We start from the raw sequence: 57,671 nt of genomic DNA on the forward strand, positions 1-57,671 counted from the left end.
AACTGCATTTATATGAATTTGTCAGCATCCAGTTTGCTTGGCACACTGTGCGCGTTCCTCCCCCAATAGTTGGAACGTTTCGAAGGACTTTCCGGACATCACGGACAAGTCCTTTTTTTTGCCTTGCGCTTTTCTGCCCGATCCACGAGGAACGTCTTCACATGCTCGCCCGCTGGTTGCCTGCCGCCGTCAACACCCGTCCCACCGAATGGAGCCGCGCCGCCGTCGGCATGGCCTTGGGCACGCTGGTCAGCGTCTGGGTGTGCAGCCAGGTGTTCGGCATCCAGGCGGCCTATCACGTGATGGGCCCGCTGGGCGCTTCGGCGGTGCTGCTGTTTGCGGTGTCCTCCGGTGCCCTGGCGCAACCCTGGTCGATCGTCGGCGGCTACCTGTGCGCCGGCACAGTCGCGCTGTTGGTGGCCCATGTGCTGGGCCGCACCCTGGGCAGCGCTTGCCTGGCGGCCGGCATGGCGCTGATCGTGATGTGCTGGCTGCGCTGCCTGCACCCCCCGGCCGGTGCCGTGGCCCTGACGATGGTGCTGGCCGACCCCGCCACCGTGGCCATGGACTGGACGGCCCTGGGGCCTGTGATGCTCAGCGCGGTGAGCCTGGTGGTCTGCGCGCTGGCCTACAACAACCTGACGCGCATCCACTACCCCAAGCGCCCCGCCGAACCGGCCCCCGCCGTCGCCCCCGTGGACGCCCTGGCCATCACCGCCGACGACCTCAAACTGGCCCTGGCCGACATGGAAGCCTTCATCGACGTCACCCCGGAAGACCTTGAGCAACTGATCCATGCCAGCGAGCTGCACGCCAAACGGCGCAGCATCGGCGAAGTGCTCGGCGCCAAGCCCTGACCTCGGGCCGAGCTCACGCCGCCGCTTGCTGCCGCGCCGGCACCGCCAGCGGCACCGCCCGCACCGACGCCCCGGCCGTCAGCCCCAGCGTGCCGGCGGTCTGCGCATCGACGATCAAGGTGCCCGCCGCCACCCGCGCCGGCGCGGCCGTGATCTTGCAGTCGGCGAACCCACGGTTGTGGATCAGCCAGGTATCCGCCCCGTCCCCCGGTGTGCCGAGGCTCAGTTGCAGCACCTGGCTGTCGCGCACGGCGCGGATCTGGCCGGTGTCGCATTCGATCAGCGGACCGCCGTCGAAGATGTCGATGTAGTCGCGGTGTTCGAAGCCTTCGGCCTTGAGCATGCCCAGCGCCGGTTCGGTGTTGGGGTGGACGCGACCGATCACCGCGCGGGCGGCTTCCGGCAGCAGGCAGGTGGGCAGCGGGAACTTGGGCATCAGTTCGGCGATGAAGGTCTTGTTGCCCAGGCCTGTGAGGTAGTCGGCATCAGCGAAGTCCATCTTGAAGAAGTGCCGGCCCAACCCTTCCCAGAACGGCGACACCCCGTTCTCGTCCGAATAGCCGCGCATTTCTGCGATGACCTTGTCGCCGAAGCGCTCGCGGAACTCCGCCAGGAACAGGAACCGCGCCTTGGACAGCAACCGGCCGTTGAGGCCGCTGCGGTGGTCGGCGTGCAGGAACAGCGAGCACAGCTCCGATTGGCCGGTCATGTCGTTGCCCAGGAACAGCGTGGGCAGTTGCTGGTTGATGCCGAGGTTCTTCGACGCCGCCACGAACAGCCCCAAGCGGTAGTTGTACCAGGGCTCGCGCAGGCCCACCGCGCCGGCCAGGGCGCAGATGCCGATGGCCTCGCCGTGCGGGTTCTGCAGCACGAACAGGTAATCGGCATCGGCTCGGGAGGCTTCTTTCGCGAAGGTTTTCGCCGCCCAGTCCAGGCGCTGGCGCAAACGGGCCGCGTCGGCGGGCAAGGTGGTCAAACCGGCGCCGGCGCTGTGGGCCAGGGCCAGCAAGGCGGGCAAGTCATCGGGGGTGGCTGGACGGACGATCATCGGGTGCGCTCCTTGGCGGTCAGCGGTTGCGGCTCGCGTTTGGGGAAAAACACCTCGGCCAGCATGCAGCGTGCGCTGCCGCCGCCGATGCGTTCGATGGTGTCGATGTTCACCGGCAGCGGCGTGGCCAGGCTTTCGAGGGTGCGGCGCTGGGCGGCGTTCAGCGATTGCCACGCGGTGCGCGACATCACCAGCAGCGGCTCGCCGGCGTCGTTGTGGACTTCCAGCATGTTGCCGGCGAAGGATTCGAGCTGGGCCCAGTCCAGGGCGATCACCTGCTTGCCGCTCTCCTCCAGCCGCGAACGCAGCGCCTGGCGCTCGCCGGCATCGGCGACGCTGTCCAGGCACGCTACAGCCAGCCGGGTGCCGACGCTCATCATCACGTTGGTGTGATAGATCGCCACGCCCTGGCGGTCGACGGCGTTGAAGGCGCACAGCGAATACCCCAACTGCTCGACCGCCTGCTCCAGGGCATGGCCGTGGGTGCGGGTCGAATAGCCGGCGTAGCAAATGCGCTGCTGACGGTCGAGCACCATGCTGCCGGTGCCCTCCAGAAACACCGCTTGGCGCTCCAGCCCGGAAAGGTCCACCAGGCGCTCGACCCGGTAGGTTTCGCCCAGCCAGTCGAGCACGCCTTTGTCGCGCTCCAGCCGGCGGTTCTGCCCTTGCATCGGGTACAGCACCAGCGTGCCGTCGGGGTGGCTGCTCCACCAGTTGTTGGGGAAGATCGAGTCGGGGGTGTGCGGGGCCTCGCGGTCGTTGTGCACCAGCACCTCGACCCCGTGCCCGCGCAGCGCGGCGACGTAGCCGTCGAATTCCTGCAAGGCCTTGAGCTGCACGTCTTCGGCGTGCTCCGCCGGGCGCTGGAAGCGGTTGTTCGCCGCCGTGTCCTGGTTGAAGGAGAAGCGTGTCGGGCGAATCATCAAAACGGTGTTGGTGGTCTGCATGGGCACGGAACCGATGAGGGTTGGGAGGTGCCCATTGTCTGTTCCGGCCCGGAACAAACCCGGTTGTTGCGCTGACCGCCAGTGATGGAAACGGTCGAAATCGGCTGTTTGCCCAGCCGATTCGGCAGGCGCCCGGGCAAAAAAAACCGCAGCCTGCGGGCTGCGGTCTTGGTGTCGGGCCGGCTCACTCCATCGTGGTCTTCACCGTCGCCAGTTCCGGGTGGCTGACCAGTTTGTCGATGTGCAGGTCCGGGTCGTCGAACCACACTTCCGTCAGCACCCGGTAGTGCTCCATGTCCCGGCAGCGCATGCGCAGGCTGTAGTCGAACGCACCGCTGATCAGCCGGCATTCAAGCACTTGCGGGCAGGCGCGCACCTTGGCCTCGAAGGCCTTCTGCGCCGCGCGCCCGCTCTGGTTCGACAGCGCCACCAGCACCAGCAGCGAGAGCCCCGGCGTCAGCTTCTTCTCGTCGAGAATCGCCCCGTAGCCCCGGATGACGCCGAGCTGTTCAAGTTTGCGCACCCGTTCCAGGCAAGGCCTGGGCGTCAGGTGCACGCGCTCGGAGAGCTTTTGATAGGTGATGCGCCCTTCGTGGCGCAGCACTTCGATGATGGCCTGATCGATCCGATCAAGCACGATCGTCAGATCGCGGATGTCCGCCATGTATCCCTTGCCTCACTTCAAACGACCCGATAGGAATTGCTGCAAACGCTCGCTGCGCGGCCGGTCGAGCAGGCTCGCGTCGCCCTGCTCCTCCACCCGTCCCTGGTGCAGGAACAGCACCTGGCTGGACACCTGCCGGGCAAAGCCCATTTCGTGGGTGACCATCAGCATGGTGCGCCCCTCTTCGGCCAGGGCCTGAATCACTTTCAGCACTTCGCCGACCAGTTCCGGATCCAGCGCCGAGGTCGGCTCGTCGAACAGCAGGATCTCCGGCTCCACCGCCAATGCCCGGGCGATCGCCACCCGCTGCTGCTGGCCGCCGGAGAGGAACGCCGGGTACTGCTGCGCCACCCGCTGCGGCAGGCCGACCTTGTCCAGGTAGGCCAGCGCCCGCTCTTCGGCCTCCTTGCGGGTTTCGCCCAACACCCGGCAGGGCGCAAGCACGATGTTCTCCAGCACGGTCAGGTGGCTCCACAGGTTGAAATGCTGGAACACCATCGCCAGACGCGTGCGCAGCGACTGCAATTGTTTGGGGTTGGCCACCCGCATGCCGCCGGCGCCCTGCCGCGTGAGGATCCGTTCGCCGTCCAGGGTGATGGCGCCCTCGTCCGCCCGCTCCAGAAAGTTGATGCAACGCAGCATAGTGCTTTTGCCCGAACCGCTGGCGCCGATCATGCTCACCACATCACCGGCCCGCGCGTTCAACGAGACGCCCTTGAGCACTTCGTTGTCACCGAAGCGCTTGTACAGATTTTCTACCGTCAGTTTGTACATGGATCAAACTCCTGGAGCCGCCCTGCACCGGCGCGGCTCTGGATCAAAAGAAAGGATCAGTGGGCCGGGCCGAGGAAGTTCAGCCAGCGCCGCTCCGCCAGGCGGAATGCGCCGACCAGGCCGAACGACAGCGCGAGGTACAGCAGGCCGGCGATGCCGAACGCCTGAAAGGTCATGAACGTCGCGGCGTTGGCGTCCCGGGCGACCTTGAGGATGTCGGGGATGGTGGCCGTGAACGCCACCGAGGTGGCGTGCAGCATCAGGATCACTTCGTTGCTGTAGTACGGCAGCGCCCGGCGCAGCGCCGACGGCAGGATCAGCCGCCGGTACAGGCGCCAGCCGCTGAGGCCGTAGGCATGGGCCGCTTCGATCTCGCCGTAGGGAATGCTGCGGATCGCCCCGGCGAAGATCTCCACGGTGTAGGCGCAGGTGTTCAGGGTGAACGCCAGCAACGTGCAGTTCATCGCGTCGCGAAAGAACGCTTCGAGCAACGGCTGCGAGCGCACCGCAGCGATGCCGTAGATCCCGCTGTAGCAGATCAGCAACTGGATATACAGCGGCGTGCCGCGGAACACGTAGGTGAACAGCTGCACCGGCCAGCGCACCACACTCAGGCGCGAGACGCGCATGACCGCCAAAGGCAGCGACAGGCAGAACCCCATCGCGATGCTCGCCACCAGCAGCCAGAGGGTCATCGCCAGGCCGGTCAGGGCCTCGCCGTCGCTGAACAGGAAGGGTTTCCAGTACTCGGCAATCAGTTCGATCATCGCGCCATCCCCCGCACGCCCAGGTTGTAGCGGCGCTCCAGCGCGCGCAGCACGTAATTGGAGGCGCTGGTGATCAGCAGGTACAGCGCCGCCGCCAGCAGCAGGAAGTCGAGCATGTTGAACGTGCTCTTGCCCGCCTCCTGGGCCACCTTGACCAGGTCCGACAGGCCGATGATCGACACCAGCGCCGTGGCCTTGAGCAGCACCAGCCAGTTGTTGCCCAGGCTCGGCAAGGCGAAGCGCATCATCTGCGGGAACACCACGAAGCGGAAACGCTGCCAGCGGTCGAGGCCGAAGCACGCGGCGGCCTCTTGCTGACCCCGCGGCACGCTGAGGATCGCCCCGCGGAACGTCTCGGTGAAGTACGCGCCGTAGATGAAACCGAGGGTGACGATGCCCGCCACGAACGGATCGATCTCCAGGTACGGCCAGCCCATCAGTTCGGTGAGGCTGCTCACCCAGCCCTGCAGGCTGTAGAAGATCAGCAGCATCAGCACCAGGTCCGGCACGCCGCGGATCAGCGTGGTGTAGAACGTCGCCGGCAGGTTGAGCAGCTTGAGCGGCGACAGCTTGGCCGCCGCCCCCAACAGGCCCAGGGCCATGCTCACCAGCAGCGCCAGCGCCGACAGTTGCAGGGTCACCCATGTGCCGTGCAGCAACAGCGGGCCGTAGCCTTGCAGGCTCGACAGATCGAGCCCGGTCCAACTCAGGAAGTCATTCACGCCAGTCACCTGTCGTTTGCCGCCCGCCTCTGTGCGCTGCGCGCTTGGACAGCACACTGGGCGCGGCGGGCGCGGGGATCAGTTGTTGTAGAGGTCCAGGTCGCCGAAGTGCTTGCGCTGGATCTGCGCGTAGATGCCCTTGTCATGCAGGGCCTTGATGGCGGCGTTGAGCATGCCCTTGAGCTCGTCGTTGCCCTGGCGCACGCCGATGGCAATGTCCGACGGGATCATCGGGTCGCTGATGCCTTCGCTGTTCTGGAACGGCGCGCCCTGGGGAGATGCGAGGAAACTCATCTGCGCCTGCAGCTTGTCCTGGATCGAGGCGTCGAGGCGGCCGAACACCAAGTCGGCGTAGACCTGGTCCTGGTTCTGGTAGGCCCGCAGCTTGACCCCGGCCGGCCCCAGGCGGGCCTTGGCGTAGGCCTCCTGGATCGTGCCCTGCATGTAACCGATGGTCTTGCCCTTGAGGGATTCGCCGGTCGGCAGCAGGCCCGAATCCTTGCGGGTGACGATGGCGGTCGGTCCTGCGTACAGGCGGTCGGTGAAGTCGATCTGCTTCTTGCGTGCGTCGGTCACGGTCATCGACGACTCGATGGCGTCGAACTTGCCGGCCTTGAGCGCCGGGATCAGCCCGTCGAAGTCATTGCTGACCCACACGCACTTGACCTTCAGCTCGGCGCAGATCGCATTGCCCAGATCCACGCCGAAGCCCTGCACGCCGCCGTCGGCGGTGGTCGATTCAAAGGGCGGGTAACTGGGGTTGACGCCGAACCGCAGCTCTTTCCATTCCTTCGCATGGGCGCCGGTTGTGCAGCACAGCAACGCGAGTACGGACACGCTCAGCCATTTGGTTTTCATCTTCTTGAGTCCTGATCTGTCTGGAATTGTCGCGACCGCGCCGGTCGGCCGCCTTTATGGGCAGGAACAGAAAGTCGATGCGGCATCGGCCGCAACAGCGTTCTTGTTGTTTTTGTTCCGGGACATGGGTGATGCCCGGGCTGAAACCCTTGGCGCAGAGCGCTCGGGATCCGGGGGCCAGAATGCCAACAGACCGTCGGCGGCAGGTGTCGTATGGGGCGGCGGCGACCCCTCTATTGTGCTGATAACGGCACGTTCACAGCCGATTCTGTCGCGGGCGCCGAAGATCCGGCACTTGCGACGGGACACGGGCGCCGGCATGACAAAAATGCAGACACCCCCTGCACGGATCCCGGTTGTGCACGGCAAATTTGCACTGTTACGATCCGGCAACGCTCGCGCGCGAGCACACCGCACACACCGCACAAAAAACAATAAAAGCAGGGAGTTACTGATGACTGCTCAGGCTTCATCCCCGCGGACGCCGTCCATGGATGCCACACAGAACGACGTGCTGGCCGAGGTTCGCAATCACATCGGTCACCTGACCCTCAACCGCCCCGCCGGGCTCAACGCCCTGACCCTGGACATGGTCCGCCAGTTGCAGCGCCACCTCGACGCCTGGGCGGGCGATGACCGCATCCGCGCCGTCGTGCTGCGCGGCGCCGGCGAAAAGGCGTTCTGCGCCGGCGGCGACATCCGTTCCCTGTACGACAGCCACAAGAGCGGCGACACGCTGCACGAAGACTTCTTCGTCGAGGAATACGCCCTCGACCTGACGATCCACCGCTACCGCAAACCGGTGCTGGCGCTGATGGACGGTTTCGTCCTGGGCGGCGGCATGGGCCTGGTGCAAGGCGCCGACCTGCGGGTGGTCACCGAGAAAAGCCGCCTGGCGATGCCGGAAACGGCCATCGGTTACTTCCCGGACGTGGGCGGCAGCTATTTCCTGCCACGCATCCCCGGCGAGCTGGGGATCTACTTGGGCGTCACCGGCGTACAGGTCCGTGCCGCCGATGCGCTGTACTGCGGGTTGGCGGACTGGTATCTGGAGAGCGCCGCACTGGCGACCCTCGACGAGCGGCTCGACCGCCTGCAATGGCACGACACGCCGCTCAAGGATCTGCAGAGCCTGCTGGCCGGGCTCGCCGTGCAGACCCTGCCCGACGCGCCGCTCCAGGCCTTGCGCCCGGCCATCGACCATTTCTTTGCCCTGCCGGACGTCCCGGCCATCGTCGAACAGTTGCGCACCGTGACCGTCGCCGACAGCCATGAATGGGCCACCGCCACCGCAGACCTGATGGAGACCCGTTCGCCGCTGGCCATGGCCGTGACCCTGGAAATGCTGCGCCGGGGCCGGCACCTGAGCCTGGACAATTGCTTCGCCCTCGAACTGCACCTGGACCGGCAGTGGTTCGAACGCGGCGACCTGATCGAGGGCGTGCGCGCCCTGCTGATCGACAAAGACAAATCCCCACGCTGGAACCCGCCCACCCTCAAGGCGCTGGACGCCGCACGGGTCGCGGGTTTCTTCCAAGGTTTCACTGAGAGCGGGAGCTGAGCCATGCACGATCTCGAACTGACTGAAGAACAAGTGATGATCCGCGACATGGCCCGGGACTTTGCCCGCGGCGAAATCGCGCCCCACGCGCAAGCCTGGGAAAAGGCCGGCTGGATCGACGACGGCCTGGTGGCGAAGATGGGCGAACTGGGCCTGCTCGGCATGGTGGTGCCGGAGGAATGGGGCGGCAGCTATGTCGATTACGTCGCCTATGCCCTGGCGGTGGAAGAGATTTCCGCCGGTGACGGCGCCACCGGCGCGTTCATGAGCATCCACAACTCGGTGGGCTGCGGCCCGGTGCTCAACTACGGCAGCCAGGCCCAGAAAGAGACCTGGCTGACGGACCTGGCCAGCGGTCAGGTGATCGGCTGCTTCTGCCTGACCGAACCCCAGGCCGGCTCCGAGGCGCACAACCTGCGCACCCGCGCCGAACTGCGCGACGGCCAGTGGGTGATCAACGGCGCCAAGCAGTTCGTCAGCAATGGCAAGCGGGCCAAGCTGGCCATCGTGTTTGCGGTGACCGACCCGGAGCTGGGCAAGAAAGGTATCTCGGCGTTCCTGGTGCCCACCGACACCCCGGGCTTCACCGTTGACCGCAGCGAACACAAGATGGGCATCCGCGCCTCCGACACCTGCGCCGTGACCCTCAACGATTGCCGCATCCCCGAGGCCAACCTGCTGGGCGAGCGCGGCAAGGGCCTGGCCATCGCCCTGTCCAACCTCGAAGGCGGCCGCATCGGCATCGCCGCCCAGGCTTTGGGCATCGCCCGCGCAGCCTTCGAAGCGGCGCTGGCCTACGCCCGTGAGCGCGTGCAGTTCGGCACGCCGATCATCGAGCACCAGAGCATCGCCAACCTGCTGGCCGACATGCACATGCAACTGAACGCCGCACGGCTGATGATCCTACACGCCGCCCGCCTGCGCACCGCCGGCAAGCCGTGCCTGTCCGAAGCCTCCCAGGCCAAGCTGTTCGCCTCGGAAATGGCCGAGAAGGTCTGCTCCTCGGCGATCCAGATCCATGGCGGGTACGGGTACCTGGAGGATTACCCGGTGGAGAAATACTACCGGGACGCGCGGATCACCCAGATCTACGAAGGGTCGAGCGAGATCCAGCGCATGGTCATCGCCCGCGAGCTCAAGCACTACCTGATCTGAAAGCAAAAGACCGCAGCCTGCATGAGGCTGCGGTCTTTCTCTGAACCGTGTCGGATCGCCGGCATGTGTGTCGGCCGACACGCCGCCATCGCGGGCAAGCCCGCTCCCACATTGGTTTTGTGTTGAAGCTCAAACTGTGGGAGCCAGCCTGCTGGCGATGACGGTGGGTCATCGGCATCTCTGTTGGCTGACACTCCGCTATCGCCAGCAGGCTGGCTCCCACAGGGCATTTGCGGTGCAGCTCCCACAGTGAACTGGATCTTTCACAGATGATGTGATCGGAACAGACCCTGTGAGAGCTGCGGTGCGACGCTTCGACTTGCCAGGCAGCGGCGCCGCCTCATTGGCCCTTGAACTCAGCCTCGCGCTTGGCGATGAACGCCGCCATGCCTTCTTTCTGGTCATGGGTGGCGAACGCCGCATGGAACACCCGGCGCTCGAAGCGCACGCCTTCGGTCAGGTTCACTTCGAAGGCGCGGTTGACGCTTTCCTTGACCATCATCGCAATCGGCAGCGACTTGCTGGCGATCACCGCCGCCACTTTCAGCGCCTCGTCCAGCAATTCGTCGCTCGGCACGATGCGCGCCACGATGCCGCAACGCTCGGCCTCTTCGGCGCCGATCAGACGGCCGCTCAGGCACATCTCCATGGCCTTGGCCTTGCCCACCGCGCGGGTCAGGCGCTGGGTGCCGCCCATGCCCGGCAGCACGCCGAGGTTGATTTCCGGCTGGCCGAACTTCGCGTTGTCGCCGGCCAGGATGAAGTCGCACATCAGCGCCAGCTCACAGCCGCCGCCCAGGGCGAAACCGTTGACCGCCGCGATGATCGGCTTGCGCCGGTTGGCCACCCGGTCGCTGTCGCTGAACAGGTCGTCCATGTAGATCTGCGGATAGGTCAGCTCCGCCATTTCCTTGATGTCGGCGCCGGCGGCGAAGGCCTTCTTGGAACCGGTGATGACGATGCAGCCGATGTTCGCATCGGCTTCCAGACCGTCCAGGGCACGGTTCACTTCGCTGACCAGTTGCGCGTTCAGGGCGTTGAGCGCCTGCGGCCGGTTCAGGGTGATCAGGCCGACGCGGCCATGGGTTTCCAGCAGGATCGTTTCATAGCTCATGTGTGGATTCCTTCTCAAAGATTGCGCGAAATGACCATGCGCTGAATGTCGCTGGTGCCTTCGTAGATCTGGCAGACCCGCACATCGCGGTAGATGCGCTCCAGCGGGAAGTCGTTGAGGTAACCGTAACCGCCGAGGGTCTGCAGCGCCATCGAGCAGACCTTCTCGGCCATTTCCGAGGCGAACAGCTTGGCCATCGACGCCTCGACCAGCGCCGGCTGGCCGCTGTCGCGCAAGGCGGCGGCGTAATGCACCATTTGCCGGGCCACGGCGACCTGGGTGGCCATGTCCGCCAGGCGGAAGGCCACGGCCTGGTGCTCGATGATCGGCTTGCCGAAGCTGTCGCGCTCACGGGCGTAATCACGGGCGGCCTCGAACGCGGCGCGGGCCATGCCCACCGATTGCGAAGCGATGCCGATGCGCCCGCCTTCCAGGTTGGCCAGGGCGATCCTGTAGCCCTCGCCCTCTTCGCCCAGTCGGTTGGCCACCGGCACCTTCACGTCCTCGAAGAGGATCTGGCAGGTGTCGGAGGCGTGCTGGCCGAGCTTGTCCTCGACCCGCGCGACGCTGTAGCCCGGCGAGTCGGTGGGCACGATGAACGCGCTGATGCCGCGCTTGCCGGCGCCCGGATCGGTCACCGCGAACACGATCACGACCCCGGCGTTCTGCCCGGAAGTGATGAACTGCTTGCAGCCGTTGAGCACGTAGTGGTCGCCTTCCAGCCGCGCCCGGGTCTTCAGGCTGCTGGCGTCGGAACCGGCCTGGGGCTCGGTCAGGGCGAAGGCGCCGAGCATCTGGCCGCTGGCCAGCGGCTTGAGGAAGCGTTCGCGCTGGTCGTCGTTGCCGAACTTGAGGATCGGCACGCAGCCCACCGAGTTGTGCACGCTCATGATGGTCGAGCAGGCGCCGTCGCCGGCGGCGATCTCTTCCAGGGCCATGGCGTAGGCCAGGTAACCGGTGTCGCAACCGCCCCACTGCTCCGGCACCAGCATGCCGAAGAAGCCCAGGCCGGCCATTTCGCCGATGGCTTCCTTGGGGAAACGGTGCTCGCGGTCCCACTCGGCGGCGAACGGCTTGAGCCGCTCCTCGGCGAACTGCCGGGCCATGTCGCGGATCTGTTGTTGGTCTTCGTTGGGAATCATGGTGAATCCTTAAAAAGTCACGCCGACTGCTTCGTGTGGGAGCCAGCCTGCTGGCGATAGCGGTGTGTCAGTCGACAGAGAGGTCGATGATCCGCCGCCATCGCCAGCAGGCTGGCTCCTACAGGGGTTGGGACCTGGCGATCAGTAGAGGCATTCCACGGCCATCGCCGTGGCTTCGCCGCCGCCGATGCAGATCGCCGCCACGCCGCGCTTCAGGCCCCTTTGGCGCAGGGCCGAGAGCAGCGTCACCAGGATCCGCGCGCCGGACGCGCCGATCGGGTGGCCCAGGGCGCAGGCGCCGCCGTGCACGTTGAGCTTCTCGTGGGGGATCTCCAGGTGGGTCATGGCGGCCATGCCGACCACGGCGAAGGCCTCGTTGACTTCCACCAGGTCGACCTGCTCCAGGGACCAGCCGGTTTTCTTCATCAGCTTCTTGATCGCACCGATGGGCGCCACCGGGAACAGGCCCGGCGTGTCGGCGAACGCCGAATGGCCGTGGATCACCGCCAGCGGCTTGAGGCCCAGCGTCTGCGCCTGGGACTGGCGCATCAGCACCAGCGCCGCCGCGCCGTCGGAGATCGAGCTGGAGTTGGCCGCCGTCACGGTGCCACCCTCGCGGAACGCCGGCTTGAGCGAAGCGATCTTGTCCAGCTTGGCCTTGGGTGGCTGCTCGTCGTTGCTGATCACCACCTGTTCCTTGCCGACGGTCACGGTCAGCGGAACGATCTCATCCTTGAACGCGCCGTCCTTGATCGCCTGCTGGGCGCGGGTGGTCGAGGCGATAGCGAAGGCATCCTGGGCCTCGCGGGTGAAGCCGTTGGTCTCGGCGCAGTCCTCGGCGAAGGTGCCCATCAGGCGGCCCTTGTCGTAGGCGTCTTCGAGGCCGTCGAGGAACATCGAGTCCAGCACCCGGCCATGGCCCATGCGGTAGCCGCTGCGGGCGCGGTCGAGCAGGTACGGCGCGTTGGACATGCTTTCCATGCCGCCGGCGATGACCACGTCGGCGCTGCCGGCCACGAGCATGTCGTGGGCCAGGATGGTGGTCTCCATGCCGGAGCCGCACATCTTGTTGACGGTGGTGCAGCGGGTCGACTTGTTCAGCCCCGCGCCCAGCGCGGCCTGGCGCGCCGGGGCCTGGCCGAGGCCGGCGGGCAGCACGCAGCCGAACAGGACTTCATCGACGGCATCGGCCCGGATGCCGGCACGTTCGACGGCGGCCTTGATGGCGGCGGCGCCCAGCTGCGGCGCGGTGAGGCTTTTCAGTTCGCCCTGGAAGCCGCCCATCGGGGTGCGGACGGCGCTGACGATGACGATCGGATCGTTGGCGGTGGTCATGACAAATCCTCCTTACTTGGCGGCCATGCGCAAGGCGCCGTCGAGACGGATCACCTCGCCGTTGAGCATGCTGTTCTCAATGATATGCCGAACCAGCGCGGCGTACTCGGCAGGCTTGCCCAGGCGCGGCGGGAACGGCACGCCGGCGGCCAGGGAGTCGCGCACCTCGGGGGTCATGCCGGCCATCATCGGGGTCTCGAAGATGCCCGGGGCGATGGTCATCACACGGATGCCGAACCGCGCCAGCTCGCGGGCGGCGGGCAAGGTCAGGCTGGCGATCGCTCCTTTGGAGGCCGAGTACGCGGCCTGGCCGATCTGGCCGTCGAACGCGGCGACCGACGCGGTGTTGATGATCACCCCGCGTTCGCCGTCGGCGTTGGCTTCGCTTTCGGCGATGGCCGCAGCGGCCAGGCGCAGCATGTTGAAGCTGCCGATCAGGTTGACGTTGATCACCTGGCTGAAGCTGGCCAGCGCGTGCGGGCCGTTCTTGCCCAGGATCTTCTCGCCGCGCACGATGCCGGCGCAGTTGACCAGCCCGTTGAGGCTGCCGAACGCTTTGAGCGTCGCCTGCACGGCGGCTTCGGCGGCGGCCTCGTTGCTGATGTCCGCCACCGTGCTGTGGGCGCCGAGGCGCTGGGCCTGGGCGGCGACGGCTTCGGCGTTCATGTCCACCAGCATCACCTTGGCGCCGGCCTTGACCAGCGATTCGGCGGTGGCGGCCCCTAGGCCGGACGCGCCGCCGGTGACGATAAATACCTTGTTCTCGATCTGCATGACGGTTTCCTTGGATTCAAGCTGAAACGTTTTTCGCCGCGGCCTCTTGAGCCTTGGCGATTTCCTGGTTGCGCAGGATGAAGCGCTGCAACTTGCCGCTCGGGGTCTTGGGCAAGTCGCTGACGAATTCGATTTCACGGGGGTACGAGTGCGCGGCCAGGCGCTTGCGCACGTGTTGGCGCAATTCTTCGGCCAACGCAGGTTCGGCGCGGTACTGCGGGTTGAGCACCACGAAGGCTTTGACCAGTTCGGTGCGCTCAGGGTCGGGCTTGCCGACCACCGCCGCCTCGATCACCGCCGGGTGTTCGATCAGCGCGCTTTCCACGTCGAACGGGCCGACCCGGTAGCCGGACGTGGTGATCACGTCGTCGCTGCGGCCGACGAAGCTGATGCTGCCGTCGGGGTTCCACTCCACAGTGTCGCCGCTCAGGTAGTAGTGGCCGACGAAAGCCTTGGTCGGCGCACCTTCGTAGCCGGCGAACCAGCACATCGGCGAGCGGTCGCGGTCGATGGCGAGGATGCCGGGCTGGCCGACGCCCAGTTCGGTGTTTTGCTCGTCGAGCACCACGATGCGGTGGCCCGGCGAGGCGAAACCGGCGGCGCCCAGGTGGATCGGGTGCTCCAGGCCATGGTGGTTGCACAGCACCATGCCCAGTTCGGTCTGGCCGTAGTGGTCGTGGATGGCCACGCCCAGGTTGTCCGCGAACCAGCGGATCACCTCCGGGTTCAGTGGCTCGCCGGCGCTGCTGACGATGCGCAGCTTGCCCTTGATCGACTTGGCGAACTCGTCGCCGCCGGCGATCAGCAGACGGTACGCGGTCGGCGAGCCGGTCAGGTTGGTGATGCCGAGCTTGTTGATCACCCGGCAGGTGCTTTCGAGGGTGAACGGGCCGTCGTAGAACGTGATCGGGTGCCCCATCGACAACGGCCCGGTGACGCCGAAATAGATGCCGTAGGCCCAGCCCGGATCGGCCACGTTCCAGAACGCGTCTTCCGGGCGCAGGTCCACGGCGTCGCGGGTGTAGCTCTGGAAGGCGACGATGGCCTTGAGCGGCACCGACAGCGCCTTGGACGGGCCGGTGGTGCCGGAGGTGAACATCAGCAGGAACGGGTCTTCGCCGGTGAGCAGCACCGGTTCGCAGACGTTGGAATGGTGGGCCAGTTCGGCCCAGAAACTGAAATCGCCCCGCACGATGCCCTGGCCCTTGGCGCCGCCGACGGTGACCACGGTCGGGCAACCGTCGACTTCGGCGAGCTTGGGCCGGTTCACGGCATCGGTGACCACCACTTTGGCGCCGGAACTGTTCAGGCGATGTTCCAGGGCCTTGGGCCCGAACGCGGTGAACAGCGGCTGGTACACCGCACCGATGCGCCAGGTCGCGAACACGGTGATGAGCAGTTCGATGTTGCGCGGCAGCAGGCCGGCGACCTTGTCACCCTTGCGCACGCCCTGGGCGAGCAGGAAATTGGCGAAGCGCGCGGCCTGATCCTGCAGGTCGCTGAAGGTGTAGGTCGCGCTGGCGCCGTCGCGGCCTTCCCAGAACAACGCGATGCGACCCGGCAAGGCGTGACGGTCACAGCATTCGACACAGGCGTTGAGCGCCTCCAGCGTGCCGCTGAGGGCGGCGTCCACGGTGTGCTGATAGTTGAACTGTTCGGTGGCGGACAAGTAATCGCGCATTGCCAGAATCCCTCTGTGTTCTTATTAGGTTGGGGAACCGTAAACAACACCGGGATAGTCGCTCCGCACAGCGAGCGCGGCAATGGTCAAAGGCGTCAAGTTGGATGACCGGTTTGGCCAAGGCTCAGGCCCTGTGGGAGCCGGCCTGCTGGCGATGAGGCCGGTCAATTCATCGCAGAATCCAGATCAGACCGCCTCGTTCAGGATCAGGCTGCGGTAATGCCCGGGATTGCTCCCCGACCACTTGCGAAACGCCTTGTAGAACGAACTGGCATCGGCAAACCCCAGGCGCGCCGCGATTTCGGCGAAACTGATCGAAGGCTCCGCCAGCCAGGCGATCGCCAGTTCCTTGCGCACGCCGTCCTTGAGGCCCTGCCAGGTCTGCCCTTCTTCCGCCAGCCGGCGGCGCAGGGTCGAGGCCGACATGCACAACTGCTGGGCCAGGGCTTCGGTTTCCGGCCACTGCTCGGCGGGCAACTGGCGCAGGTCGTGACGGATCCGGCTGGCCAGGCTTTGCGGGTCGCGGTACTTCACCAGGATGTTGGCCGGGGCATGGGCCAGGAAGCGCTTGAGCTCATCGGCGCTGCGCTTGATCGGCAGGTCCAGGCAATCGGCGGCGAAGATCATCCGGGTACGCGGTCGGTCGAAGCGCAGGTTCTGCGAGAACATCACCCGGTAGTCGTCGCAGAAGTCCGGCTGCGCGCAACGCAGCTCGATGGACAGGATCGGGATCCGCCGCCCGGCCAGCCAGCAGGCCACGCCGTGGACGATCATCCAGTAGGTGAAATAGGTGAACGCCCGGCGCGGCTCGGGGTCCTCCTCCAGCAGAACGATCTCCGCCAGGCTCTGCTGATGCACCAGTTGCGCCGGCAGTTTGTCCAGCATCAGCGACAGGAAACTCAGCCCGCTGGCCAATCCCAAGGCAAGGTTGGGTTGCGCCATCGCAGTGCGACAGAGGAACGCCAAGCTGCCGGACTTGAGCCGGCGCGGATCCATGCCGAAGAACTCGTCATCGCCGCGCCGGGCCAGCAGCCGCCAAAGCCTGGCGTACTGCGAGGCCGGCACCCGGCTGTGGTCGGTCTGCAGCAGCGCCGGGGCGATCCCGACCTTGTTCAGCACTTCTTCCGTGGCCTGGCCCGGTGCGCAGCTTTGCAGCAGCGCCTCGCGCACGAGCTGAATGGCGATGGTGTCTTTTTCCGACATGGAGCGCGGCTGATCCGTGGTTGTTCGAGTGCCGGCATCTTAACGCAGCGGCTCAAGGCCGGCACATTTCCTGGTGAGCAGCAGCCCTATAGCGCCTTCGCTGATGTCATCGCCAGCAGGCTGGCTCCCACAAGGATCTCCTTCTACGGCCACCGCTGTTTCGGCCATGCAAAAACAGGTTGTTCAGCTAAGGTTCAGGTAAATGTCAACGGATGCCATGTGAGAATGAATTTCATTATGTTACAACTTGTAACTACATTTCCCGACCCCATGGACACCGAATGCTCGTCCCTTTTTTGATCATGTTGCGCGAGGGCATTGAAGCCGCGCTGATCGTCGGCATCATCGCCAGTTACCTGCAACAGACCGGCCGCGGGCACTGGATGCCGGCGGTGTGGATCGGCGTGTTTCTCGCGGCGGCCCTGGCCTTGCTGGTGGGTGGCGGCCTGGAGCTGGTCAGCGCCGAGTTTCCGCAGAAGCAGCAGGAACTGTTCGAAGGCGTGGTCGGCCTGGTGGCCGTGGGCATCCTCAGCTCCATGGTGTTCTGGATGCGCAAGGTGGCGCGCTCGATCAAGCACTCCTTGCAGGCGTCCCTCGACCAGGCCCTGACCACCTCCAAGCACCAGGTCATCGCGCTGATCGCCATGGTGTTCTTCGCCGTCGCCCGGGAAGGCCTGGAAACCGTGTTCTTCCTGTTGGCGGTGTTCCAGCAGAGCGAAGGCCCGGCCGCGCCGATCGGCGCCCTGCTCGGCCTGGTCCTGGCGGTCATCGTCGGCTTCCTGATCTACACCGGCAGCATGCGCCTGAACCTTTCGGCGTTCTTCCGCTGGACCGGGCTGTTCATCCTCGTGGTCGCTGCCGGGATCCTCGCCAATTCCGTGCAGGCCCTGCATGAGGCCGGGCTGTGGAACCACTTGCAGACCGTACTGTTCGACGTCAGCGAGACATTGCCGATGGACGGCCCCGTGGGTTCGGTGCTGGCCGGCATGTTCGGCTATCAGGACGCGCCGACCGTCAGCACCTTGGGTGCCTACGTGATCTATCTGGCGGTGGCGCTGGCGGTGTTCTTCTATCCGGCGGCGGCCGTCGGCCCCCAGTCCGCCGACAAATCTCCTTCCGTTTCCAGCCAGTAAGGGCCTTCATGTCAAAGCCATCCTCTCTTCAGGCCTCCCCTCCCCGCGCCCTGCGCTGGGCGGTGGCCGGCTCGGTGATCGTGATGATCGCCGCCGGCGGCCTGTTCTACTACGCCTCGAAACTGGCGGCGGCCAAGCGTCAACTCAACCACGACGAAGTGGTGGTCAACATCCATCCGCGCAGCTGCGAGCCGAATGAACTGACCGTGCCGGCCGGCCACTCCAGTTTCCGCATCGTCAACCGCTCCGACCGGGCGGTGGAATGGGAAATCCTCAGCGGCGTGCTGGTGATCGAGGAACGGGAAAACATCGCGCCGGGCCTGAGTCAGGTGATCAACGCCAACCTTGCGCCCGGCACCTACACCATCACCTGCGGCCTGCTCAGCAACCCGCGCGGAACGCTGAACGTGACGCCCACCGCCGCTTCCGAGGCCGCCGCCAAGGCCAAGCCGTCGATGGTCGCGTTCGTCGGGCCGCTGTCGGAGTTCCGTGTGTACGTGGCCATGCACAGCAGTGCGTTGATCAAGGCCGTCAAGGCACTGAACCAGGCCATCGACAGCGGCGACCTGGCCCAGGCCCAGGCGCTGTACGTGCCGGCCCGTGCCGCCTATCAGCGTCTGGCCCCGGCCGCCCAGCGCCTGGGCGAGCTGGACAACGCCATCAACGCCCGCGCCGACTATTTCGAGCAACGCGAACAGGATCCGGGGTTCACCGGGTTCCATCGCCTGGAATACGGGCTCTTCCAGCAGCGCAAGCTCGACGGCCTGGCCCCGGTGGCCAAACGGCTGCTGGACGACGTGACCACGCTCAAGCTGCAGTTGCTGGCCCAGTCGCTGCCACCGGAGCAACTGGTGGAAATCGTGGTGCGCAACCTCAACACCCTGGCCGACGTGCGCATGGCCAGCGGCGAAGAGGAACGCTACAGCCACAGCGACCTCAACGGGTTTGCGGCCAACGTCGAGACCGCCCGCAAGGTCATCGACCTGCTGCGCCCGATGCTGGCCAAATCCGCCGCCGACCTGGTGCCCAAGATTGACCAGGCACTCGCCGACGTCGACGCCGAACTCAACGGCCTGAAGGCCGATGGCGCCTACGTGCGCTACGACACCGTCAGCGGCGAAAAGCGCAAGCAGCTCGCCGACAAGGCCAAGACCCTGGCCGACACCCTCGACGCCATTGACCCCGCCCTCGGCCTCTCCGGCCTGTAAGCAGAAGACGACCCGCGATGAACGATACAGAAGACTTCAACCTGCAACGCCGCCGCCTCCTGATGGGCATGGGCGCCGCCGGCGTTGCGCTGGCAGGCTCCACCCTGAGCTGCCCGGCGATGGCCGCAGCGGCCGAACCTGCGCAAGTGACCGAAGCGCCCAGCAGCGACAAGACCCAGGACCGCCACGACTTCCATGGCGTGCACCAGACCGGCATCGTCACTCCGCGCCCGGTGGCCGGCATGCTGGTGGCCTTCGACGTGCTGGCCACCGACCGTGACGACTTGGAGCGCCTGTTCCGCACCCTCAACGAGCGCATCGCATTCCTGATGAAGGGCGGCCCGGTGGCCCAGGTCGACCCGAAGCTGCCGCCGCTGGATTCCGGCATCCTGGGGCCGGTGGTGACGCCGGACAACCTGACCATCACCGTCTCGGTGGGCGAATCGCTGTTCGACGAGCGCTTCGGCCTGGCCGGCGCCAAGCCCAAGCGGCTGATACGCATGGTCGGTTTCCCCAACGACGCCCTCGAAGCCGACTGCTGCCACGGCGACCTCAGCCTGCAGTTCTGCTCCAACACCGCCGACACCAACATCCACGCCCTGCGCGACATCGTGAAGAACCTGCCGGACCTGCTGCTGGTGCGCTGGAAGCAAGAAGGCAGCGTGCCGCCCCAGGCCCCGGCGAAACCCGGTACGCCTGCGCAGTCGGCCCGTAACTTCCTGGGCTTTCGCGACGGCTCGGCCAACCCGGACTCCACCGACGCCAGCGTCATGGACCGCATCGTCTGGGTGCAGCCGGGCAGCGACGAACCGGCCTGGGCCGCCCACGGCAGCTATCAGGCGGTGCGGATCATCCGCAACTTCGTCGAGCGCTGGGACCGCACGCCGCTGCAGGAACAGGAAAGCATCATCGGCCGGGTGAAGACCACCGGCGCCCCGATAGGCGCCCATCACGAGACCGAAGTGCCGGACTACGGCCAGGATCCCCACGGCAAGCTGACCAAGCTCGACGCCCACATCCGCCTGGCCAACCCGCGCACCGCCGCCACCCAGGCCAACCTGATCCTGCGCCGGCCGTTCAACTATTCCAACGGCGTGAACAAGAACGGCCAGCTCGACATGGGCCTGCTGTTCATCTGTTACCAGGCCGACCTGGAAAAAGGCTTCATCACCGTACAGACCCGCCTCAACGGCGAACCGCTGGAGGAATACCTCAAGCCGATCGGCGGCGGTTACTTCTTCACCCTGCCAGGTGTCACGGGCGACAAGGACTTCATCGGTCGCTCGCTGCTCAACGCTACCCAACCCAAAACAACTGCATAAGCCCAGGAGCCGCCACCTCATGAAGAAAACGCCTCTCGCGTTGCTGCTGACCTTAGGTCTGCTCAACACCCCGCTTCCGGCCTTCGCCGCCACCGCGCCGCTGGACCTGGTGGGGCCGGTGTCGGACTACAAGATCTACGTCACCGAGCAACTGGATGAACTGGCCAGCCACACCCAGCAGTTCACCGACGCCGTGAAGAAAGGCGACTTGGCCACCGCGCAGAAGCTTTATGCGCCGACCCGGGTGTTCTACGAGTCCATCGAGCCGATCGCCGAGCTGTTCAGCGACCTCGACGCCTCCATCGATTCTCGGGTGGACGACCACGAGAAAGGCGTGAAGGCCGAAGACTTCACCGGGTTCCACCGCATCGAGTATTCGCTGTTCTCCGAGAAGAGCACCGACGGCCTGGATGCCCTGGCGGACGGCTTGAATAAGGACGTCAAGGACCTGCAGGCCCGTGTCGCCGGCCTGACCTTCCCGCCGGAGAAAGTGGTGGGCGGCGCGGCGGCGCTGCTGGAGGAAGTGGCGGCGACCAAGATTTCCGGTGAGGAGGACCGCTACAGCCACACCGACCTGTACGACTTCCAGGGCAACATCGACGGCGCGAAGAAGATCGTCGACCTGTTCCGCCCGCAGATCGAGAAACAGGACAAGGCGTTCGTGGCCAAGGTCGACAAGAACTTCGCCACCGTGGACAAGATCCTGGCCAAGTACCGCACCCAGGACGGTGGGTTCGAGACGTATGACAAGGTGAAGGAGAACGACCGCAAGGCGTTGGTGGGGCCGGTCAATACCTTGGCGGAAGACCTTTCCACGTTGCGTGGGAAGCTGGGGCTGAACTGATTTTCTGTCGTGTTCTGAAGGGCCCTATCGCGGGCAAGCCCGCTCCCGCATTGGATCTGCGTCGCACACAGATCCCTGTGGGAGCCAGCCTGCTGGCTCCCACAAAGCATCCCCGCAGGCCGCAAGCCTCCCCACAAAAGGCTGGGGTGAACAGGCCTTTGTAGAGCGCTACAGAATGCGGTACAGCAGGCGCTCCACCCTCACCCGGCTCACACGCTTGAGGAACTTGGCCACCCCGGCCGGGTAGTCCGGCAACGCTTCCAGGCTCTGGAAATGCGCGATCCGCGTGGTGTGGCGCATGATGTTGTCCAGTTCCTGCTGCCGCGGCTGCAGCCACTCCCCCTTCGGATCGTCGATCAGCAGCGCGTTTTCCAGGTCAAGACGGAACGCCCGCGGGTTGAGGTTGTTGCCGGTCAGCAAGGTGCGGCGCTCGTCGATCCACATGCCCTTGAGGTGATAGCTGTTGTCGCCCTCGCGCCACAGGTGCAGGTTCAGCTGGCCGCTGTCGATCGAGCGCTGATGGCGCTTGGCGAACCGCCGCAGGCTGATCTCGTACAGGTACGGCAGCGCCGCGATCACCTTGAACGGCTCGCTCGGCGGGATGTAGAAGTCGTTGGCGGTCTTGTCGCCCACCACGATGTCGATCTTCACCCCACGGGCCAGCGCCCGGTTGATCTCGCGGACCACCCCCAGCGGCAGGTTGAAGTACGGCGTGCAGATGGTCAGCTGCCGCTGGGCGCTGGCGATCAGCTCCAGGATCACCCGGTTCAGCGGATTGTTCTTGCCCACCCCAAGCACCGGGCTGACCGACAGTCCGTTGCGCTCGGTGCTGCCGGCCGTGGTGTCGTAGGCCGCGTGCTTGAGGCGGCTGCGCAGGTCGCCGATGTCGTTGCGCAGGCTGCGGGTGGTCGGCAGTTTCGGCAGATCCAGGCGGTGCACGGCCTTCGACTCGATCAGGCCATGCTTGACCAGATGGTGCATCGAATCCGCCAGTTCGCGGCTGTGCAGCAGGTGATAGCGGTCGAAGCGGTACTTGTCGAACTTGTGCAGATAGACGTTGTTCAGGCTCGCGCCGCTGTACACCACGCAGTCGTCGATCACGAAGCCTTTGAGGTGCAGCACGCCGAACAGCTCGCGGGTCTGCACCGGCACGCCGTAGATCGGCACCGTGCTCTGGTGGGTGCGGGTCATCTCCTGATACCACGCCGCGTTGCCCGGCTGCTTGCCGGCGCCGATCAGCCCGCGCTGGGCGCGCAGCCAGTCGACCACCACGGCGATCTCAAGCTCGGGGCGCTTGAGCTTGGCGGCATGCAAGGCATCGAGGATTTCCTGGCCGGCCTCATCGTGCTGCAGATAGAGCGCAACGATGTAGATGCGTTGGGTCGCCTGGGCGATCTTCTCCAGCAGGCAACGGCGGAACTCGGCAGCGCCGGACAGCACGGTCACGGCCTCGGCGGTCAGCGGAAAGCTGCGCAACTTGGGCAGCAGGGAGCGTTTGAAAAGCAACGGCATAGGGCTCGCTATGGGTCGAATCCGAAGAACCCGAGAGCTTACACCATCGATTCGGCCCGGTCTTGTGAGTGTCTGTAAAGACCTCCTGTGGGAGCCAGCCTGCGGGCGATGGCGTCAATGAAAGCGCCACAGAACAAGAACCCCACCCCTGCGCCCGGGACGATCCGCCAAAACGATCGAGAAGATTCACAAAATATCTTCTTGACCAAGGAGAACGATCGTTCTACTGTTTGCCGCATGAACGAAATCAATAGCAACGACACGACCCGCGACATCATCCTGGATGTCACCGAAAAGTTGATCTACAAAAGTGGCATCGCCGCCACCGGCATGGATCTCCTGGTGAAGACCGCCGGTGTCTCCAGAAAAAGTATCTACCGCTACTTCGCCAACAAGGAGGAGCTCACCGTCGCCGCCCTGCAACGCCGCGACGTGCGTTGGATGCACTGGTACAGGACCGCGGTGGATCAGGCCGAAACCCCGGCCGACCGCCTGCTCAACCTGTTCACCGTGCTCAAGGGCTGGTTCGCCTCCGAAGGCTTCCGGGGCTGCGCCTTCATCAACACCAGCGGCGAGACCGGCGACCCCGAGGATCCGGTGCGCCAGGTCGCCAAAGACCACAAACAGAAACTGCTCGACTACCTGTTCGAGCTGTGCACCGAACATGGCGCCGAGGATCCGCAACAGCTGGCCAGACAGTTGCTGATCCTGATCGACGGCGCCATTACCGTAGCGCTTGTGATGGGTGATCACAGTGCCGCCGATAATGCGCAATGCATGGCGCGAAAGTTATTGGACCTGTAACGCCGAAACAAGCCGACAAGTTGTTTAACTGTTAATTGATCGGGAGATAAATATGTCTACTGCAGCCGAAGTTCGTCCGCCATTGCCGCCGTTCAACCGTGAATCGGCCATCGAGAAAGTTCGCCTGGCCGAGGATGGCTGGAACTCCCGCGACCCGGAACGCGTGTCGCTGGCCTACACCCTGGACACCCAATGGCGCAACCGCGCCGAATTCGCCCACAACCGCGCCGAAGCCAAGGCGTTCCTGACCCGCAAGTGGGCCAAGGAGCTGGACTACCGTCTGATCAAGGAGCTGTGGGCGTTCTCCGATACCCGCATCGCCGTGCGTTACGCCTACGAATGGCACGACGACTCGGGCAACTGGTTCCGTTCTTACGGCAACGAGAACTGGGAGTTCGATGAGAACGGCCTGATGTTCAACCGCTACGCCTGCATCAACGACATGCCGATCAAGGAAAGCGAACGCAAGTTCCACTGGCCGCTGGGCCGGCGTCCGGATGACCATCCGGGCCTCTCGGAGCTGGGCCTGTAAGCCCGCGCAGCCTTGACGACACGGCGCCCCGTCCCTGACGGGGCGTCCGCCGTCGAAAAAACTGAACCGCCGCACCAGGCGCCTCTCAATACTTTTATAGCCCTGCCCGGGCCGTGAAAGATCGGAGGTCGTCATGTCCGCGCCCATCATCAAGCTCTTCACCCAGCCCAACTTCGCCTGGAGCGACATCCGCCGCGAAGAAGAGGCCCATCCCCGGCATTACCTCGCCCACCTGCTGTTGCTCGCCCTGATACCCGCCGTCTGCCTGTTCATCGGCACCACCTCGGTCGGCTGGAGCCTGGCGGCTGGGGAAACGGTCTGGCTCAGCAACGCCAGCGCCTTGCAATTGAGCCTTCTGCTGTACCTCACCACCATCGCCGGTGTGGCGATCATGGGCGGTTTCATCCGCTGGATGTCGCGCACGTTCGACGCGCGGCCGACGCTCAACCAGTGCATCGGCTTCGCCGCCTACACCGTCACGCCGTTTTTCATCGCCGGGATCGCCGGCCTGTACCCCAGTCGCTGGCTCGCCATTCTGGTGTTGGGCGCGGCTTCGGTGTACTCCACATTCTTGCTGTTCGTCGGTCTGCCGACCTTCATGCATGAACGCAAGGAACAAGGCCTGCTCTATGCGGCCAGCGTCTGGGGCGTCGGCCTGCTGGTTTTGGTGACCATTCTGGTGTCGATGATCCTGCTGTGGTTCAACGTGCTGACGCCGGAGTACCTGCGCGCGCCGCTCGGCTAGGCGCGGTCGGGGCGCCGGCCGCTCGCCGTGAGTTTCATCGATTGGGTCGCGGTGCTCGGCGCCGTGCTGCTGGCCCTCGCCCTGACGTCTTCATACCTGCGCTGGCTGCCGGTGACGACGTCGGCGGTTTGTCTGTTGCTGGGCATCGCCATCGGCCCCGCCGGGCTGGGCCTGCTGAAGCTTTCGCTGGACGGCGCCTCTCTGTGGATGGAACATCTGACCGAAGTCGCCGTGCTGTTCTCGCTGTTCATCTGCGGGCTGAAACTGCGCCTGCCCTTGCGTGACCGGAACTGGCGGATCGCCGCCGGACTGGCTGGACCTGTGATGGTGCTGACCATCCTCGGCGTCTGCCTGCTGCTGCATTACGGCCTGGGGCTGGGCTGGGGCCCTGCGCTGCTGGTCGGCGCGATCCTGGCGCCGACCGACCCGGTGCTCGCCGCGCTGGTTCAGGTCAACGACGCCCGCGACGTCGACAGCGTGCGCTTCGGCCTGTCGGGCGAGGCCGGGCTCAACGACGGCATCGCCTTTCCGTTCGTGCTGCTGGGCTTGTTGCTGCTGCCGGCAGGTGACCTGTCGGACAGGTGGGCCGACTGGGCCTTGCGCAGCCTGCTGTGGGCCGTGCCCGCCGGCCTGCTCAGCGGCTATTGGCTGGGACGCGGCATCGGCCGGATCACCTTGTCGCTGCGCCTGCGCCACGACGACAGCACCGTCAGCCCCAACGATTACCTGGCCCTGGCGCTGATCGCCCTCGCCTATGTGGTGGCCGAATCCTTGGGCGGCTACGGTTTTCTCTCTGTGTTCGCCGCAGGCCTGGGCCTGCGCCAGGTAGAGGTACGATCCACCGGGGCGGAACAGCCACCGGCCGAACACCTGGTGCAACCGGTGGTGGGCCATCAGAACGTCGAACCGCAGCACGCGGTGCACGGCGACACCGAGCGCCTGGAGGACAGCCAGGTGGCCGCCGGCATCATGATGGGCGACATGCTGGCCTTCGGCAGCCTGGTGGAACGGGCGCTGGAAGTGTTCCTGCTCACCCTGCTCGGGGTGGTGCTCATGCCCCATTGGGACTGGCGCGCGCTGGTGGTCGGTGGCGTGCTGTTCGGCCTGATCCGACCGGCCTGTGTGGCGCTCCTGCCGTGGGGGGCACTGTTGACGGGACATCAGCGCCTGCTGATCGGCTGGTTCGGCATCCGCGGCATCGGCAGCCTGTTCTACCTGTTCTATGCCCAGAACCACGGGTTGAACGACGCGCTGACGGCCCTGTGCACCGACCTGACTCTGTCGGTCGTGGCGCTGAGCATCCTGTTGCACGGCGTCAGCACCCAGCCGCTGCTGGCCCGCTATGAGCGGCGCAAGCGCCCTACTTCATCGACCGGGCGATGATCTCCAGCAGGTTGACCTGGGTGAAGGGTTTCGACAGCCGCGGCAATTGCGCCGCAAACCCTTCCAGGCGCTCGGCATAGCCGGTGGCGAGGACGATCGGCAGGTCGGGCTTGAGCACCCGCACCGCATGGGCCAGCTGGGCGCCGGTCATGTTCGGCATGGCCATGTCGGTGATCATCAGGTCGATGACTTCCCCCTGATCGAACAGCGCCAGCGCTTGGGCTCCGGACGTCACGCCGATCACCCGGTGGCCCAGGTCCTCCAGCAGCAGCGTCGTGCTGGTGAGCACCAGGCTGTCGTCGTCCACCACCAGCACGCGCAGCCGCGTGACCACCGGCGAATCCTCGGCGCAGGCCAGCGGCTTGCCAGCCACTGCGTCGTCGGCCACCGGCAACCAGAGCTCGGCGGTGGTGCCCTGCCCCTTTTCGCTCTTGAGCACGAACCGCCCGCCCAGTTGCTCGACGAGCCCGTGCACCATCGACAACCCCAGCCCCGTCCCTTTGCCGAGCCCTTTGGTGGTGAAGAACGGATCCTTTGCCGACGCCAGCGTCGCATCGTCCATGCCTTCGCCGCTGTCGGCGAAGCTCAGGCACACATACCGCCCGGCCATCACCGGGGCTTGGGCATGCTCCAGCACGACCTCCGGCCGCGTGCTGATGATCACGCTGCCGCCCTCCGGCATCGCGTCCCGGGCGTTGGTCGCCAGGTTCAGCACCGCCAGCTCCAGCTGGTTGACGTCGGCCATCACCGGATCGAGCCCCTGCGCAAAGCGGGTCTCGATCCGGATCCCCGGCCCCAGGGAACTGCGCAGCAGGCCGGTGATGCCCTGGATCAGCGCGGCCACGTCCACCGGTTCAGTCTTGAGTTCCTGGCGGCGAGCGAACGCCAGCATGCGTTGGGTCAGGGATACGCCGCGCAGCACGCCCTCGGTGGCGTTCTCCAGCAGGCGGCTGACCTTCGGGTCGTCCCCCACCCGTTTTCGCACGATCTCCAGGTTGCCGAGGATCACCGTCAACAGGTTGTTGAAATCGTGGGCGATGCCGCCGGTGAGCTGGCCGATGGCTTGCATCTTCTGCGCCTGGAACAGCGCTTCGCGGGTTTTCTCCAGGGCCTCCTGGGCCTTCTTGCGGTCGGTCAGGTCGCGGGTGATCTTGGCGAACCCGAGCAGTTGCCCGCCGGGGCTGAAGATCGGATCGATCACCACATGGCACCAGAACTGCGTGCCGTCCTTGCGCACGCGCCACCCTTCGCCCTCGAACCGCCCCTCACGGATGGCGGTGTCGAGTGCGCGCTGCGGCAAGCCGGCGGCGCGGTCGCGCTCGGTGTAGAACCGCGAGAAGTGCTCACCGAGGATCTCCGCCTTCTCGTACCCTTTGAAGCGCTTGGCCCCGGAGTTCCAGCTGGTGATGACGCCATGTGGGTCGATCATGTAGATCGCGTAGTCGACCACCGCATCGATCAACAGGCGAAAACGCGTTTCTTCACTGATCGAATTCTTGCTGAAATTTTCGCTCATCGGCTCACACACCCGTCATGACTCTCAGGAGTATGCGTCAAACCACGGGATTGAGAAGCGGCCCGTGCAGATCGACGCCCCCGAATGCGGTCAACGGTAGACGTGCTTCACGATTCGGGCGTGAAGTGCGTTGTAGACAAACATCGGAACCTGATCCACATGCGCGGCCGTCTTGCTCAGGGCCAGGTGGCATTCCCTGATCATTTCGTCGCGTTCAGCCGTCGTGTTGACCGTATTGCCGCTGACCTGCTCGTAGTCGCTGTAGCGGTAGGGTTCGAGCATCGAGGTCACCGTGAGTTTTTTCGACTCATCCAGGCTGTAGGTGCTTTGCCGGCGCAGCACACGGTCATTGAGGGCGCCCAGGCCCCGTTCGTACAGGTGGATCTGCGATCCGTCGACCGTTTTGGCCGCGCTTTCCAGGGCAAAGAGCACCGCGTGGGAATTGCCCAGGCTCGAACGCAGGTCCGACGGCCGCACGAACCGCTCCAGCTCCTGCTTTTCAAGGCTTCTGAAGGCCCGCTTGACCCCCGAGATGAACGCGAACGGCAGGCTGCAGGCGACGATGTGCGCTTCGATCCGGTAGCCGGCGCCTGCAGCGAAGGCCGGCAGATTCGCAAAATCGATGTCGTCGAAGGCGCACTCCACGATCATGGAATACCGGCCGGTGAAGGCCTCTTCGAACAGTTTCGCGCAGACTTCGCGCACGAACGACTCCGTGTGTTCGTACGCGTGCAGCACGCCCTTGCGCAGCATGGTGTCGTATTGCGGATGCTTCTTTCGAAAGTCCGGCGAGTACAGCCGGATGTAGTTCGCGTACTGCCCCGACGGCAGCAGCGTCTTTTCCAGCAAGTAGGTCTTGCCGGAGCCTTGCAGTCCGGCGGTGATCAGCAACTGCGGGACTTCGCTGGCCTCTTTGCCGGTGAACAACGCTTCGCGGATGTCGGTATACGCAGCGTTCACGTCGGCAGGGGTGTAGGCATAGGTCGCAAGTTCGGACATGTCATTGATTTCCTTATCAAGGTTCTGTCGTGAGTGACGGCACCGATAAGGCCTGATGTCTGCGACATTTTCAAAGCAGAAAGATTTACCGGATATCTCTTTGATTTTATTAATGAAAAATCCTACAAGCCCAGTTCCATAACACACGAGTGAGAGGGTCAACGACCTACAGGCACAAGGGCTTTTGCAGACGCCTCCTCAGAGGCGTCGAGCGCCCACCACTGCGGCAGCAATTGCCGGATCCGGGCTTCGGCGAACCGATCGTCGATCAGCGTCACCACGCCGCGGTCCTCCTGGGTGCGGATCACCCGCCCGGCGGCCTGCACCACCTTCTGCACACCGGGAAACAGGTAAACGTAGTCATGGCCGGCGCCGAACACCGCCGCCATGCGCCGCTTCATCTGCTCGTTCACCGGGTTGAGCTGCGGCAGGCCCAGGGTGGCGATGAAGGCGCCGATCAAACGCGCACCGGGCAAATCGATGCCTTCGCCGAACGCGCCGCCCAGCACGGCGAACCCGACGCCTTGGCCGTCAGCCGTGAAACGGTCGAGAAACGCCTGGCGCCGCTCTTCGGTCATGCCCCGCGACTGCTGCCATTGCGCAATGTGCGGATGCCGCTCGGCCAACAGCTGCGCCACCTGCTGCAGGTAATCGAAACTGCTGAAGAACGCCAGGTAATTGCCCGGACGCTCGCCGAACTGGCGGGCGATCAATTCGGTGATCGGCGCCAGCGACGCCTGACGATGGTTGAACCGCGTTGAGATCCGGCTTTCGATCCGCACCTGCAACTGCTCGGCGCAGAACGGCGATTCGACGTCGATCGACACCGTGTCGGCCGGCGTGCCGAGCAGATCGGCGTAGAACCGGCGCGGGGCGAGCGTCGCGGAAAACAGCACGACGCTGCGGGCGGCGCCGAGGCGCGGGCCGATGAACGCCGCAGGCACCACATTGCGCAGGCACAGCTGTGAGCGCGGGCGCTTGCGGTCGAGGTCGCGTTTGCTGATGTCGAACAGGTAGTGCGCGTCGAACAGTTCCGCCACCCGGCCGAACTGGAGCATCTCGAAGTAGAAGTTCTGCAGGCCGCTGTCGAGCCCCTGCGGGTGATCGTTGAGGTAGTCGCCGATGCTCGCGCAGCACAGGGAAACGGCCTGAAGCAGTTTCTCCCCCACCTTGTCGTAGGCCTGGTACGGCGCCGTCTGGTCGCTGTGCAGGGCGTTCCACTCGCGGTTGACCCGCTGCAGCGGCTTTTTCAGGGCCTCGGGCGCAGCCTTGCGCACGCTGTCCAGGGTCGCCTGGTCGAGGCTCGCGCTGTACATCTGCCGCCCGCGCTCGACCAGGTTGTGCGCCTCATCCACCAGTACGGCGACCTTCCACTGATTGAACTGGGCCAGGCCGAACAGCAGCGCACTGAAATCGAAGTAATAGTTGTAGTCCGCAACGACCACGTCAGCCCAGCGGGCCATTTCCTGGCTCAGGTAATACGGACAGACCGCATGTTGCCGGGCGATCTCGCGGATCGCCGCCTGATCCAGCAGGCGCACTTGGCTGGCCGCCTGCCGCGCGGCCGGCAAACGGTCGTAGAAGCCCCGGGCCAAGGGGCAGGATTCGCCGTGGCAGGCCTTGTCCGGATGCTCGCAGGCCTTGTCCCGGGCGACCATTTCCAGCACCCGCAACGGCAAGGCTTCGTTGCGCTCGAACAGCACGTGCGCGGCGTCCAGGGCCAGTTGCCGTCCCGGTGTCTTGGCGGTGAGGAAATACACCTTGTCCAGTTGCTGCGGCGCCAACGCCTTGAGCATCGGAAACAGGGTGCCGAGGGTCTTGCCGATGCCGGTGGGCGCCTGGGCCATCAGGCAGCGGCCGGTGCTGACGGCCTTGAACACCGACTCGGCCAGGTGCCGCTGCCCGGGCCGGAAGCCTGTGTGGGGAAACCCCAGTTGTTGCGCGCCGAGGTCGCGGGCCTGGCGGTGGGCCAGTTCCTGTTCGGCCCACTGCAGGAACAATCCGCATTGCTGCTCGAAGAAACGTTGCAGGTCGTCGGCGCTGCAGGCCTCGACCAGGCAGGTTTCCTTCTCGCTGACGATGTCGAAGTACACCAGCGCCACGTTGATCCGCGAGAGCCCGAGCCTGCGGCACATGAGCCAGCCGTAGACCTTGGCTTGGGCCCAGTGCAGTTGGCGATGGTTGGGCGGTTGCGTGGCCAGGTCGCCCCGGAAGGTCTTGACCTCTTCGAGGCAGTTCTGCGCCGGGTCGTAGCCGTCCGCCCTGCCCTTGACCTTCAGGTGGCGGAATTCGCCTTCCAGCGCCACTTCGCTCTGATAGTTGTCGTTGCGGCGGGATGCGACGGTGCGGTGGCCGGCGATGCCCTCCAGCGCCGTCGGCGACGGTGTGAAACGCAGGTCGAGGTCGCCGCACTTGGCGGTGAACTCGCACAGCGCCCGCACCGCGATGCTGTAGCTCACAGGTCCGGCTCCTGCCACTGGACATAGCAGACCGCCACGGGCATGCGGTGCAGGTCGCAGAACTCCAGCCAGCGCAATTGGTTGTCTTGCAGGCGGTCGCCGGGGCCTTTGACCTCGATCATCCGGTAGGCCCGTTGCCCGGGCCAGAACTGGATCAGGTCGGGCATGCCGGCGCGGTTGGCCTTGATGTCCAGCAGCAGGCGGTCGAACCAGTGCCGCAGGTGTTCGGCGGGCAGGCAGGCCAACGCCTGCTCCAGCAGCGCTTCGGTCAATGCCCCCCAGAACACGAACGGCGATTGGAGGCCCCACTTGGCGACGAAGCGAGTGCGGATCGTGTCGATGTAGCGGCCGTCGTCGAGTTCGGCCAGGCAGGCCCGGAACAGCTCGGCGCGGCGCGGCTGGAAATCCTCATGGTGCAGGTCCGCCGGGCCGCGCTGGAACGGGTGGAAGAACGCCCCCGGCAGCGGCGCGAAGATCGCCGGCCAGCACAGCAGGCCGAACAGCGAATTGATCAGGCTGTTTTCCACGTAGTGCACCGGGCCGTCGTCTTCATGCAGGTGCAACTGGACGCACTGCTCGACCGACAGCGCCGGATCCAGGCGCGGCAGGTGCAGGTCCAGACGCTCCACAGGCCTGGCCGCCGCACGCTTGACCGGCGGGCCGCCGAGCTTGCGCCGTAGCCTCGGCAGCACCCGTTGCAGGCCCTGCGCTTCGGCCGCGCTTTCCGGCGACTGCTCGGCGAGGTCGCCCGCCTCCAGCGCCAGGCCGTATTCCCCGCAGCGCTCCAGCACCCGGATCATCCGCAGCCGCGCACCGGGGTACGCGCAGTCGCGGTAGATGCCCAATGCCTGGGCGAACTCGCCGAGGCGTTCGCAATACTGGGCGATCTGGAACAGCAGCTTGCCGCGTCGGCGCTGCAGCCACGGGTTGTCGAACGCCAGCGCGGCGAGTTGCCCGACGATCGCTTGCAGCGGCTCGCCGCGCTCGAAACGCTGCTGGCAGTCATGCAGGAACAGGCAGGCATCGACGTCGGCCCGGCTGCGCAGGCTGCGGGAGTCGGCGCTGAGTTCGACCTTTTCGTAGGCGTAGATGCCAAGGTCGGCGAGCACGAACTCCGACCAGTCCTGATGCAGGTTGCCGAAGAACATCAGGCGCAGGCGGTCGCACAGCCCCATCACCGTCAGGCTGAACAGGCGCTCGTCCAGCTCGGGGCACCAGCCGCGCAGCGGGCGCGCTTCGGGGAAGCGTTCGTCCAACGACGCCAGCCACTCGGCCTTCTTGCCTTTGGGCCGGTCGATGTACGGGCCGAAGGCCTGCAGGATCTCATCCTTGAGCAGCACGTCGAACAGCTCGGCCATCGACAGCGGTGCGCATTCGTCGAGCCAGCCCCGCTCCAGCAGCGCCAGGGACGCCTCGCCGATGTCGCCGATCTCCGCGTAGCCGAGCTTGCCCGCCCGGAAATGCACGCCCTTGCGCATGACCAGCCGCACCAGCAGGCCCTGGGAGGCCTGGGGCAGCGCCTTGAAGCCGTGGATGAACGCGTGTTCCGCCTCGTCCATCACATCGGCATAACGAAGCTCAAGCCAATCAAGCACTTGCCGAAAATTGTTAAGGTAATAGAACGGATCGTCGAGGGGATTGGCTGTCACGGTGATGTCGGGTCGTCGCGTACGGATACTGGTTATGCGTACAGATACCAGCTCGGGCAAGCCTGGCGCAAACGAAAAAGGATCAATGGCCTGCGCCGACGGTTTTTTTCGCCAGTCCATCGAACTTTTCCGAGCCTTATGGCACCAACCGCGTTAGAAGGCCGACAACGGCCGGACCGAATGAATCGAGGACATGAAACGATGGGAATCAAAACCAAACTGCTGGGCGCCTCACTGGCGGCGGCCCTGCTGGCGCTGGCCGGCTGCTCGACCCCGACCGTGGTGACGCTGCAGAACGGCACCCAGTACCTGACCAAGGACATGCCGGAGACCAAGACCAAGGACGGTTTCTATGAGTTCGAGGACATTTCCGGCGCCAAGATCAAAGTGCGCGGCGATGAAGTGGCCACCGTGCGCAAGCAGGACTGACCGGCCCGCAAGGAGCTGCCGGGCGGCAGCTCCCGGGCATTGCCCTCAATACGGCGACGGCGGCGCCATCCCCGGAAGGCTGTTGTCGCAACGGATGTATTGACCGCCGCGCCGGGCCACTTCGGCCTGCATGCGCTGGCAGCGTTCGAGGTCCTGACGGGCCATGTTGTCGATGCTGAGGTTGCCGGTGGGCTCTTGCGGCGGCTTGCCGTCCCCCAGGCGCACGGTCACCAAAGGCTGCTCCGGCTGGAGCTGAAAACGGCTTTTCTCTTCGACGGGTTCGGCGGGCTCGGTCTCGGCCGGTGCCGGCAACTCATCGGTGCTGACCCCGTAACGGCTCAGAATCGAGCTGTGAGGCAGATCGGCCCAGGCCTGGGCCGTCATCAGCGCCATGCCCGCAACAACGACATACCCCTTGAAACGTTTCACGTTTGAATCTCCTGTACTCAATGGCGGCATCTAAATGACGACTGCGCATGCGCAGGGTTTAGTGCCGCGTTCCTGTTGATGCAGGGGTTTGAGTCAGGAATTGGCCAGCAGGTCACTTTCTGTATGCATTGTGGCGAAGGCGCTTGCTCCCGCTGGACTGCAAAGCCGTCCCCAGCAAGAGGGGTGGCTGCGCGTCCCTGCCGGAGCAAACTCCCTCGCCACGGGGTTTGCGGCGGTCAGGCGATGACGATGCTGTCAGCGCTGAGGCCGCTCAGCGACACCCCCACCAGCGTCACCGTATCGGCGCCGAACTTCAGCACGGTGTCCTGCCCCACTGCGGTGGCATGGGCGCGGAAGTCCTCGTTGGGCAGCACGCCCTGCACGCCGAGGAACACCAGCTTGTCGTTGCCGGTGAAGCCCACCACCCGGTCCTGGCCGAACGCGCCGTTGAACAGGAACGTATCCGCCCCGCCCCCCGACTCCATCAGGTCGTTGCCGGTGCCGCCGACGAACACGTCGTTGCCCGCCCCGCCGATCAGGTGGTCGTTGCCGTCCTGGCCGAACAGCCAACTGCCGCCGGCGCCCGCCTTGAGCGTATCGGCGCCGGCGCCGCCCTTCACGCTCGACGCGTATTGCGTGACGTTGTTGCCCACCTTCAGGCCGTCGGCGGTCACGGTGTGGGTGACGTCGTCCTTGAACAGGCCCCAGAGGAACCCCGGCTCCTTGGTGACGATGCTGCCGATGTCGCGGGTGATGCTGATGCCGCCGTTGGCGTCGCGCACGTACAGGTTGCCGGCGCCGTCGTTGGCGAAGGTGAACTTGCTCACCGACTGCTGCAGGTCGAGGGTGTTGTTGCCCGCGCCGCCGAGCAGGATGTTGTAGCCGCCGCTGTCGCGGAACGTGTCGTTGCCGGCGCGGCCTTCCAGGTAGTCGTTGCCGCTGCCGCCCTGGATCAGGTCATTGCCGTCGCTGCCGATGATGAAGGTGCTGCCCTTGTGGGTTTCGGCGTTGCGGTTCAGGTCCTGCACCCAGGTGTTGGCCCGCGCCGGATCCGACAGGTTGGCGACGATGATCGTCGAGTCCTTGCTGGTCAGGTCGTAGAACTTCGACTCCATGATCCGGTTCATGCCGTCGCCGTACGCGGTGGGCAGGTGCGAGATCCAGGTCGGGATGTTGGCGATGGAGTACGGCAGCAGGTTCCACGCGGTGGAGGCGTAGTGGTCGTTGAAGCTGACGATGTTGTCGGTGGCCGATTCCTTCGGCGCATCGTGCACGCCCAGGGTGGCGCCGGTGAAGGACGAGCCGTCCAGCGCGCGGAACACCGGGTCGTTCTCGTAGCCGATGTTGAGCACCTTGTCGGTACTGCTCTGGGTCGGCGAGGCGTAGGCGATGTAGTTGGAGTCCTTGAAGAACCCGCCCCACTTGTCGCCGCTCAAGTCCGCCAGGCTGTTGACCGCCAGCCCGCCCAGGCTGTGGCCGCTGACCAGCACGTCTTTGCCGGTCAAGCCGTTGGCCTTGGCGAACGCCACCACATCGGCGAGCAGATCGTTGAACGCATTGCCGACGTAGTTCTTCGCGTAGTCCTTGGGCCCGAACGCCGCCATCAGGTCGTTGATCACGTCGCCGATGGAGTCGCGCAGGAGAATTTCACGGGGACCGCTGGTGCCGCGGAAGGCGATGCCGATTTCCGTGAGGTGGCCCTGGGCGTCGTATTTGCCGAGGATCTCCACCTGGGCGCTGGTGTAGCCGGCCTTTTCGCCGAAGAAGGTTCCGCGGGCGTCGGTCTTGCCGTCGTAGCCCAGCTGCGAGGCGGTGATGGGGGTCCAGCCGGCCTTCTTCACCGCGTCGAGCGCGGCCTTTTCCGAATCCGGGTTCCAGGGGATGCCGGGAATCACCCCTTGCGAGTCGGTGCCGCCGACCAACGCCTTGATCAGCGTCAGCGGCAGGCCGATGCCGAAGCCGTTCTGCTGGTAACCCACGGCGAAGCCGTTGTCGAGGTTATGGTAGGAATACAGCGTAATGGCCATGGCATCGCTGAACAGCGCCTTGGATTCCGCCGTACTGAAGTTCTTGTAGTCATACACACCCATTGCTGTTGCCTCTCTTTTTTTGGAATTGTCAGAGATAGCCCACAACCAAGGCGCCCCACGGGGACGCCCCGGAGCATTTCACTACGTTTTGCACTGCGCTCATGCGGGAGGTGCGGCGGCCTTGCAGCCGCCATCGCCAGCAGGCTGGCTCCCACAGAGTTGCTGCCTGCGGAAGCGGGCGAACCCGCTCCCACATGCCTTTTACGCGAACACGAAACTCGAATCCGACAGATTACCGACTCCAACCCCAACAAGAGTCACGGCATAGTCGCCAATCTTCAGCACGGTATCGCCACCGGACTGCGACGCATGCTGCTTGTAGTCGTAGCCCTGCCCCGCGCCCTGAACGCCCATGAACACCAGTTTGTCGCCGCCCTGGTAGCCGTTGATCGTGTCGAAGCCGAACGCGCCGCTGAACAGGAAGGTGTTGTTGCCCCCCATCGCTGTCATCACGTCGTTGCCGGCGCCGCCGACGAAGGTCACATGACCCTTGTCGCTGATCAGCCGGTCGTCACCGCCCAGGCCGAACAGCCAGTCGCCGTCGGCGGTGGCGTGCAACGCATTTCCGTAGCCGTCGCCGCTGAGCGAATGGTTGTACTGGGTCAGTTCGCTGCCGTTGCTCAGGCCTTTGGCGGTGACGGTCCAGGTGATTTCCTTGCTGCCCCACCACGAGCCCGACTCCTTGCTCACCAGCGCCCCGATGTCGCGGGTCAGGCTGATGCCGCCGTAGGCGTCGCGCACATACAGCGTGCCGTCGCCGTCGTTGGCGAAGCTGAAGTTCTGCAGCGGCTTCTGCAGCTCGAAGGTGTTGTGGCCCTGGCCGCCGAGCAGGATGTTGAACCCGCCGTCGTCACGGAAGCGGTCGTCGCCGGCGCGGCCTTCCAGGAAGTCGTTGCCCGCCCCGCCCTTGAGCCAGTCGTTGCTGTCGGTGCCGATGATGAACGTGCTGCCGGTGTGCGGCTCGCCGCTGCGGCCCAGGTCCTCCACCCAGGTCTTGCCCCGGGAGGCCTCTTCCAGGTTGGAGACGATGATGGTCGAGTCCTTGCCAGTGAGGTTGTAGAACGATGAGCCGATCACCCGGTTCAGGCCGTCGGCGTACCCCAGCGAGCCGTGGGCCGACCAGTTCAGCGGATTGAGGATGCTGAACGGCACCAGGTTCTGCGCGGTGGACGCGTACTGGTCGTTGAAGTTGACGATGTTGTCGGTGGTCGAGTCGTGCGGCGCGTCGTGCTTGCCCAGCGAGGCGCTGCTGAACGTGGTGCCGTCCAGCACCCGGAACACCGGGTCATTCTCGAACCCGATGTTCAGCACGTTGTTGCCGGTGCTGCTCTGGGTCGGCGAGGCGAACGAAATGTAGTTCGCGTCCTTGAAGAACCCGCCCCAGTTGCTTGCGCTCAGCTCGGCCACGCTGTTGACGCCCAACCCGCCCAGGCTGTGGCCGCTGAACAGCACGTCCTTGGCCGCGATGCCGTTGGCGGCGGCGAACGCCGCCACCGCCTTGAGCAGGTTGTCGAAGGCGTTCTTGGCGTAGTTGGTCGCGTAGTCCACCGGACCGATCGCCGCCAGCAGGTTGTTCTTCATGTCGCCGAAGGTGTCGCTGTAGCCCAGCCCGCCGGTGCCCCGGAAGGCCACGCCGATGCCGATCAGCTTGCCGGCGGCGTCGTACTTGCCGAGCACCTCGGCCTCGGCGCTGGTGAACCCGTCCTTCTCGCCGAAGAACGTGCCCTGCGCGCCGACCTTGCCCTGATACCCCAACGCCTTGGCGGTGACCGGCGCCCAGCCGGTGGCCGGTAGCGGTTTGCCGGTCGGCGTGTAGGCATACAGCGTCAATGCGATGGCATCGCTGTACAACGCTTTGCCGTCGGCATTCTTATAGTCAAACACTCCCATGTCGCACTCTCTCTTCCATCAAAAAACAGCGTCTCAGAATGCCCAGTCGAGGGTCAGGCCCACGCCGTGGTCCTTTTCCCGCTCGCCGATCAGTCCGTTGTAATCCAGGCTCACACGGGCCGCGCTGCCCACCGCCAGCCCGGCGCGCACGCCGACCACGGCGGCATCGCGGTCCATCGACACGCTCTGCACGGTGAACGCGCTGTTGCCGTTGGCGAAGGCCAGGTGCTCCTTCGAGTCCACGCCGCTCAGGTTGTGCTGCCAGCCCAGGCTCGCGCCCAGTTCCAGTTGCTGCTTGTCGGTCAGGGCAAATGTGCGCTTGGCCCGTACGCCGAGGGTCGAGAGCACCGCGTCGCGGTTGTCTTCGCCGCCCTTGAGCGCCGCCGCGTCACCCTTCTCGGTGAAGCTGTCGCTGTTCAGGTGCACGTAGGCCAGGTTGACGAACGGCTCCAGGTTCATCGGTTTCAGGCCCAGGTCGTAGGCCGCTTCGGTGAACAGCTGTGCGGTGGTGGCGTCGCGCTTGACCTTCTGCTTGCCGCTGACGTCGCCGAACGCCAGATCACGCTTGACGTCGATGCGGTGCCAGCCGTAAGCGCCGCCCACGGTCAGGCGCCACGCGTCCATCTGATGCCCCAGGTAGGCGCCCAGGTGGTAGCTGTCGACCTTGGCCGACGAGTGCGTGCCCTCGCCCATGCTCAGCGAGCTGTCGCTGTAACCGGTCACGAAGCCCAGACGGGTATTTTCAGCGACCAGACCGTCGACACCCAGCAGCAGCCCGCCGATGGAGCTGGTGGAGTCGGCGTAGTCGTGCCCGCCGTCGCTCTTGCCCCAGGCGCCGAGCACTTTGAACCAGGCGTTGCTGCGGTCATCGGTGGGGGCGCCGGCGTCGAACATGTCACGTTCGCGCAGACGTTCGCCCACAGCATCGCGCAGGTGGCGGCTGTCGTTGATCAGCAGCGTGCCGATGGCCGGGTGGATCTCGCCGGTCAGTTGCTGGAAGGCCTGTTGCGCGTCCGCCGGGGTGGCCGACAGCAGCAGGGTTTCGTACAGGGCGTTGCCCGCACCGAGGGCTTCGGCGGCGGCGCCGACGGCACGCTGGTTCGGGGTCGCGCCGACGCTGGCGAACGATGCGCCGTTGCGCGCGACGGTCAGCCCGATCCCGCCGGTCGAGTAGTCGAGGATGCCGCCGAGGAACGCATAGTTCGGCAACACCTGGCCGAAGCGCCCTTCGATGCCGCCGGCCGCCTGCAGGATGTCGTAGCGGGTGCCGAGCAGGGATTTGACCTGGGCGCTGGTCAGCAGGGTCGGGCTGTTCTCCAGGGACAGGCTGACCGTGGCGCCGTCGATGATCGCCTTGCCGCTGGCGACGATCTGGTCGCTGCTGGTGGGCGAGACTTCCACCGCGTAGGTCGAGCCCGGCTCGAAGGTCACGTCACCGGCCACGTTCAAGGTGCCGATGGAGTTGCCCGGCGCCACGGTGCCGCCGCGTTTCACGCTCAGGGCACCGATCCGGCCGTTGCCGCCCAGGATGCCGCTGTCGTTGACGGTGACCGCCGAGGTCAGCGAGCCGTTGATCGCCAGGCGTCCCTGGTTCACCAGGGTAGGGCCTGCGTAGGTGTTGGCGCCGGCCAGCACCAGGGTGCCGAGGCCTTGCTTGGTCAGGCCGCCGTGGCCGGAAATGTCGTTGCGCCACACATCGAGCCCGCAGGTGATGTCGGTGCACAGCCGCTGGGTCGGTTTGCCGGCGTCCAGCACCGCGCCGATGCCCGGCAGGTCAGCGACGAACTGGCCGTTGCCGTAGGCGCCGTCGACGCGGAACTCCGCCGGGATGTCCTGGGCGGTGACGAACATCGCCGGGCCGTCGATGGCCTTGCGCAGGTTGATCATGCCCCAGCCGTACAGGGCGTCGATGCCCGGTGCGCCCAGGTCGGTCGCGGTGGTGCGCAGCACGCTGGCGACTTCCGCGCCGGTCATGTACGGGAAGCGCTCCATCAGCACCGCCACGGAGCCGGCGGCATGGGGCGCGGCCATCGACGTACCGTTGTAGTTGGCGTAGCCGGTGGTCAGGTTGTCGGCGTTGGTGCCTTCGATGATCGAGCTGTAGATCCGGGTGCCGGGGGCCGACACGCAGAAGCTCGCGGTGTAGCCGCAGCGCGAGGAAAAGGTGCTGAGGGTGTACGGAATCGGGCTGCCCTGATCCGGGTTCTTCTGCAAGGCCGCGACGGTCATCCAGTTGGGCGCGATGTCCGGCACGAAGTAACCGAGGCCGGCGATGGCGTCGGGGTTGTTCAGGTTGTAGTCGTTGCCGGCGGCGAAGATCGTCACGATCCCGCTGCGCGCCGCCGCGATGGCGCCGTCGTAGGCGCCGCCGGGCTTGGTGCCCATCAGCTGGCGGATCTCGTTGAACTGCAGTTGCGCGTCGTTGACGGTGAAGTGCGGATACGCCGGGTCGCGGCCGCCGAGGTCGAAACGGTCGGTGATGCCGATCCCCCAGCTGTTGTTGATGATCCGCGCACCGCTGGCGATCAGGGCATCCCAGCCGGCCTTGTACACGGCGCCGTCGTTGCCGCGCACGATCCCGTCTTCCGGGCCCGGGTCGCCGTTGTCGGCACTGATGATCTGCGCGCCGAACGCCACGCCGTGCATCACCCCACCGTCGCGGCTGCCGGCGGCGATGCCGCCGACGTGGGTGCCGTGGGCGCCGAGCTTGCCGTTGGAGCCCACCGAAGGCGAGCCGTCATAGACAAACGCATCGCCTGCCTTGACCGGAATGTAGGGGTCGGTGTATTCGCGGATGCCGCGGGTCACCAGGGTGACGACCTTGTTCGCGCCGGAGAACTCCGGGTGCGCGGCGTACACCGGCTGGTCGAAGATCCCCAGTTTCACGCCTTTGCCGGAGTACCCGGCGGCGTAGGCATAGTCCGCGCCGATGGCGCCCAGGCCCCAGTCGGCCTGGAACTCGGCGCTGCGCCAGCTGGCCGGGTCCCCGGCCCGGCCGTTCTCCACGTAGGGCGCCGCCTGGGCGTTGCCCCAGGTGGCGAGCGCGCAGAGCAGCGCGCCGTTGAGGGTTTTCAGGCGAAAGCGTCCACCCGATTGCGCGGGGGTGTTGTTGTTTTTCATCCAGCGACCTTCCTTAGTGATGTTGCACAAAATCCTTTTTCCTCAACGCATCGAGGAACACCCTGTGGCGAGGGATCTGGCGCCCGCCCGACGGCATGGCCGCCGTCAAAGAGGCGCGGCTGCAGCCCCCTCCCCACCTTCAAAACTGCCAGTTCAGGCTCAGGCCCACCCCATGGCTCTTCTCGCGGCTGGCCAACTGGCCGGCGTAATCCAGGTTCACCCGCACATCGCGACTCAGCGCCAGGCTGGCCTGCACGCCCACCACGGCGGCGTCGCGCACCAGCGGCGAACTCTCGACCGTGTACGGCGCAGTGCCGCTGGCGAAACGCAGGTGCCGTTCCGACTCGATGTCGCTGAGGCTGTGCTGCCAGCCGAGCTTGCCGCTGACGTCCAGGGCCTGGCCGGCCGGCAGGGCGAACGTCTTGCCCGCCCGCACGCCGAGGGTGCCGAGCACCGCGTCGCGGCGGTCATCGCCGCCCTTGAGCGCGGCGGCGTCGCCCTTCTCTTTGAACCCGTCGCTGTCCAGATGCACCCAGGCCAGGTGGGCGAACGGTTCCAGCGCCAACGGCTGCACGTCCAGCCGGTACGCCGCTTCGCCGAACACCTGTGTGGTGGCGGCATCGACCTTGGCCTTTTGCTTGGCGCTGAGGTCGCCGTACTGCAGATCGCGCTTCACGTCGGCGCGGTGCCAGCTGTAGGCGGCCCCCGCGCTCAGGCGCCAGGCCTCGATCTCGCGGCCGGCGTAGACGCCCAAGTGATAGCTGTCGACCTTGGCCGACGCGTGCGTGCCGGAGCCCATGCTCAACGAGCTGTCACTGTAGCCGGTGACCAGGCCGATGCGGGTCTGCTCGTCCAAGGCCCCGTCGACGCCCGCCAGCAGGCCGCCGAGCGAGGTGCTGTAGCCGGCGGTGTCGTGCGTCGAGTCCGTGGTGCCCCAGGCGCCCAGGGCCTTGACCCAGCCGTTGCCTTGCGCAGCCTGCGGGTCGCGCAGCCGCTCGCCGACGGCATCGCGCAACTGACGGCTGTCGTTGATCAGCATCGAGCCCAGGGCCGCATGGATTTCCCCGCTCAGTTGCTGGAACGCCTGCTGCGCCGAAGCCGCCGTCGCCGACAGCAACAGGCTTTCGTAGACGGCGTTGCCCGCTCCCAGCGCTTCTGCGGCACCGGCCACGGCACGCTGGTTGGGGGTTTGCCCGACACTGGCGAAGGACGTCGCGTTGCGCTGCACATCGAGCTGAATGCCGTTGCCGGCGTAGCTCAGGTTGCCGCCGATGAACAGGTAATCCGGCACCACCGCCGCGAACTGCCCCCGAATGCCGCCCGCCGCTTGCAGGATGTCGTAGGAACGGCCCAGCAGGCTTTTCGCCTCGACGGTGCTGAGCAGCGTCGGGCTGTTCTCCAGCGACAGGCTGACGGTGGCGCCGCTCACCGAGGCTGTGCCGCCGGCGACGATGCGGTCGCTGGCGGTCGGCGACAGTTCCACCGCATAGGTCGAGCCGGGTGCGAAGGTCACGTCGCCGGCCACGTTCAAGGTGCCGATGGAATTGCCCGGCGCCACCCGCCCGCCCCGGTTGGCGGTCAGTGCGCCGATCCGTCCGGAACCGCCGAGGCTGCCGCCGTCGTTGACGGTGACCGCCGATGTCAGCGAACCGTTGACCGTCAGCAGGCCGCCGTTGACCGTGGTCGCGCCGCGATAGCTGTTGTTGCCGCTGAGCACCAGTTGCCCTGCGCCGCTTTTGGTCAGGCTGCCTTCATACACCCGACCGGCCGCGGCGGCATCGCGAAGGCTGCCGACCGCGTAGTCGGTCTGGTCCTGCTGGCTGCTGCCCGCCGGAAGGCCGCTCTGCCAGCCGCGGCTCTGCAGGGTCTGCTGCCAGGCGGCGCGTTCGGCGAGGTCTTCGTTCTGACGCTGGATCAGCGCCTTGTCGGAGAGGTCGTTGCTCCACACGTCCCGCTGCCCTGGCGAAAGATTCGCGTCGAAGGCCCCGAGCAACTGGCCCGGCCCGCGCATCGCCCGGGCGAGATCCGCCACGCCCCAGCCGACCTGGGTGGTCGGCGCCTCGGTGACCGAGCCGTCCAGTTGCGTGGCGGTGGTCAGCAGCACCTCCAGCGCCTGGCGGTTGGTCATGTACGGGTAGCGCTCCATCACCAGCGCCAGCGCCCCCGTGGCATGGGGGGCGGCCATCGAGGTGCCGGACTTGACCGCATAGCCGCCGTCAGGAATGGTGCTGTCGATCTTCGCCCCTGGCGTGGTGATGCACCAGTACTTGGCGATGCCGCACTGGTTGTACTTTTGCTGGTTGCCTTGGTCCAGCCCCGAGACCGCCAGCCAGTGGCCTTCCAGGTCCGGCTGGAAGTACGGCAGCGCCGAACGCACGCTGGCGTTCGGGTAACCGCTGTTGCCGGCGCTGAACACGTTGATCACGCCGCGCCGCGACACGTCGGCGGCGGCATCGAGCCAAGTGCCTTTGTTCCAGTGCTGGGCGTAGGCCGCGTGCAGGTCGGCCAGGGTGCGGTAGCTGACGTCCGGCGGCTGGCTGCCCCAACTGTTGTTGATCGCCCGCACGCCGGCATCGGCCAGGGCGTCGTACACCGCCTTGAAGTAGCGCGGGTCGGGATTGGGGCCGAACAGGAAGCTGTCGTTCTTGTTGGTGTTGCCGACGTAGATCTGCGCGTTGTACGCCACCCCATGCATGCCGTTGCCGTCCCGGGCCGCGCCCATGGTGCCGACCACGTGGGTGCCGTGGGAGTCGTTGTTGGGGTTGAGCGTGCCGTTGACGCTGAACGGCGAGCCGTCCAGGTAGCTGCCGTTGGCCAGCACCGGGCGGTAACGGTCCGTGGAGAACTCGGGATGGGGCGCATCGAAACCCGAATCCAGGGCGCCGATCTTCACGCCTTTGCCGGTGATGCCGGCGGCATACGCCTGGTCGGCCTGCATGCGGCCCAGGCCCCAGTCGCGCAGGAACTCGGCGCTGCGCCAACTGGCCGGATCGCCGGCCTTGCCGGTTTCGAGGTACTGCGCCTGGGCCTGCGCCACGGAAATCGCGAGCAACAGGGTGCCGACCGCTGCCGGCTTGAAGTGTACGTCCATGTTCACCACTCGTTTTTCTATTGTTGTTTTAGTGCTGCAATCCCTTCACCTACCCCTATGGTGAAGGCCGCCATCAATTCATCCGGCCTTTGGGACCTTGTCCGAAGGCTTCGTCCACCCGGGCCAGATCCTGCTCGCTCAAGGTGCCTGCGTAGTAGTGCAGCTTGGTCCAGGCCATCAGGTAGTCGTAGCGTGCCTGCGCCAGGTCGCGGCGGGTGGTAAACAGTTGTTGTTCGGCGTTCAGCGCGTCCAGGTTGGTGCGTTCGCCGCCGAGAATGCTCTGCTTGGTCGACACCACCAGCGCTTCGGCCGACGCCAGCGCCTTCTGATAGGCGCGCAGCTTGCTCACGCCGGACAGACAGGCGCTGAACTGGCGGCGCAGCTCGATCAGGGTTTCGCGGGTCTTGCCGTCCAGTTCGTATTCGGCCCGCTCCATGTTGCGGCTGGCTTGACGGGTCGAGGCCGAGACCCCGCCGCCGGCGTACAGCGGCACGCTCACTTCAAAACCGATGGTGTTGGTCTCGTAGCGCTGGTTGTAGGTGTTGCCGCTTTCCGATTCGTTCTGGCGCATCGAAGCGTAGGCGCTGACCTTGGGCAGGTGCCCGGCGCGGTTGCGCTCCACTTCGTAGCGTGCGACTTCCACGGCCTGGCGCTGTGAGGCCAGGTTCGGGTTGTTGCTGATCGCCAGCTCGTGCCAGGTGTCGTAGTTGGCCGGTTGCAGGGTGAACGTCTGGAAGTTCTGGTCCAGCGGCGCCAGGTCGCCGATGTCGATGGCCGGCACGCCGGTCAGGGCGCCGAGCTCCCGCAGCGCCGCGTCCTGTTCGTCGCGCGCCTCGATCTCTTCGGCGGTGGCCAGCTCGTAGCGCGATTCAGCTTCCAGGATGTCGGTGCGGGTGCCCTCGCCTGACTTGAACAGATGCTCGTTCTGCTGGAACTGCTGCTCGTAGGCCTTTTTCTTGGCCTGCGCGATGTCGATCTGATCCTGGGCGAACAGGGCCTTGGTGTAGTTGTCCAGCACCCGCACCAACAGCTCCTGGCTCTTGCCGCGAAAATTTTCGTCGGCGAACAGCGACTGCGCCACGCCCTTGCGGTAGGCGGCGTAGGCCTCGTAGTCAAGCAGCGGCTGTTGCAGGGTCAGGCTGGAGCCGTAGCTGTTGTACTTACGGTCTTCGGTGATGTTGCCGCGACTGTTGAGCTGAGTGGCCTTGGAGTCGTTGTGGCCCTTGTTGTAGGTGTAGCCGAGCTTGGGCAACAGCCCCGCGCGGCCGATGGCGCGGTTCTCAAGGCCGGCGTCGCGCTCCTTGATCGCGCCGAGGAACACCGGGTCGTTGCGCAACGCTTGTTCGTAGATCTCGAACGGCCCCACGGCCGCCACCGCACTGTTGCCTGCGAGCAGCGCGAACGCTGCCGCCAGCATGGAAAGCTTATTCATACAGCCGAACATCCTTATTCTTCGGTCAACGCGGAGCCGGCCCGATCGAGCAGCGGTTTGAACAGGTAGTTGAGGAGTGAACGCTCGCCGGTGCGCACGAACATTTCCGCCGGCATGCCGGGCTTGATCACCAGACCGTTGAGTTTCTCCATGGCCTGGTCGCTGACGCTGCTGCGAATCACGTAATAGGGCGCGCCGGTCTTCTCGTCGACCATCTGGTCGGCGGAAATCAGGCTGACCTCGCCCGGCACCCGTGGGGTCTTGCTCTGGTTGAACGCGGTGAACAGGATGTCCACCGGCAAGTGGGTGCCGACCTTGTCGATCAGGTTGATCGGCAAGTGGCCTTCCACTTCCAGGCTGGTGCCTTGCGGAACGATCTCAAGCAAGGTCTCGCCCTGGCGCACCACGGCGCCTTCGGTGTGCACGCCGAGGTTGACCGCCACGCCGTCGGAGGTGGCCAGGATCTCGCTGTGCTGCAAATCGAAGCCGGCGGAGGTCAACTGCTCGGACAGGGTGACGCTCTTGAGCTGGGCGTCGGCCAGTTGGCTGCGCACTTCTTTCTGGTATTCCTCGCCGTGCTGCTGCAGTTTCAGGCGCGATTCGAGGATGCCCTGCTCCACTCGCCCGCTTTCGCCGGTGTTCTCCGCCAGTTGCTGCTGCACTTGCGACAGCTGACGCTGGTATTCGAGTACGCGGTTGCGCGGGATGTAGCCGTTGTCCGCCAGCGGTTGCAGGTTGCTCAACTGCTGTTGGAGCGAATCGGCCTGGGCGTTGAGGTCCGTGCGGGCGCGGCGCATGCCGGCCAGTTGCGCACTGGCGCCTTCGATGCTGGCGCGCAGCGCGGCCTGCTCGCGGGAATACGCCTCGCGGCGGCTGCTGAACAGCTGACGCTGGCCTTCGAGCACCAGCGCCAGGCGCGGATCCGGATCGTTGCTCAGTTCGGCCGGGAACGTCACCTGCTTGAGGTTGTCGCGCTCGGCCTGCCAGCGCGCCAGGCTGGCCCACGCCATACGGTACTGCGCCTGCAGCGACTGCACGTCGGCGGCGACCTGGGTCTGGTCGAGGCGGAACAGCGGCTGGCCCTGCTTCACGCTTTGGCCTTCACGCACCAGGATGCGGCTGACCACGCCGGCGCTCATCGACTGCACGGCCTTGCGCTTGCCCGACACCACCACGGTGCCCTGCACGGGAATGCCTTGGTCCAGCGGCGCCAGGGCCGCCCAGGTGAAGAAACTGCCGGCGCCGGCCAGCGCGAGGATCCAGCCCATCCGGGCGAAGAACTTCGCGTCGCGCTCCGGACGCTCGCGGGTGTAGTCGTTTTCCAGCGACGCTTCGTTGGTTGTGTTCATGCTTGCACTGCTCATACACCCGAATTCCTTGTCGTCGGCTGATACTGCCGGCTCATGCTGAGCCCGGCCGGTGCCTGCGCAGTCTTCTCACGTGGTTGTTCCTGATTGCCGGACAGCGCCCGCAGCACGTCCTGGCTCGGGCCGAACGCCTGCAGGCGCCCGTCGTTGAGCACCAGCAGCTTGTCGGCCTGGGCCAGCACCGAAGAACGGTGGGTGACCAGAATCACGCTGGTGCCCTGGGCCTTGAGCTGGGCGATGGCGCTGGCCAGCGCGGCCTCGCCGACGGTGTCGAGGTTGGAGTTCGGCTCGTCCAGCACCACCAGGCTCGGGGTGCCGTACATGGCGCGGGCCAGGGCCACGCGCTGCTTCTGGCCGCCGGACAGGCCGCTGCCGTCCTCGCCCAGCGGGGTGTCGTAGCCTTTGGGCAGGCGCAGGATCATCTCGTGCACGCCGGCCTGCTGGGCGGCGGCCACGACCTTCTGCGGGTCGGCGTCGCTGAAGCGGGCGATGTTTTCGGCCACGGTGCCGCTGAACAGCTCGATGTCCTGGGGCAGGTAGCCGATGTACGGCCCGAGCTGGTCGCGGTTCCAGCGGTGGATGTCGGCGCCGTCCAGGCGCACGGTGCCGCCCAGGGCCGGCCAGACGCCGACCAGCACCCGCGCCAGGGTCGATTTGCCGGAGCCCGAAGCCCCCAGCACGCCCAGCACTTCACCGGCCGCGAGGCTGAAGTTGACCATGTGCAAGGTAGGCATCCGCTGGCCCGGCGGGCCGGCGCTGACCTGTTCGAAACTGATCTGGCCCTTGGGCGCCGGCAGCGCCATGTTGTCATCGCTGGGCGGGAACGCCTGCAGCAGCGAGTCTAGGCGACGGTACGCCAGCTTCGCCCCGCTCCACTGTTTCCACACGGCGATCAACTGATCGATCGGGCTCAGCACCCGGCCCATCAGGATCGAACCGGCGATCATCATCCCGGCGGTCATGTCGCCCTTGATCACCAGCAAGGCGCCCAGCCCCAGCACCAGCGATTGCAGGCACAGGCGCAGGGTCTTGCTCAGGGACGAGATGACCGCCCCGGTGTCGCTGGCCTGGTTCTGCAGGCCGAGGAACCGCGAATGCACCTGGAACCAGCGCTTGCGCAGCGCGCCGAGCATGCCCATGGCCTGGATGGTTTCGGCGTTGTGCAGATGGCTGGTGGCCAGTTGGCTGGACTTCTGCGAAAACCCGGAGGCCTCGCCCAACGGCTTCTTGGTCATGTATTCGTTCAGGCACGCCAGGGCGATCAGCAGCACCGCACCGGCGGTGGCGAGCACGCCCAGCCAGACATTGAACAGGTAGATCACAAACAGATAGACCGGGAACCACGGCGCATCGAAGAACGCGAACAGCGCCGGCCCCGTGACGAATTGGCGGATATGGGTCAGGTCGTTCAGCGACTGACCGGCGTTGCCTTCGCCCTTGAACAGGTTGCGCTCGAACGCGGCCTGGTAGACCCGCAGGTTGAAGCGGCGCTCCAGCTGGCTGCCGATGCGGATCACGATGAAGCTGCGCACCACCTCCAGCAGGCCGATGAAGGCGAAGAAACCGACCACCATCAGCGACAGCATCGCCAGGGTGGTTTCGTTTTGCGAAGACAGCACCCGGTCGTAGACCTGCAGCATATATATGGAGGGCACCAGCATCAGCACGTTGATCAGTGCGGTAAAGCAACCGACGCTGATCAGAATGCCCTTGTAGTCACCCAGTGCCTTGAATAACGGTGCGGTGGCTGGGGCCTTCGCCATCTTCATTGATAATTCCCGAATGATATTCCCCGCCATTCTTTGGCGAGTCTTTATTAAACAACCCGTGCATGGCCCGGGAGATACTCTGCAAGTATCCGCTTACACTTCAATAACAACTTTCGCGATGTTTAACCGGCGTTGTCGCTATCAAGGCAATGCTTATAACTGCATCGAGGTCATTTATATTCAAACTGTTCGTTCGGACGGCCGTCACGGTTGCGCTGCGGCGCGCACCAGCGTGATCACCAGGCCCGACTTCAAAGTGCTCAGATAAAGCCCATCACGTTGTCGGCTGAAGAACTGGATTCTTGAGCCTTCCTTGCCGGTGATCGACAGGCCGTCGGGGTCGGGAAACCAGCCGATGGCGCTGTCCTGCAGCCAGGCGCTCAGGCAGTCGGCGCCTTTGCCCAGGGTTTGGTCCGGCTCAAGCTCGATGACGCAGGTGTTCGACGGCTTGTCTTGCAGGGCCTGGGCATCCGGCGCGTCGCTGCGGTCGCTCAAGGTCGCCTGCCACGGGCCGGCGAACGTCGAAGGTTCTTCGAGTCTGAGGCTGCTTGCCATGGGTGTCTCTCCAGAAATCATCATCAGCGTCGGCAACAGCCAAGCCACTGCCTTGCGGGAAATTGCGCTACGGGTCATGGGACATTTCGCTCCGGCGTGTAGCCTTGCCCACAGGGCGAGGCGATGCAAGTGAAGAAAGCGGCGCACCGTGCGCCGCTTTCCCGCTTCACATCACGCTGCGATGTCGGTGACAGCCGCGACGCCGACGGTGCTGACCAGGAAGTCCGCTACGCCGTGCCCGGAGAAGTCCACTTGCAGGGTGCTGTTGCCGCCCGAGGTGGTCAGGATCGCGTCACCCGCCGCACCGGTGAAGGCGCTGACGAAGTGCAGGCCGGCGCCTTTGGTGATGCCGGTCAGGTCGATCTTGTCCAGGCCCGAGGTGAAGTCCAGGATCTGGTCGGCCGCGCCCGGCTTGGAGTCGGTGCTGGCGCCGAACACGAAGATGTCCGCACCTGCCCCGCCCCACAGCTTGTCGGCGCCGCCGGCTCCGTAGAGGATGTCGTTGCCGGCACCGCCCTTGAGCTCGTTGGACACACTGTTGCCGATCAGCAGGTCGTTGCCCGAACCGCCGATGGCGTTCTCGATGGTGACGCCCTTGGCGATGGACACGTTGCCCACCAGGCCGCCCACGTCGGAGAACGACGCTTCATTGAGGTTGATCTTCTGGTTCTGGGTGAAGCCCGAGAAGTCGAAGGTGTCCTTGCCGCCTGCGTCCCACACCGAGAACACCAGCTTGTCGGCCGACGACGTGGCGCTGAGGAAATCGCGCCCGGCGTTGGAGTTGAAGCCGTAGGTGGTGTCGCCGGTACGGGTAGTCATGTTGGCGCCGTACAGCTTCTGGATCGCGGCGATGTCATCCATCAGCGGACCGGACGAATAGGCTTCCACCCCACCCTTGCTGAAGTTCTGGCTGGTGTTGCTTTCGCTCCAGTAGCTCATGACGCTGTAGCCACGGGTGTCTTGACCGTAGTGGGCGTCATTGTAGGTCGGGTTGCCGTTGCCGGCGTTGTAGTCGCCGGGGTGGGCCAGGCCCAGGGTGTGACCGATCTCGTGGGTCAGGGTCTGACGGCCGTAGTTGTTCAGGTCCGGGTTCTTGTTCTGCTGGTAGCCGCTGTTGATCAAGTACCACGAAGTGCCGTCGTAGCCGGCGCCGGTGCCCGGCAGATAGGCGAACGCCGCCGCGCCGTCCTGGCCGCCGCTGTAGTTGCCGAAGGTCATGTGGCCATCACCGCCCGAGGCTTTCTCGGTGAAGGTGACGTTGGCCACGTCGGCCCAGGATTGCATGGCGAGCACGGCCTGGGCTTTCTGTTGGGCGCTGAACTGACTGAACCCGCTGATCCCGTGCTTGTACATCGTGCTGGACGATGCCGAGGTCAGGAACGTGTAGGTGAGTTCGATCTTGCCGCTGCCGTCCAAGTCTTTGTAGGCAGCCCCGTCGCGCAGGATGTAATCGGCGGCCTGGTCGACGGAATAGGAGGGTTTGCCATTGACCGTGAGGTTGCCGCCACGATCGTACTGATGGCTGAAGCTATTGATCTGGTTCCAGGCGGTGCTGGACGCCGCCAGGGGGTTTGCCGCCGACAGCTGGAATGCCTGTTCGGCCGTATCAATAGCGTTAGCTTTTACTTTCGACATAAACACACTTCCTTGTTTAGCAATGGAACAGTTTTTGTCAGATAGCGACAACCTCTGGCGAGATTGTCCTATCACTCGCCCAATGAAGGCATTCGCAACCTGACACAATTTGAAATCGAACGTCTAGCGTTTTTTCGAACTCAAAACGAACTTTTCCGCAAAGCTCCCGTAAACAAAGCATGTGCTGTTGGACAATTGTTTGAACTTTGGTGAATTTGCCGAATTGTCTGACGATTTCTTATTTAAATATTAAATAGGGGTTAATTGTTTTTTGCCGAAGGCGTCTCACTTTCCTGCACTTTATTAGTGCAACCGGGCGTAGGCCGGCACCTGAACGACAGTAGGAGCGAGCCTGCCCGCGATGCGCATCCTTCAACGTGACTGCCGAGGGATCCACGCATCGCGAGCAGGCTCGCTCCTACGTTTTTTTTGGGGGGGATTGATCAGCTGCCGGTGCGGATCTTGTTCCAGACGCGGGTACGGATCCGGTCGATGTTGAGGGGCATCGCCTCCAGCGCGAACAGCTTGCCCATCATCTCGGGGCTCGGATAGACCTTGGTGTCGCCCTTGATGGCCGGGTCGATCAGACCGTCAGCCTGTTCGTTGCCGTTGGCGTAGTGCACGTAGTTGCTGATGCCGGCCATCACGTCCGGGCGCAGCAGGTAGTTCATGAACGCGTAGCCGGCCTTCTCGTCAGGCGCGTCGGCCGGCATCGCGACCATGTCGAACCAGATGGCGGCGCCCTCCTTGGGGATCGAATAGCCGATCTCGACGCCGTTCTTCGCCTCTTTGGCGCGGTTTTCCGCCTGCAGGATGTCGCCGGAGAAGCCCACCGCCACGCAGATGTCGCCGTTGGCCAGGTCGCTGGTGTACTTGGAGGAATGGAAGTAGCTGACATAAGGCCGCACCTTCATCAGCAGCGCTTCGGCCTTCTTGTAGTCCTCGGGGTTCTTGCTGTGGTGCGGCAAGCCCAGGTAGTTGAGCGCCGCCGGCAGCAGTTCCGGGCCGTTGTCGAGGATCGCCACCCCGCACTTCTGCAGCTTCTGCATGTACTCGGGCTTGAAGATCAGGTCCCAGGAATCCAGCGGCGCACCCTCGCCCAGCACAGCCTTGACCTTGGCCACGTTATAGCCGATGCCGGTGCTGCCCCACAGGTACGGGAAGCCGTGCTCATTGCCCGGATCGTTGGTCTGCAGCGCCTTGAGCAGCACCGGGTTGAGGTTCTTCCAGTTCGGCAGCTGGCTCTTGTCGAGCTTCTTCAGCGCCCCGCCCTGGATCTGCCGCGCCATGAAATGGTTGGAGGGAAACACCACGTCGTAGCCGGACTTGCCGGTCATCAGCTTGCCGTCGAGGGTTTCGTTGCTGTCGTAGACGTCGTAGGTGACGCCCAGGCCCGTGTCCTTCTCGAAGTTCTTCGCGGTGTCCGGCGCAATGTAGTCGGACCAGTTGTAGACCTTGACCGTGTCGGCCGCGTGGCTGAGCGAGGCGACCAGCAGCAGCGGCGCCAGTGAGAGGGTTTTCTGGATCATGGGGATACCTGTGGGTGCTGTTGTCTTTTTTGTCGTGAAGCGGGCAGGCAATCAAAGATCGGAAAGTCAGAAAATCAGGACATAGGTCTTGCGCACAGTCTCCTGGATGTCCCAGACGCCGAGCGTGTTCGCCGGCAGCATCAAGGCGTCGCCGCCCTGGATGTGCAGGGTTTCGCCGCCGCCGTCGGGGGTGAAGGTGCAGCGGCCGGAAATGAAATGGCAGAACTCCTGGGCGGTGATCTGCCGGCGCCAGCGGCCGGGCGTGCACGCCCAGACGCCGGTTTCGACGCCGTCGTCGCGCTCGACGCTGGTGGTCGAGGCGACCGCCACCGGCGTGCCGAGGGGAACGGCCACCGGGTTGGATTCATCCAGCGGCATCGTGGCGGTGTTTTTGAATTGGGTGATGCTCATGGGGCTACCTGTCTTGGGATTGAGGCTGGGGTTCAGTGCATGAAACCTTCCATGAAGCCCGCCACCCGGGTGGCCAGCTTGCGCCGCCAGGGCGCGGTCGCCGGGTTGGCCAGGGTCTGGTCTTCATGGACGAAGCTCTTGATGATCGCGTTGTAGCCCAGCCACCGGCACGGCTCCGGCTCCCAGGCGCGCAGCGCGTGGATCCCGCCGTCCGGCAGCACCCAGGGCTGGCGCACCAGCTCGCTGTCGCGCTCCAAAATCAGGTCGGCCAGGGTGCGCCCGCCCAGGTTGCTGGCGCCGACGCCCTCGCCGCCGTAGCCGCCGGACAAGGCGATGCCGTTGGCGCGATCGCAGAGCATGTGCGGCTTGAAGTGCCGGGACATGCCGAGGTTGCCGCCCCAGCCGTGGGTGATCTGCACGTTTTTCAGTTGCGGGAACAGCTCGCCGAACAGATAGCGACGCAGCTGCACTTCATCGCGGGTCAGGTCGAAGTCGTGCCGCAGCCTGCCGGCGAACCGGTAGCCGCCCCGGGCCCCGAAGATCAGGCGGTTGTCGGCGCTGCGCTGGCCGTACGTGACTTGGCGGCTGAACTCGCTGAACGCCTGGCCGCCATTGAGGCCGATCTCGTCCCAGACCGCCGCCGACAGCGGTTCGGTGGCGACGATCAGGCTTTGCACCGGCAACTGATAGCGGCCCAGCGGCGGCAGCGTCACCGAATAGCCCTCGACGGCCGGCACGATCCAGCGGCTGCGCACGCTGGCCTTGTCGGTGCGCAGGCTGCCGGCCTGCCAATGGGTGACCGGACTGTTCTCGTAGATCGTCACGCCCATGCGCTGGACGGCGCGGGCCAGGCCGCGCACCAGTTTGGCCGGGTGAAGGGTCGCCACGTGGGGGGCGAAGATCGCGCCGTACGGCTTGGCGATCCGCAGCTGCTGCGCCAACTGCTCGGGGCCGAGCCAGCGGTAGTCGTTGTCGCTCAGGCCCTGGGCGTGCAGCTTGTCGAGGTACTGGCGCAGGCTCGCCGCCTGTTCCGGGTAACGCGCGGCGCAGTACAGCACACCGCCCTTGCGGTAATCGCAGTCGATGCCTTCGCGCTCAAGAACAACTTCCACTTCATCGGGAATGCTGTGCAGCAGGTCGTAGGACGCCCGGCGCTCTTGGGGAGACAGCCCGGCCAGCAAGCGGTCCTCGCCCAGCAGGTTGCCCATCAGCCAGCCGCCGTTGCGCCCGGACGCGCCGAACCCGGCGGTCTGCGCCTCGACGATGGCGATGTCCAGGCCCGGCGCCAGCCGCTTGAGGTAGTACGCCGTCCACAGCCCTGTGTAGCCGGCGCCGATGATCGCCACGTCGACGTCCAGGTCCTGCTCCAGCGCCGGCCGCGCGGTCAGCGGCTCGTCGAGCTGGTCCATCCATAAACTGATGTTGCGCCACGCCGGCATGCAAGACTCCGCCAATCAAAAGGTCGATGGCGGCGATCCTAGTGGCTGGACTCAAGGGCTGTCTTGCGCGCGTGCCCGCAAAGAAATTTGTTTGGCGTAAGCCTTGGGCGACTGCCCGGTGTGCTGGCGAAAGCAGCTGTAGAACGCCGACAGCGAGTTGAAGCCGGCAGCGAAGGCCCGTTCATCGATGCGCAGCGGCGGCGTGGCGGTGTCCAGGCCCCGCAACACATGTTGCAGGCGGGCCTGATTGACGTAGCGATAGAAGCTTTGCCCCAGCACCTGGTTGAGCAAGTAGGAAATCTGGTTGCGGCTGTAGCCGCACTCCTTCGCCACCCGCTGCAGGTCCAGTTCCGGGTCGAGGTACGGTTGCTGGCGCTGGAAATAGCTTTGCAGGTCATCGGCCATGAAGCTCAACTGGCGCGGCGACAACCCCAGGCGGCTCGCCGCCGGGCGCCGGTTCGACGCCTGGGCCGCAGCGGCCGTTTCCCGCACCAGCGAGGCGTATTCGTTGACGCGCCAGATCAAGCCGTCCTTGACGGTGATCGCTTCGCTGGAGCGGAACGACACCAGGCCGCTGCCGCCGCGCAACGTCACCTCGTACTGAATGAACGCCGTGTTGCCGTCGATGCGGATCCGGTCGCAATGCTCCAGCGCTTCGTCGGATTCGCGCGGCATGCTGACCCGCACGTACTCGCGCAGTTCATCGAGGCCGAGCACACGGTTCTGGAAAAAGTCGTTGTACTGGATGGCCGGATGGTAGAGCGCCATCACGCTGTCCAGATCCCGGCGCTTCCAGCTCAGGTGATAGCGCATGACCGTTTCGCGGGTGGCCGGGGACTGCTCCGGGCCGTCGTCGTCGGCGTGCATAAGGATCTCTGCCAAAAGCACCGAGCTTGCCCAACTTCAGACGCCCGGGCAATGACCGAACCGCGGCGGCACTTCGTCGGCCGCAGCCGTATGGTTCGTGACTTACATCAAAATAATCCGCGCAATCGCCAAACGGCCTGAAAATTCTCACAGGATTTTCACATCCAGGTGCTACTTTTAATGGCACCCACCGGTTGAGCCAATGAAGGCTCTTCCCACCTACCCTGAGCAAACGGAAGCGCTCGATGAAGAAGGCGGGCAACACATGAATAGAGCCTCAAGCAAAGTCACCTTTCCCAATGCTTGCCAGCTGATGCGCTGGCATTTTCATCCCATGGGATTCGAGGCGAAGATGGACGCACCGGGCAGCATGATCGCCCGTCTGTTCGACCGCGCCAGCGGCGAAACCCTGATCGCGATCGCGGGCATTCCCTGCGCCACCGTGATGAACGCTGCGGATGTCGAACGAATAATCGAGGCGGTCGAGGATGAACTGGACGCGTTCACTCCTCCGGAATCGTTGAGAAGTTACGCATAACCACATGATCCATAAAGGAAAAGCCCGCTAGCGATAGCGGGCTTTTTGTTGGTCGGTCGATTCAGGCGGTCTTTTTCTCCGGGCGCCGGTCGGCGAAGAACGGCTTGCCCCCATCGACCCTGTCCGATGCCCGCGGCATGTTCACCGCTGGCCCGTCCTGGGGTTCGACATACCAATAGCAGTGACTGACCGCACGGGTGATACCGACGTAGGCCAAGCGCAGGATCTCATCCTTTTGCGCACTGTCGTACGGCTCGCTGTCGCCGGCCTTGCCCAGGCCAGCCATGCGGTAGACCTGGTTCTTGTAGGGAGAACTGGTCAAATGCTGGCAGTCTCCCAGCATGAACACCGCGTCGGCCTGCAGGCCCTTGGCGCTGTGAAAGGTCAGTTGCTTCAGGCGCCGGGCGTCGTACGGCAAGCTAGAATCCACATTAACTACGGACTGAATATGCTGTTTAATCAATGACTTATCGCTACTTTTTCGATACAGCATCAAGATCGAATCGCCTTTCCGGTAATGCTCCGCCAAACGCTGGGCCAATGCGGCGTCATCGCGCTCCATAACGTTGACCGGCCGCAGTTCGCCGGCCTCGCCGCAGGCCTTGGCCTTTTTCCCGGGAATCGCCGGAGCGGCCCGCACCACATGCTCCGCCGCATCGATGATGTGCTGGTGGCTGCGGTAGTTCTCGCTGAGCATCACCCGCGTGGTGGCCGGCGACGGGAACTCGGTGTTGAAGGCCATGAAGTAGCTCGGCGAACTGCCGCGCCAGCCGTAGATGGACTGCCAGTCATCGCCCACGCACAGCAGCGACGAGCGTTGCGCCCCGCGCCCGACATGCATGGACGGCCCGCGGCTGCGGATCTCGCCCAGGCTGGCGCGGATCCACGAGACGATCTGCGGCGAAACGTCCTGAAACTCGTCGATCATCAGGTGCGACATCGGCCGCAGCAGGTCATCGCCGAGCAGTTTGAGGTTTTCCGGCGAGTGCTCGCTGAACAGCGCGAACATGCGGTTGTAGGTCATGACCGGCGGCTTCTGATCCAGCAGGTGATCTTCCAGGGCGCGCCAAAACAGGCTCAAGGCCTCGAAGAAGAACCGGTCGGGGTCGTCCTTGGCGAAACTCATGCGGCCGACCGCGTCCGGCACGTCCAGCCCCAGGTTCTCGATGAAGCCGGCGGCGCCGACGAAACAGTCGAGCAGCGGTGCGGAAGCCAACTCGCCTTTGACCTTGTAGTCGAAGCCGGGGCCTGCGCTCGCATCCCCCGCCAGCGTGGCCAGAACCCGCTTCGACATTTCGTAATTGTCCAACCAAATCAATGGTTTACGACAGAAAGCTTGAAACAGGGTGCGTTTCACGGCCCACTCGGCGCGCACCGTCAGCTTGGCGCCCGGCCGGCAGGTCTGGGGGTTTTCGCCGGCATCGAAGCCGAGCACGACCCAGGCATCCAGGCTCGGGATGTAGCCGTGGCAATGGAACCGGGCACCGTTGATCTCAAAGGTCTGGCGGTTCGGCTCGATCCCCTTGATCGGCCAGGCCCCGGCCCGGAACCACAAGTCCTCAATCACGTCGCACAGCTCTTCATCGCGTTTGGCGGCCAGTTCGGTCACCGCCATGCGCTTCTGCACGTCCGGGTGATCGCGCTCCAGCTCCTTGAGCTGCAAGGCATGCCGCGACAATGGCTGGACCAACTGACGGAAACGCTCATCCTCGGTGTACAAGCGGTGGTAACAGGCATTGAGCCGCTGGCGCTGGGCCTCGTTGATGCGCAGGTCGAACGGATTGCTGTCTGCCTCGTCATCGCCGCCCTGGGGCCGGTTGCTGAGATTCTCGAAGGCCTGCAACCGCTCGAACCCCGGCAGGCTGCGCACCATCGGCAGGATGAGCGAGTGGAACGTGCGCACCAGGTCGCGCGCCTGCTTCTGCTCCAGCGGCCGCCCCCACAGGGCGAACAGTTCGATCAGCTTCCTGATGAAGTCCCGGCGCGATTCGCGGGTGAACGTCACCACGGTCATCGAGTCGAGCTCGAAGCCCAGGTAATGGGTCAGCAGCAGGATCCGCAGCACCAGGGTCGTCGACTTGCCGGCGCCGGCACCGGCCACCACGGACGTCGACGGCGTGTCGCTGAAGATCATCTTCCACTGCGCCGCGCTCGGCTGGGCCTGGGCCGGCAGCAGGCGCGCCACATCGGCCTTCATCCGCTTCTTCAGCTCCGGGGTGAGCGGCAGGCGCCAGTCGTCGAACAGGTGGTCATCGATGGACGGCGGCCGATGTTCGGTGCTGCGGCTGTCACGGATCAGCAGCACCTGGCGGCCCTCCTCCAGTCCGTCCTGCCGGCCTTCCTTATAGCCGTACTCGACGCCGGCGGTGTGG

The 57,671-nt window shown here is 65.2% G+C and carries 46 protein-coding genes (1 of these 46 only partly in view); 13 read left to right on the top strand and 33 right to left on the bottom strand.

Features of this window, described 5'->3' with window-relative positions; translation table 11 throughout:
• Positions 1-161 precede the first annotated feature (161 nt).
• The gene (locus CAG31_RS16715) at positions 162-857 is read left to right on the top strand and encodes an HPP family protein (RefSeq protein WP_085583064.1); all 696 of its coding nucleotides are present in this window, start codon (positions 162-164) and stop codon (positions 855-857) included.
• Positions 858-870: 13 nt separating this feature from the next.
• Here CAG31_RS16715 and astA read toward each other — a convergent pair whose 3' ends face one another.
• From astA to CAG31_RS16750, 7 genes are all read right to left on the bottom strand, one after another.
• Positions 871-1,905, bottom strand: a complete 1,035-nt coding sequence (gene astA / locus CAG31_RS16720; protein ID WP_085583066.1) for an arginine N-succinyltransferase — start codon at positions 1,903-1,905, stop codon at positions 871-873.
• On the bottom strand, positions 1,902-2,852 hold the full coding sequence (gene ctlX, locus CAG31_RS16725) for a citrulline utilization hydrolase CtlX (protein WP_085583068.1): 951 nt from the start codon (positions 2,850-2,852) through the stop codon (positions 1,902-1,904). The genes astA and ctlX overlap by 4 nt, the downstream gene beginning before the upstream one ends.
• 184 nt (positions 2,853-3,036) lie before the next feature.
• Positions 3,037-3,516 carry an Lrp/AsnC family transcriptional regulator gene (locus CAG31_RS16730; RefSeq protein ID WP_085583070.1) on the bottom strand — a complete coding sequence of 160 codons (480 nt, stop codon included), beginning with the start codon at positions 3,514-3,516 and terminating at the stop codon, positions 3,037-3,039.
• Positions 3,517-3,528: 12 nt separating this feature from the next.
• Positions 3,529-4,290 (bottom strand): ABC transporter ATP-binding protein, encoded by a 762-nt coding sequence (locus CAG31_RS16735; protein WP_085583072.1) that lies wholly within the window; start codon positions 4,288-4,290, stop codon positions 3,529-3,531.
• A 56-nt stretch (positions 4,291-4,346) separates the two neighbouring features.
• Positions 4,347-5,057, bottom strand: a complete 711-nt coding sequence (locus tag CAG31_RS16740; RefSeq protein ID WP_085583075.1) for an ABC transporter permease — start codon at positions 5,055-5,057, stop codon at positions 4,347-4,349.
• Positions 5,054-5,779, bottom strand: coding sequence for an ABC transporter permease (locus tag CAG31_RS16745; protein ID WP_085583077.1), 726 nt, complete (start codon positions 5,777-5,779; stop codon positions 5,054-5,056). The genes CAG31_RS16740 and CAG31_RS16745 overlap by 4 nt, the downstream gene beginning before the upstream one ends.
• A gap of 78 nt (positions 5,780-5,857) precedes the next feature.
• A complete protein-coding gene (locus tag CAG31_RS16750) occupies positions 5,858-6,637 on the bottom strand; it encodes a transporter substrate-binding domain-containing protein (protein WP_085583079.1) in 780 nt (259 codons plus the stop codon).
• 454 nt (positions 6,638-7,091) lie between these two features.
• Here CAG31_RS16750 and CAG31_RS16755 point away from each other — a divergent pair, with 454 nt between their 5' ends.
• Both CAG31_RS16755 and CAG31_RS16760 read left to right on the top strand, forming a co-directional pair.
• Positions 7,092-8,198 carry an enoyl-CoA hydratase/isomerase family protein gene (locus CAG31_RS16755; RefSeq protein WP_085583081.1) on the top strand — a complete coding sequence of 369 codons (1,107 nt, stop codon included), beginning with the start codon at positions 7,092-7,094 and terminating at the stop codon, positions 8,196-8,198.
• 3 nt (positions 8,199-8,201) lie between these two features.
• Positions 8,202-9,353: an acyl-CoA dehydrogenase family protein gene (locus CAG31_RS16760; protein WP_085583083.1), complete on the top strand. Its 1,152-nt coding sequence runs from the start codon at positions 8,202-8,204 to the stop codon at positions 9,351-9,353.
• A 340-nt stretch (positions 9,354-9,693) separates the two neighbouring features.
• Here the strand turns inward: CAG31_RS16760 and CAG31_RS16765 are convergent, their stop codons facing one another.
• From CAG31_RS16765 to CAG31_RS16790, 6 genes are all read right to left on the bottom strand, one after another.
• Positions 9,694-10,467, bottom strand: a complete 774-nt coding sequence (locus tag CAG31_RS16765; RefSeq protein WP_085583085.1) for an enoyl-CoA hydratase — start codon at positions 10,465-10,467, stop codon at positions 9,694-9,696.
• Positions 10,468-10,481: 14 nt separating this feature from the next.
• Entirely contained in the window at positions 10,482-11,609 is a 1,128-nt protein-coding gene (locus CAG31_RS16770; RefSeq protein WP_085583087.1) for an acyl-CoA dehydrogenase, read from the bottom strand.
• A 141-nt stretch (positions 11,610-11,750) separates the two neighbouring features.
• The gene (locus tag CAG31_RS16775) at positions 11,751-12,944 is read right to left on the bottom strand and encodes an acetyl-CoA C-acyltransferase (RefSeq protein ID WP_085583089.1); all 1,194 of its coding nucleotides are present in this window, start codon (positions 12,942-12,944) and stop codon (positions 11,751-11,753) included.
• Positions 12,945-12,956: 12 nt separating this feature from the next.
• Positions 12,957-13,718, bottom strand: coding sequence for an SDR family NAD(P)-dependent oxidoreductase (locus tag CAG31_RS16780; RefSeq protein WP_085583091.1), 762 nt, complete (start codon positions 13,716-13,718; stop codon positions 12,957-12,959).
• A gap of 16 nt (positions 13,719-13,734) precedes the next feature.
• Entirely contained in the window at positions 13,735-15,399 is a 1,665-nt protein-coding gene (locus CAG31_RS16785; protein ID WP_085583093.1) for an AMP-binding protein, read from the bottom strand.
• A gap of 186 nt (positions 15,400-15,585) precedes the next feature.
• Positions 15,586-16,602, bottom strand: a complete 1,017-nt coding sequence (locus tag CAG31_RS16790) for an AraC family transcriptional regulator (RefSeq protein WP_085583095.1) — start codon at positions 16,600-16,602, stop codon at positions 15,586-15,588.
• A 281-nt stretch (positions 16,603-16,883) separates the two neighbouring features.
• Between CAG31_RS16790 and efeU the strand changes: the two genes are divergently transcribed.
• The 4 genes from efeU to efeO (CAG31_RS16810) are packed head-to-tail and all read left to right on the top strand — an operon-like array spanning position 16,884 to position 21,109.
• Entirely contained in the window at positions 16,884-17,735 is an 852-nt protein-coding gene (gene efeU, locus CAG31_RS16795) for an iron uptake transporter permease EfeU (RefSeq protein ID WP_085583097.1), read from the top strand.
• Positions 17,736-17,743: 8 nt separating this feature from the next.
• Positions 17,744-18,943, top strand: a complete 1,200-nt coding sequence (gene efeO / locus CAG31_RS16800) for an iron uptake system protein EfeO (RefSeq protein WP_085583099.1) — start codon at positions 17,744-17,746, stop codon at positions 18,941-18,943.
• A gap of 17 nt (positions 18,944-18,960) precedes the next feature.
• Positions 18,961-20,265, top strand: coding sequence for an iron uptake transporter deferrochelatase/peroxidase subunit (gene efeB, locus CAG31_RS16805; protein ID WP_085583101.1), 1,305 nt, complete (start codon positions 18,961-18,963; stop codon positions 20,263-20,265).
• 19 nt (positions 20,266-20,284) lie between these two features.
• Complete coding sequence (gene efeO, locus CAG31_RS16810; RefSeq protein WP_085583103.1) at positions 20,285-21,109, top strand: iron uptake system protein EfeO; 825 nt, start codon at positions 20,285-20,287, stop codon at positions 21,107-21,109.
• A gap of 168 nt (positions 21,110-21,277) precedes the next feature.
• On the opposite strand, the gene pssA is transcribed toward efeO (CAG31_RS16810), so the two are convergent.
• Positions 21,278-22,621, bottom strand: coding sequence for a CDP-diacylglycerol--serine O-phosphatidyltransferase (gene pssA, locus CAG31_RS16815; RefSeq protein WP_085583105.1), 1,344 nt, complete (start codon positions 22,619-22,621; stop codon positions 21,278-21,280).
• 237 nt (positions 22,622-22,858) lie between these two features.
• On the opposite strand from pssA, the gene CAG31_RS16820 reads away from it, so the two are divergent.
• The 4 genes from CAG31_RS16820 (at position 22,859) to CAG31_RS16835 (ending at position 26,085) form a co-directional block, all read left to right on the top strand.
• Positions 22,859-23,425 carry a TetR/AcrR family transcriptional regulator gene (locus tag CAG31_RS16820; protein ID WP_085583107.1) on the top strand — a complete coding sequence of 189 codons (567 nt, stop codon included), beginning with the start codon at positions 22,859-22,861 and terminating at the stop codon, positions 23,423-23,425.
• A gap of 52 nt (positions 23,426-23,477) precedes the next feature.
• Positions 23,478-23,957, top strand: coding sequence for a nuclear transport factor 2 family protein (locus CAG31_RS16825; protein ID WP_085583109.1), 480 nt, complete (start codon positions 23,478-23,480; stop codon positions 23,955-23,957).
• A gap of 133 nt (positions 23,958-24,090) precedes the next feature.
• The gene (locus CAG31_RS16830) at positions 24,091-24,702 is read left to right on the top strand and encodes a Yip1 family protein (protein ID WP_085583111.1); all 612 of its coding nucleotides are present in this window, start codon (positions 24,091-24,093) and stop codon (positions 24,700-24,702) included.
• A gap of 27 nt (positions 24,703-24,729) precedes the next feature.
• A complete protein-coding gene (locus CAG31_RS16835; protein ID WP_085583113.1) occupies positions 24,730-26,085 on the top strand; it encodes a sodium:proton antiporter in 1,356 nt (451 codons plus the stop codon).
• On the opposite strand, the gene CAG31_RS16840 is transcribed toward CAG31_RS16835, so the two are convergent.
• The 4 genes from CAG31_RS16840 to CAG31_RS16855 all read right to left on the bottom strand — a co-directional run bounded on the left by CAG31_RS16840 (position 26,063) and on the right by CAG31_RS16855 (position 32,708).
• A complete protein-coding gene (locus tag CAG31_RS16840) occupies positions 26,063-27,601 on the bottom strand; it encodes a PAS domain-containing sensor histidine kinase (protein ID WP_085583115.1) in 1,539 nt (512 codons plus the stop codon). The two genes, CAG31_RS16835 and CAG31_RS16840, sit on opposite strands and share 23 nt — an antisense overlap.
• A gap of 90 nt (positions 27,602-27,691) precedes the next feature.
• Entirely contained in the window at positions 27,692-28,600 is a 909-nt protein-coding gene (locus CAG31_RS16845) for a zeta toxin family protein (RefSeq protein WP_085583117.1), read from the bottom strand.
• Between the two features lie 158 nt (positions 28,601-28,758).
• Positions 28,759-31,059 (bottom strand): ATP-dependent DNA helicase, encoded by a 2,301-nt coding sequence (locus CAG31_RS16850; RefSeq protein WP_085583119.1) that lies wholly within the window; start codon positions 31,057-31,059, stop codon positions 28,759-28,761.
• Positions 31,056-32,708, bottom strand: coding sequence for a VRR-NUC domain-containing protein (locus CAG31_RS16855; protein WP_085583121.1), 1,653 nt, complete (start codon positions 32,706-32,708; stop codon positions 31,056-31,058). Before CAG31_RS16855 ends, CAG31_RS16850 begins: the two co-directional genes overlap by 4 nt.
• 201 nt (positions 32,709-32,909) lie before the next feature.
• On the opposite strand from CAG31_RS16855, the gene CAG31_RS16860 reads away from it, so the two are divergent.
• Entirely contained in the window at positions 32,910-33,137 is a 228-nt protein-coding gene (locus CAG31_RS16860) for a YgdI/YgdR family lipoprotein (RefSeq protein WP_085583123.1), read from the top strand.
• A 45-nt stretch (positions 33,138-33,182) separates the two neighbouring features.
• Here the strand turns inward: CAG31_RS16860 and CAG31_RS16865 are convergent, their stop codons facing one another.
• The 14 genes from CAG31_RS16865 to CAG31_RS16930 all read right to left on the bottom strand — a co-directional run bounded on the left by CAG31_RS16865 (position 33,183) and on the right by CAG31_RS16930 (position 54,761).
• On the bottom strand, positions 33,183-33,566 hold the full coding sequence (locus CAG31_RS16865; RefSeq protein ID WP_085583125.1) for a hypothetical protein: 384 nt from the start codon (positions 33,564-33,566) through the stop codon (positions 33,183-33,185).
• Between the two features lie 236 nt (positions 33,567-33,802).
• On the bottom strand, positions 33,803-35,656 hold the full coding sequence (locus CAG31_RS16870; RefSeq protein WP_085583127.1) for a polyurethanase: 1,854 nt from the start codon (positions 35,654-35,656) through the stop codon (positions 33,803-33,805).
• 201 nt (positions 35,657-35,857) lie between these two features.
• Complete coding sequence (locus tag CAG31_RS16875) at positions 35,858-37,546, bottom strand: polyurethanase (protein WP_085583129.1); 1,689 nt, start codon at positions 37,544-37,546, stop codon at positions 35,858-35,860.
• Between the two features lie 33 nt (positions 37,547-37,579).
• Positions 37,580-40,666 carry an autotransporter serine protease gene (locus CAG31_RS16880; protein WP_085583131.1) on the bottom strand — a complete coding sequence of 1,029 codons (3,087 nt, stop codon included), beginning with the start codon at positions 40,664-40,666 and terminating at the stop codon, positions 37,580-37,582.
• A gap of 139 nt (positions 40,667-40,805) precedes the next feature.
• The gene (locus CAG31_RS16885; RefSeq protein ID WP_085583133.1) at positions 40,806-43,757 is read right to left on the bottom strand and encodes an autotransporter serine protease; all 2,952 of its coding nucleotides are present in this window, start codon (positions 43,755-43,757) and stop codon (positions 40,806-40,808) included.
• 73 nt (positions 43,758-43,830) lie between these two features.
• Positions 43,831-45,189, bottom strand: coding sequence for a TolC family outer membrane protein (locus CAG31_RS16890; RefSeq protein WP_256575549.1), 1,359 nt, complete (start codon positions 45,187-45,189; stop codon positions 43,831-43,833).
• Positions 45,190-45,203: 14 nt separating this feature from the next.
• Entirely contained in the window at positions 45,204-46,553 is a 1,350-nt protein-coding gene (locus CAG31_RS16895) for an HlyD family type I secretion periplasmic adaptor subunit (RefSeq protein ID WP_085583137.1), read from the bottom strand.
• Entirely contained in the window at positions 46,550-48,325 is a 1,776-nt protein-coding gene (locus tag CAG31_RS16900; RefSeq protein WP_085583139.1) for a type I secretion system permease/ATPase, read from the bottom strand. Before CAG31_RS16900 ends, CAG31_RS16895 begins: the two co-directional genes overlap by 4 nt.
• 204 nt (positions 48,326-48,529) lie before the next feature.
• Entirely contained in the window at positions 48,530-48,958 is a 429-nt protein-coding gene (locus CAG31_RS16905; protein ID WP_170930051.1) for an AprI/Inh family metalloprotease inhibitor, read from the bottom strand.
• 93 nt (positions 48,959-49,051) lie between these two features.
• Complete coding sequence (locus CAG31_RS16910) at positions 49,052-50,515, bottom strand: serralysin family metalloprotease (protein ID WP_085583143.1); 1,464 nt, start codon at positions 50,513-50,515, stop codon at positions 49,052-49,054.
• A gap of 443 nt (positions 50,516-50,958) precedes the next feature.
• Positions 50,959-52,044, bottom strand: coding sequence for a polyamine ABC transporter substrate-binding protein (locus CAG31_RS16915; protein WP_085583145.1), 1,086 nt, complete (start codon positions 52,042-52,044; stop codon positions 50,959-50,961).
• A gap of 66 nt (positions 52,045-52,110) precedes the next feature.
• A complete protein-coding gene (locus tag CAG31_RS16920; protein WP_085583147.1) occupies positions 52,111-52,455 on the bottom strand; it encodes a cupin domain-containing protein in 345 nt (114 codons plus the stop codon).
• A 32-nt stretch (positions 52,456-52,487) separates the two neighbouring features.
• The gene (locus CAG31_RS16925; protein ID WP_085583149.1) at positions 52,488-53,894 is read right to left on the bottom strand and encodes an FAD-binding oxidoreductase; all 1,407 of its coding nucleotides are present in this window, start codon (positions 53,892-53,894) and stop codon (positions 52,488-52,490) included.
• A gap of 51 nt (positions 53,895-53,945) precedes the next feature.
• Positions 53,946-54,761 carry an AraC family transcriptional regulator gene (locus CAG31_RS16930; RefSeq protein WP_085583151.1) on the bottom strand — a complete coding sequence of 272 codons (816 nt, stop codon included), beginning with the start codon at positions 54,759-54,761 and terminating at the stop codon, positions 53,946-53,948.
• A gap of 265 nt (positions 54,762-55,026) precedes the next feature.
• On the opposite strand from CAG31_RS16930, the gene CAG31_RS16935 reads away from it, so the two are divergent.
• Entirely contained in the window at positions 55,027-55,299 is a 273-nt protein-coding gene (locus tag CAG31_RS16935) for a DUF1652 domain-containing protein (RefSeq protein WP_085583289.1), read from the top strand.
• 61 nt (positions 55,300-55,360) lie between these two features.
• On the opposite strand, the gene CAG31_RS16940 is transcribed toward CAG31_RS16935, so the two are convergent.
• Positions 55,361-57,671: the 3' portion of a UvrD-helicase domain-containing protein gene (locus tag CAG31_RS16940; protein ID WP_085583291.1), read on the bottom strand. Its footprint extends 164 nt past the window's final position; only the last 2,311 of its 2,475 coding nucleotides appear in the window; the start codon falls outside the window, past its right edge; it ends in the stop codon at positions 55,361-55,363.

Source organism: Pseudomonas sp. R25(2017), from assembly GCF_002112565.1.
In the GTDB taxonomy this organism is placed as follows: domain Bacteria; phylum Pseudomonadota; class Gammaproteobacteria; order Pseudomonadales; family Pseudomonadaceae; genus Aquipseudomonas; species Aquipseudomonas ekonensis.

Bases quoted from the DNA above. Each gene is read 5' to 3' on its own strand.
- CAG31_RS16715 (WP_085583064.1), top strand. From the start codon at position 162: ATGCTCGCCCGCTGGTTGCCTGCCGCCGTCAACACCCGTCCCACCGAA.
- astA (WP_085583066.1), bottom strand. From the start codon at position 1,905: ATGATCGTCCGTCCAGCCACCCCCGATGACTTGCCCGCCTTGCTGGCC.
- ctlX (WP_085583068.1), bottom strand. From the start codon at position 2,852: ATGCAGACCACCAACACCGTTTTGATGATTCGCCCGACACGCTTCTCC.
- CAG31_RS16730 (WP_085583070.1), bottom strand. From the start codon at position 3,516: ATGGCGGACATCCGCGATCTGACGATCGTGCTTGATCGGATCGATCAG.
- CAG31_RS16735 (WP_085583072.1), bottom strand. From the start codon at position 4,290: ATGTACAAACTGACGGTAGAAAATCTGTACAAGCGCTTCGGTGACAAC.
- CAG31_RS16740 (WP_085583075.1), bottom strand. From the start codon at position 5,057: ATGATCGAACTGATTGCCGAGTACTGGAAACCCTTCCTGTTCAGCGAC.
- CAG31_RS16750 (WP_085583079.1), bottom strand. From the start codon at position 6,637: ATGAAAACCAAATGGCTGAGCGTGTCCGTACTCGCGTTGCTGTGCTGC.
- CAG31_RS16755 (WP_085583081.1), top strand. From the start codon at position 7,092: ATGACTGCTCAGGCTTCATCCCCGCGGACGCCGTCCATGGATGCCACA.
- CAG31_RS16760 (WP_085583083.1), top strand. From the start codon at position 8,202: ATGCACGATCTCGAACTGACTGAAGAACAAGTGATGATCCGCGACATG.
- CAG31_RS16765 (WP_085583085.1), bottom strand. From the start codon at position 10,467: ATGAGCTATGAAACGATCCTGCTGGAAACCCATGGCCGCGTCGGCCTG.
- CAG31_RS16770 (WP_085583087.1), bottom strand. From the start codon at position 11,609: ATGATTCCCAACGAAGACCAACAACAGATCCGCGACATGGCCCGGCAG.
- CAG31_RS16775 (WP_085583089.1), bottom strand. From the start codon at position 12,944: ATGACCACCGCCAACGATCCGATCGTCATCGTCAGCGCCGTCCGCACC.
- CAG31_RS16780 (WP_085583091.1), bottom strand. From the start codon at position 13,718: ATGCAGATCGAGAACAAGGTATTTATCGTCACCGGCGGCGCGTCCGGC.
- CAG31_RS16785 (WP_085583093.1), bottom strand. From the start codon at position 15,399: ATGCGCGATTACTTGTCCGCCACCGAACAGTTCAACTATCAGCACACC.
- CAG31_RS16790 (WP_085583095.1), bottom strand. From the start codon at position 16,602: ATGTCGGAAAAAGACACCATCGCCATTCAGCTCGTGCGCGAGGCGCTG.
- efeU (WP_085583097.1), top strand. From the start codon at position 16,884: ATGCTCGTCCCTTTTTTGATCATGTTGCGCGAGGGCATTGAAGCCGCG.
- efeO (WP_085583099.1), top strand. From the start codon at position 17,744: ATGTCAAAGCCATCCTCTCTTCAGGCCTCCCCTCCCCGCGCCCTGCGC.
- efeB (WP_085583101.1), top strand. From the start codon at position 18,961: ATGAACGATACAGAAGACTTCAACCTGCAACGCCGCCGCCTCCTGATG.
- efeO (WP_085583103.1), top strand. From the start codon at position 20,285: ATGAAGAAAACGCCTCTCGCGTTGCTGCTGACCTTAGGTCTGCTCAAC.
- pssA (WP_085583105.1), bottom strand. From the start codon at position 22,621: ATGCCGTTGCTTTTCAAACGCTCCCTGCTGCCCAAGTTGCGCAGCTTT.
- CAG31_RS16820 (WP_085583107.1), top strand. From the start codon at position 22,859: ATGAACGAAATCAATAGCAACGACACGACCCGCGACATCATCCTGGAT.
- CAG31_RS16825 (WP_085583109.1), top strand. From the start codon at position 23,478: ATGTCTACTGCAGCCGAAGTTCGTCCGCCATTGCCGCCGTTCAACCGT.
- CAG31_RS16830 (WP_085583111.1), top strand. From the start codon at position 24,091: ATGTCCGCGCCCATCATCAAGCTCTTCACCCAGCCCAACTTCGCCTGG.
- CAG31_RS16840 (WP_085583115.1), bottom strand. From the start codon at position 27,601: ATGAGCGAAAATTTCAGCAAGAATTCGATCAGTGAAGAAACGCGTTTT.
- CAG31_RS16845 (WP_085583117.1), bottom strand. From the start codon at position 28,600: ATGTCCGAACTTGCGACCTATGCCTACACCCCTGCCGACGTGAACGCT.
- CAG31_RS16860 (WP_085583123.1), top strand. From the start codon at position 32,910: ATGGGAATCAAAACCAAACTGCTGGGCGCCTCACTGGCGGCGGCCCTG.
- CAG31_RS16870 (WP_085583127.1), bottom strand. From the start codon at position 35,656: ATGGGTGTGTATGACTACAAGAACTTCAGTACGGCGGAATCCAAGGCG.
- CAG31_RS16875 (WP_085583129.1), bottom strand. From the start codon at position 37,546: ATGGGAGTGTTTGACTATAAGAATGCCGACGGCAAAGCGTTGTACAGC.
- CAG31_RS16880 (WP_085583131.1), bottom strand. From the start codon at position 40,666: ATGAAAAACAACAACACCCCCGCGCAATCGGGTGGACGCTTTCGCCTG.
- CAG31_RS16885 (WP_085583133.1), bottom strand. From the start codon at position 43,757: ATGGACGTACACTTCAAGCCGGCAGCGGTCGGCACCCTGTTGCTCGCG.
- CAG31_RS16890 (WP_256575549.1), bottom strand. From the start codon at position 45,189: ATGAATAAGCTTTCCATGCTGGCGGCAGCGTTCGCGCTGCTCGCAGGC.
- CAG31_RS16895 (WP_085583137.1), bottom strand. From the start codon at position 46,553: ATGAGCAGTGCAAGCATGAACACAACCAACGAAGCGTCGCTGGAAAAC.
- CAG31_RS16900 (WP_085583139.1), bottom strand. From the start codon at position 48,325: ATGAAGATGGCGAAGGCCCCAGCCACCGCACCGTTATTCAAGGCACTG.
- CAG31_RS16905 (WP_170930051.1), bottom strand. From the start codon at position 48,958: ATGACCCGTAGCGCAATTTCCCGCAAGGCAGTGGCTTGGCTGTTGCCG.
- CAG31_RS16910 (WP_085583143.1), bottom strand. From the start codon at position 50,515: ATGTCGAAAGTAAAAGCTAACGCTATTGATACGGCCGAACAGGCATTC.
- CAG31_RS16915 (WP_085583145.1), bottom strand. From the start codon at position 52,044: ATGATCCAGAAAACCCTCTCACTGGCGCCGCTGCTGCTGGTCGCCTCG.
- CAG31_RS16920 (WP_085583147.1), bottom strand. From the start codon at position 52,455: ATGAGCATCACCCAATTCAAAAACACCGCCACGATGCCGCTGGATGAA.
- CAG31_RS16925 (WP_085583149.1), bottom strand. From the start codon at position 53,894: ATGCCGGCGTGGCGCAACATCAGTTTATGGATGGACCAGCTCGACGAG.
- CAG31_RS16930 (WP_085583151.1), bottom strand. From the start codon at position 54,761: ATGCACGCCGACGACGACGGCCCGGAGCAGTCCCCGGCCACCCGCGAA.
- CAG31_RS16935 (WP_085583289.1), top strand. From the start codon at position 55,027: ATGAATAGAGCCTCAAGCAAAGTCACCTTTCCCAATGCTTGCCAGCTG.